Origin of the sequence: Kitasatospora sp. NPDC056076 (assembly GCF_042266305.1) — a bacterium.
Classification (GTDB): Bacteria; Actinomycetota; Actinomycetes; order Streptomycetales; family Streptomycetaceae; genus Kitasatospora.
This window is the reverse complement of record NZ_JBHJWG010000033.1, coordinates 57,672-103,430: the sequence shown is the minus strand read 5'-3', so window position 1 is coordinate 103,430 and position 45,759 is coordinate 57,672. Positions and strand designations below refer to the sequence as shown.

Below are 45,759 nucleotides of genomic sequence, written 5' to 3'. Positions count from 1 at the left end.
CGAGCGCGGGGCCCTTGGGGTGACGGCGGTTAGCGGGGCTGGCACCGCCCCCCCGCCGTCCCGGCGGTGGGCCGTCGCCGTGCGGCGCGTCCCTGGGACGCCCGGGACGCCGGGGGCACCCGGGCCGCAGAGCGGTCCCGGGGCGGACGGCGTCCCAGGGACGGGGAAGCGCTAGCGGGACGCCGTCGGCGGCTCCTAGCGTCTCCCCACGGCGGCCGGTCGCGGCCGACGGCCGTCCGGCGCCGCCGATCCCCTCTCCTGCGCTCCGCGCTCAGTCAGTCAGTGAGGAACCGTCATGAAACGCATCTCGGCCATCGTCGCCGCGATGTTCGCCGCGCTGCTCGCGGCCGTGCTCGTCGCTCCGGCCGCCCAGGCCGCGAGCTGGCCGCTGGTCCGCAGCGGTGACCGCGGTGACAACGTCACCACCGTCCAGTACCTGCTGTCCGCCCGCGGCTTCGCGACCGGCGTCGACGGCGACTTCGGCCCCGGCACCGAGGGCAAGGTCAAGGCCTTCCAGCAGTCCGCCGGCCTGAACCCGGTCGACGGCATCGTCGGCGGCGACACCTGGTCCAAGCTGATCGTCACGGTCCGCAACGGCGACAACGGCGACGCCGTCAAGGCCCTCCAGGTCCAGCTGAACGCCCACGGCGCCGGCCTCGCCGTCGACGGTGCCTTCGGCCCCGGCACCGACGGCAAGGTGCGCGCCTTCCAGCAGAGCGCCGGCCTGAACCCGGTCGACGGCATCGTCGGCCCGGCGACCTGGGGCGCCCTGCTCGGCGGTGGCGGCAGCACCGGCGGTTCCGGTGGCGGCAGCGGTGACAAGCTCACCCAGTCGCAGGCCGCCTCGATCTTCTCGTCCGCCGGCATCACCTGGTCGTCCTCGGGCGGCTGCTCGGACCGCAACAACAGCAGCTGCACCTCCTTCGACGGCCTGCGCCGCGCCTCGGCCGACGGCGCCGTCAACTTCAAGCGGGCCAGCAACTGCGCGGTGAACATCACCGGTGGCACCGAGGCCGGCCACGCCAGCGGCACCTACAGCCACGGCACCGGCTACAAGCTGGACTTCGGCATCACGAGCTGCATCACCAACTACATCCACGGCAACTTCTCGCACAGCGGCACCCGCGGCGACGGCGCCGACCTGTGGACCGCCCCCTCCGGCAACATCTTCGCCAACGAGGGCAGCCACTGGGACGTCACCTTCATGAACTGACGCCTGCGGAGCGCTTCCTGAGCGGCGCACCCTGCTGGGGCAGGGCCACCGGAAACCCTCCGGTGGCCCTGCCCCGTCGCGTTGGGGGGGCGGCCTGGTACCCGGGCGCGGCCCGCCGGACCCCGCCCGCAGGGCGCCGTCCGCGACGGGGACACTGGGGTACGGGCCGTCCACCGGGCCGGCCCCTTCGCAGAGTTGACGAGGAGCCGACGTGCCCGCCCTGCTCATCCTGAACTACGACGTCACCGACCCCGAGCGCCTGGAGGCCTACCGCCAGGGCGCCGCCGCCGTCCTGCTGGGCCCCGCGGAACTGGTCGCCAGCACCGACCGGACGGTCCACCTGGGCGAGGGCGGTCGCCCGCCCGGTGGCAGCCACACCGTGGTGCTGCGCTTCGCCGACGCCGAACAGGCCCACGCCGCTTACGCGTCGGACGCCTACCGGGGCCTGCTGGAGGAGCGCCTGGCGGCCACCGTCCCGTTCACGGCGATGATCGTGCCCGCCCTCTGACCCCGCCCCCCGACCCCTCCCTCCGTCGGGCACCGCACCGGGCACCGCGTCCGGTCACCGCACCCGGCGGACGACGGTGAAGCCGTCCCAGCCCTTGGCGCCGACCGTCTGGAGCGCCGTGGCCTCCAGGCGGTCGTCCGCGGCGATGTCCGCGAGGACGGTGCGCACGCCCCGGACCCGGTCGTCGTCGCTGTCCGGGTCCGTGACGGCGCCGTTGCGCACCACGTTGTCGATGACGATCACGCTGCCGGGGCGGGTCAGCGCCAGGGAGGCCTTCAAGTAGGCCGGGTTGCTGGGCTTGTCGGCGTCGATGAAGACGAAGTCGTACGGCTCGGTGCCGGCCTCGACCAGCTGCTCGGCCGACTTGAGCGCGGGGCCGGTGCGGAGGTCGACCCGCTCGGCGACGCCCGCCCGGCGCAGGTTGTCGGCCGCGACCGCGGCGTTCTGCGGCTCCAGCTCCAGGGTGGTGACGTGGCCGTCCCGGCCGACGGCGCGGGCCAGCCAGATGGTGCTGTACCCGGCCAGCGTGCCGAACTCCAGCACCCGCCGGGCGCCGCTCATCCCGCACAGCAGGGCCAGCAGCTTCCCCTGGTTCGCCGCGACCTCGGCCTGCGGCATCGTCGTCGCCCCGCCAGACCGCCGGGCGTGCACCAGCGCCTCGTCCTCGGGGACGAGGGTGTCGACGAAGTAGGCGTCGACCTCGCGCCAGGCCTGTTCGGATGCGTACATACCGTCGTTCCTCCCCAGCGGTGGTCCCGGCCGCTCGGGTCAGTCGGCGAGCCAGGCGAAGTCCTCAGGATGGCGCATCTGGTGCAGGCAGACCAACAGCCCGTTCCTCTCGTCGAGGTCCTCGACGGCGTCCAGCCAGGGGACGGCGGCGAGGAGTTCCACCAGGTCGTCGGTGACGGCGGTGTCGAGGAAGGCGTCGAGGTCGGCGGGTATCGGGTCGTCGGTCAGGCAGAGCCAGGCGAGGGCGGCGCCGACCCGGACCTCCGGCGGGCGGGCCTCGTCCCGCCACCAGGCGTGCAGGAGCGCGGTGGTGGCCGGATCGCCCGCTTCCCAGGCGAGTTGACCGAGCGCCAGGACGAGGGAGGCGCGTACCGCCGCGTCCTCCTCGACGGCGAGACGCCCGCGCAGCACGGCCGCGACCACGGGCGCCGGGGGCGGTACGACCGCTGCGGCCTGGGCGACGGCGTGGCGGACCTCCGGGTCCGGGTCGTCCAGCAGGTGGAGCAGCAGCGCCGCGTCCGCGGCCACGGCCGAACGGGCCGCCTCGATCGACCGGTTGGCCAGGCTGCCGGCCTGCTCGTACCGGGGCCGGTCCGCCGGGAGGCCGACGCGCAGCAGGCCGCCACGCGTCCCGTCGCCCCACGGCATCCGGTGGGCCACCGATGCCGTCAGCCGCACCAGCGAAGCGCGGTGCCGGGGGTGCGCGAAGGCGATGCGCAGCAGGAAGGGGACGGCCAGGGCGCCGGCCGTGGAGGTGCCGCCCTGGTGGGCGAGGCTGTTCCACAGCGTGGCGAGGGCTCCCTCGGAGGCCCTCGCGTCACCCAGGCGGACGGTCTCCAGCAGGGCGGGGACGTCCTGGGCCGAGCCGTAGGCGTGGTCGAACCGGGCCCAGGGCACCGCGTCGTAGCGCAGGTCGTCCTTGACCACCCGCGGTATCGCGGCCACGACCGGGCGCACGTCCTCACGCTCGGGCAGCGTGCCCGCCCAGCCCTTCACGGCCGGTGCCGACGTCTCGGTCCCGATCCACCCCACAGCAGTTCCCCGTCCCGCAGACCAGTTGGTGCACACCCTTCCTAACATGTGCCACCGACAACCCGAAGGGCTGCCGGTGGCGAAGGTGGTGATGCGGGGGGATCGGGCGGCGTCAGGGCGCGGGCACCGGCTCCCGGTCGGTGGCCGGGGCGGTGCGCGGCGCCGGGGTCCGGGGCGGCGCCGGGCGGAGCAGGGCGGCGCAGGCGAGGGCGGCCAGCAGGGCGAGCGAGGCCGCGACGACCAGGCAGAGCCGCAGGCCGTCCAGGAAGGAGCCGCTGAGCGCCGTCAGGGCCTGGCCGGTGGCCGGGCCGAGGTCCAGTCCGGCGACGGCGCCGAGGCCCTGCTCGCGGGCGACGTCGACGACGTGGCCGACGGTCGCGGCCGGCACCCCGGCGTCCGTGAGCCGGCCGGGCAGGGCGTCCACGGCCCGGGTGGTCAGCAGGGCGCCGAGCACGGCCGGGCCGAGGGCGCCGCCGACCTGGCGGAAGGCGTTGTTGCCGGCCGCGGCCATGCCCGCCAGGTGGTGCGGGACGGCGGAGACGGCGGTGGCGGTCATCGGGGTGAGCACGGCGCCCAGGCCGAGCCCGAGCAGCAGCAGCCGCCAGGCGATCGAGCCGAAGGAGGTGTGGGCGTCGAGGTTCGTCAGCGACAGCAGCGAGCCCGCCGTGACGACCAGGCCGGAGGTGATCAGGACCCGGGCGGACACCCGGTGCATCAGGCGCCCGACGGGCAGGCTGGCGGCCAGCGACGCCCCGGTCACCATGACCATCCGCAGGGCCGCCTGGAGGGTGGTCAGGTGCTGCACCAGGCCGAAGTACAGGCTGAGCGCGAAGAAGAAGCCGATCAGACCCAGGAAGCTGATCATGGCGACCAGCGAGGTGGCGGTGAAGGCCGGGCTGCGGAACAGGGCGGGGTCGATCATCGGACTCGCGCTGCGCCGCTCCACGGCGACGAAGACGACCGCGGCGAGCGCACCCAGCACCAGGGCGGCCACCGTGGCGGGCTCGCCGAAGCCGTTCGCGCCGCCCTCGATGACGCCGTAGACCACGGCGGTGACGGCCACCGCCGCGCTGATCTGTCCCGGCCAGTCGAGCCGACGGCCGTGCGGGGCGCGCGAGTCGGGCAGCAGGAACGCGGCGACGACCAGCACGACCAGCGACACCGGGACGGGCAGCAGGAAGATCCAGCGCCAGGCGACGTGGTCCAGCAGCACGCCCGCGATCAGCGGACCCACGGCCAGCGAGGCCAGCATGGACATCGCCCACAGCCCGATGAACCTCCCGCGCTCCCGGTGGTCGGGCACCGCGTGGCTGATCAGCGCCAGCGTGGTCGGCAGCAGCGCCGCCGCGCCGAGGCCGGAGGCGGCCTGCCCGGCCCACAGCACCTGGACGGAGCCGGAGCCCAGCGAGACCGCCGCGCCCACCGCGCACAGCGCCATGCCCGCCTGGAACACCCGCTTGCGGCCGTGGACGTCGCCGACCACGCCGGTGGTCAGGATCAGCGCGGCCATCGGCAGCACGAACGCGTCCGACACCCAGGAGAGTTGGGCCGTGGTGGCGCCGAGCGCCCGCTGGATCGCGGGCAGGCTGACCGACACGGTGGTCACGGGCAGGTAGGCGACGAAGACGCCCAGGCAGGCCATGACGAGGGTGACGCCCCGTCCGGTCCTGGGGCCTTGCATCGTTGCGGAGTTCACGGAGGTCGTCCTTCGGGTGCGGAGGGTGCGGAGGGTGTGGAGGGTGTGGAGGGTGCGGAGTCGCCGACCAGCTTCACCCCGGCGGGTTCGGGATCCCCGAACGATCTCGGAGGACGTTCCGGAACATCCATTCCGGTGCCGACTGTGTGATGATTCCGCCATGCCCGACGCCCTGGACCGCACGATCATCCACGGACTCCACTACGGCCCGCGGGTCCCCTTCCGCCGCCTCGCCGAGGTCATCGGGGTGTCCGAGCAGACCGTGGCGCGCCGCTACACCGCGCTGCGTCGCAGCGGGGTCCTGCGCGTCGTCGGCCTGAGCTCCGCCGCCGCCCACGGCCGGGCCGAGTGGATCGCCCGCCTGCGCTGCCGCCCCGACGCCGTGGGGCCGCTCGCCGACTCCCTCGCCCGCAGGCCCGACGTCGCCTACGTCGGCATCGCCTCCGGCGGTTCGGAGATCAACTGCATCATCCGCTCACCGGCCGGCACCGGCCGCGACGACGTCCTGCTGCGGCAGCTCCCCAAGGCGGCCTCCGTCCTCGACATGAGCGTCGACCTGCTCATCCACCCCTTCGGCCCCGAGCGCGCGGGCGGCTGGACCGGCGGCGAGGGCTCCCTCACCGAGGAGCAGGTCCGCCGGCTCGCCGGAGAACGCCCCGCCCCCGTCGGCCCCCCGCTCACCCCGACCGACGAGGACCTCCCCCTGCTGGCCGCCCTGGCCGAGGACGGCCGCGCCTCCCACACCCGCCTCGCCGAGGTCACCGGCTGGTCCAAGCCCCGCGTCGCCCGCCGGATGGAGGCCCTGGAGTCCTCCGGCTCGCTGGTCTTCGACATCGACACCATGCCGGAGCGGCTCGGCTACGAACTCAACGCCACCCTCTGGCTCCAGGTCGACCTGTCCGGGCTGCACCGCATCGGCGAGGAGATCAGCCGGCACGACGAGGTCGCCTTCGCCGCGGCCGTCAGCGGCCGGCACAACATCATGGCCGTCGTGTTCTGCAAGGACACCCCGGACTTCTACCGCTACCTGAGCACCCGCCTCGCCCGCATCGAGGGCATCCGCGGCTACGAGATCAGCGTCCGCGTGCGCCGCCTCAAGCAGGCCGCCTCCCTGATCCACCACGGCCGGCTGATCCACCCGGCCCTGGCCTGACGGGCGGCCGGGAAGCAGGCAGTCGGAGTCGGGAGCCAGGGGCTGTCCGTGGCGCCTCCTAGGGTGCGCCGGTGAACGTTGATGATCTTCAGTGGCAGCTGAGCCACCACGGCGGCGTACCGCGGGAGCTCGTGGCTGCCCTGCTCGAACGGGGCTGTACGGAGCTGGTGGCGGAGGCGGCGCGGGAGCGCGGGGACTGGTGCTGCGCCGAGGGCGTGGTGCGGGAACTGTGCGCGGCCGGGGAGTTCGGGCGGGCCTGGGAGGTCGTCGAGCCGTTCGCGGCGACCGGGTGGCAGCCCGCGGTACGGGTGGGCGCGGACGTCCTGCTGCGGTGGGGGCGGATCCGGCAGGCGCTGGAGCTGGCCTGCCCCGCCGAGCCGGCCGGGGACGGGTTCGACGAGGCCCGGGCCTGGCGCGACTACGCCGAGGTGCTGGTCCGGCGCGGGCGGATCGACGAGTTGCGCGAACACGCCGGCACGGACACCTTCGCCGCGCTGCGCCCGTACGTGCGGGGCTTGGAGGAGGCGGGCAGCCCCGGGGAGGCGGAGGCGTACCTGCGCGGCCGGATCGCCACCTCGACCTACGCGGGGCACTACGAGAACGCTCTGCTGGAACTCCTCGGGCGTCAGGGCCGGTTCGAGGACGCGGTGGCGGCGGTGGCGCACACCTTCGACAACCTTCACGACGGGAACCTGCTCCAGCCAGTGCTGCTCCTACTGGCCGAACACGGCCTGCACGAGCGGGCGTTGGAGCTCACCGTGGGCCGCAGTCCCGAATTCCACGCGGAGAACGACGAGTTCTGGCTCCGGTCCAACCGGTGGTGGCTGATGGGGGAGTCGGGCCGTAGCCGGGAGGCCATCGCCGAGATCGAGGCACTGCCACCGGCGGGGGTTCACGACCGGGAGTCCACCATCGCCTGGTTGCTCGCCCGGGACGGGCGGCTGGACGAGGCGATCGCCCGGCTGCGCTCGCTGCTGCCCGGGAAGGGGGCCGCGCGGGACCTGGCGGGCCTGCTGGTGCGGCAGGGCCGGTACGCCGAGGCCCTCGCGGTCGTGCCGGGGGTGGCCGCGCAGCGGGAGGAGGCGCGGAACTTCTGGACGCGACGGGGCTGAGCGCGATGGCGCCGGCCTGCCGGTGGGCGCGGCTGGCCGGGGCCGGGTCTGCGCTACTTCTCGTAGGCGGTCCACTGCTGGTTCTGGGAACCGACCGACAGCTCGGTGGTCACCCGCTGGTCCTGCCCGTTGGCCTGGAGGACGTAGTCCAGGTACTTCACGCTGGCGATGGCCGTGGCGTCCACGCTCGGTTCGACGATCCACCGCTGGGCGAGGTTGGTCGCGTCGCAGTTTTGCTGGGTGACGGCCTTGCCGGGGCCGGCGGCAGCGAGGCACTTGCCGTAGTGGGTGCCCTTGATGGTGAAGGTGCCGTTGCCGAGCGGAGTGAGGGTCCAGACCTGGTAGGTGAGGTTCGGGTCGCGGGTCCAGACCTCGCCGCCGAGGTACTCGTCCAGGTTGTTCAAGTCGCTCTGGACCTGGAGGGAAGCGGTGACCGGGACAGCGGCCGAGGCCGTTCCGCAGTTCAGGACGGCGCCGCCGGTGAGGGAGGCGGCCGCCACGAGGGTGGCGACGGCCTTCTGGGTGATGCGCACTGCTTCTCCTAGTTCGAGGGGTCGGCGAGCCCGGGGTGGGCTCGCCCGGCCGCGAAACTAGGGGCGCGAGGTGGGTCGTTTGTGGACGACTCGATGAGGGTAGGCCAACTGGTTCAGGCGTTTCGCTGGGACGGCGCAGCCGTGGCGGTCGCGAGGGTGAGGAAGGCGACCTCGACGGTGCGGTACCGGCCCGCCGCTGGGTGGCGGCGGACCGGCACCTGAAAGGGCGTCACTTCAAGTAGGGGGTCCACTGCTGGTTCGTGGTGCCGAGCGACAACTCGGTGGTGACGGGCCGGTCCAGGCCGTTGGCCTGGAGGACGGTGTCCAGGTACTTCGCGCTCGCGATGGCCGTGAAGTCCAGGCCCGGGTCGAGGTACCACCGTTGGGCGAGGTCGTTCGCGTTGCAGGGCTTCTGGGTGACGTTCGCCCCGAGGCCGTTGCTCGCGATGCACTTGCCGTAGTGGGTGCCCTTGATGGTGAAGCTGCCGTCGCCGAGCGGGGTGAGGGTCCAGTTCTGGTACGTGAAGCTGGGGTCGCGGGTCAGCACGGTGGTGCCGAGGTTCTCGTCCAGGTTGGTGTTGTCGCTCTGGACCTGGAGGGAGGCGGTGACCGGGACGGCGGCCGTGGCGGTGCCGGAGTTGAGGACGGTGAGGCCGGAGAAGGAGACGGCCGCCGCGAGGATCGCGACGGCCTTGTGGGTGATGCGCACTGCTGCTCACTCCTAGATCTAGGTAGTCGCGAGCCCGTTCGGTCGGGCCCGCTCAGCCGCGAAGCTAGGTGGGTGGCGGTGCGGTTCGTCCGCAGCTCGGGAGGTGTCGGCCCGAGTGGTCACGGTGTTTCACCTGGATGGGTCAGCCGATGCCGCCGCCCCCGATGCCACCTGAACCCGGCCACAGCCGGACTCCCGGCAACTCGCACCCGTGAACCGCGAGGAGTGGGAAGTCGACGCTGCCGACTTCCCGTTCCTCCCGCGTGCCGGGGCCGCTACAGCTGCGCGCGGTACGCCTCCAGGCGCTCGGCCAGTTCCTCCGGGTGGCCGAGCATCGGCAGGTGGTCGCCGGGCATCTCGTCCGGCTCGATGCCGAGCCGCTCGACGGCCAGCCGCCGCATGAACTCCACCGGGAAGAACCGGTCGCCGGCCGACAGCAGGACCTCGGTCGGCACCTGCGGCCAGGCGCCCAGCGGCCACGGGTCGCCGAACGGCGCAGCTGCTTGCGGTTGTTGGTGATGCGTCATCAGCTCGGCGGCGAGCTCCGCCGGGGTGTCGTGCAGGTAGAGGGTGACCGGGTCCTCCTCGGCGCCCTCGGGGACGCCCCGCTGCCGGTCGGCCTCCTGCCGGGCCCCGCCGTACCCGGTGGTGTCCCACCACGCGCCCGGCGTCTCGCCCGGGGCCGGGATCTGGGCCTGGAGCATGACCAGCAGGTCCACCGGCACCCGCGCGCACACCAGCGGCCCGGTGAAACCGCCGAACGAGTGCGCCACGACGACGAGTTCGGTCCGGCCGCCGATCGCCCCGACCACCGCGTCCGCGTACGCGCCGAGCCCGGCCGACTCGTCCCGGCACGGCAGGTCCGGTGCGATCACCTCGTGGCCCCGGCCGCGCAACTCGGCGGCCAGCGGCCCCCAGTACCACGCGTCCGCCGCCGCGCCGTGGATCAGTACGTACGTCGCCACCGTGCCCCACCTCCGTCTGCTCGGGAACTCGCCGCTCTCCGGCGCCGGGTGACCCCGTCACAAGCTACCCGCCCGCACCGGCCGCCCATCGGTTCCCACGACGGCCGGGCGGACGGCGGAACCTCGGGGCATGCCCGCCGGGCCACGTTCGGCGTCGGTGAGGTCGAGGGCGTTCAATCGTTGACGCCATCCGTCGACGCCTTCGGTCTCGTCCAACGCAGTGGCGAGCTCGATCAGCGTGGTGAGCGTCCGGGCCGTGTCCACGGGCGGTGCGGTGGGCCCGTGCCTACGCAGGGCGGTGGTGAGGACCCGCAGGGCGGCGCGGTCGTCGTTCTTGAACTCGCTGAGGATCCGGGCGTTGTCGAGGGCCCTGGCCAGCCCTGTGAGCTCCTTCGAGCCGCCGTACTCCAGCCCTGCGGGTTCGTCCCGCTGGATGAAGATGACCGAGTTCCCGGACGGGTCGACCATGGTGAACCGGCTTGCCCCCGGCCGGAACCGGGTGATGCGCGGCCTGCCCTTGGCCGGGACCTTCCCGTAGGCGGCGCGCAGGGCTCTGCTGAACTCGGCGTGGTAGGCCGCGACATCGTCGACCATGACCAGGCAGCCTCCCACCTCCTCCTGGCCCGGGTCGGTGTTCTTCGGCGGTGTTCCGAAGTGCAGGGCGAAACCGCTCCACTCCAGTGCCAGGTAGAGGTAGGGCCGGGTCTGCTGGAAGGTGACCTCGAACCCCAGTGCCCGGTAGAACTCCAGCGTCTCCTCCACCGAAACGCACGGCATCACCGGCACTGTCGTCTCGTTGGCCCGTATCGTCGCTTCCGTCATGCCCGCCGCCTCTCGGTCTCCGCTCGGCACCACCGCTCCGAGCTTGCCGCAGATCGCGTTTTCGCGCCTATGGGGATCCCGGGGCGGCCGACGGGAAAGCCGGGTGCTCGAACGTCCCGGTCCCGCCTACGATCGCCCGCATGGAGCGACACGTGCCCCGTGGCCTCGGTCCCGTGGACAGTCATGCCGCCCGGTGCTGGGAGCGGGGCGACGCCGGGCACGAGCGGAGCATCCGCCTGCACCCCGTGCATCCGGACCGGAACCTCGCGCGGTACGTCGAGCGGATCGAGGCGGCGGGGTGGCGGCTGGTGGAGCGGACGTACCGGGACGACGGGGCCCACCGCCGGTGTTCGATGCGGTTCGCCCGTGGCGCCGGGTGAGTCCGGCCTCAGGTCAGGGTGCCCAGGGCCTGGAGGCCGGTGAGGCTGCTGCGGTAGACGGTGGAGCCGGCGGCGGCCAGCGAGACGTAGGTGTACCCGGTGCCGGAGCGGAGGTTGTCCGGGGCGTCCTGCCAGCGGGGGCTGCCGGTGGTGAGGTCGAAGGCGAACAGCCGGTCGTCGTTGGTGCCGACGTAGGCGACGCCGTTCGCGGTGGTCATCGAGCTCTCGCCGCGGCCCAGCCCCAGGGTCACGGTGGCCGTCCAACGCGGCTCGCCGGTCTCCGTGTCCATCCCGACCAGCTGCGTCCCGCTGAGGAAGCAGACCGTCCCGTCCGCGGCCGACAGCGGGTGGTTGGTCGCGCCGTGCTGCATGCGCTGCCAGCGCACCCGGCCGGTGGCCGCCTCCAGTGAGCAGACCCATGTGGTGGTCGGGGTCCAGCCGGCGTACGTGAGCAGGACGGCGCCCCGGTGGACGACGGGGGTGGTGTTGACGCCGGGGACGGTCTCCTGCATCCAGCGCTGCTCGCCGGTGCGCGCGTCGAAGGCGCGGGCCCCGGCCCCGCCGGTGTACACGGTGTCGCCGTCCGCGGCCAGGAAGCCCCCGGCACCGGACGCCTTGCTCCAGCGCGTTTCGCCGGTGGCCGGGTCGTGGGCGTGCAGTGCGCCCCCGTGGACCGCGAACACGAGGCCGCCGCCGACGGTGACCGGGGTCTGCTCGGCGGGGAGCTCGGCCCACTCCGGCACCGGCACCTGCCAGCGCACCTCGCCGGTGGCAGCGTCCAAGGCCTGCAGCCCGGTCGAGGTGGCCGTGTACACCGCGCCGTCGCCCACCGCCGACGGGCGGCCGCCCAGGTAGGCGGAGACGGCGTCGGGCGAGTCGACCGCCCGGCTCCAGCGGACGGCGCCGGTGCGGGGGTCGAGCGCGCGCAGGTTGCCGTCGGACCCGGAGACGTAGAGGTCCCGCTGCGGGCCGTCGGCCAGGAGGAGCCGCCCGTTCGCGGCCGTCGTGCTCCAGAGCCGGGGGCCGTGCTCGGCGCTCCGGTCCGCCCACCAGCGGGCCCCGCCCGCGACGGCGAGCGCGCCGATGCCGCCCGCCGCGCTCAACAGCAGCCGCCTGCGGTTGATCTGGTTGACCTGGGGGCGGGCCGGCGGGTTCTGGGCTGCTGCATCGGGATTCACTCCGTACAGGACTTCGTACCCGCTCGGATGGTTCCCGGTGCGCAACCCGGTGGCGGTCGGTGCGCAACCCGGTGGCGGCCGGCGCGGGAATCGGGGAGGCTCGGACGCATGGTCTCGGTAGTGCAGAACGTGGCGGTCGACTGTGCGAACGCCTATGAACTGGCCCGCTTCTGGAGTGAGGTGACGGGCCGACCGCTCGGCCCGGACGACGGGCCCGGCGACGAGGAGGTGGCGGTGATGCTCGCGGAGGGGCCGGTGCTGTACTTCAGTCAGGTGCCCGAGCCGAAAACGGCCAAGAACCGCCTCCACCTGTGCCTGCGCCCGGAGGGCCCGCGCGACCAGGAGGTGGCACGGCTGCTGGAGCTCGGCGCCACCCTCGTCGCCGACCGCCGCGAGCCGGACGGCACCGGGTGGGCGGTGCTCGCGGATCCCGAGGGCAACGAGTTCTGCGTGCTCCGCAGCGCCGCCGAGCGGGCCGCCACGGAGGCGGGGGCCTGAGCCGCCGCTCGACCCCGGCACTACGGGTGTCGTACGGGCGACTACAGGTGCAGTGTCGCCAGTTCCTCGGCCGTCAGCACGAGCCCGGCCGCGGCGGCGGAGTCGCGGACGGAGGCGGGGCGGCGGGCGCCGGGGATCGGCAGGACGCCGGGGGACTGGGCGAGGTGCCAGGCCAGGCAGATCTGCTGGGGGCTGACGCCCCGGGCGCGGGCGAGGGCGTGGAACGGGGTGTCGGTCGCCGGTGCGGCGGCGCCCGGGTCGTCGACGGCGCTGGTGGAGATGCCGCCGAGGGGGCTCCAGGGGAGGAAGGCCAGGCCGAGTGCGGTGCACAGGTCGAGGGTGTCGCGGGTGGCGGTGTACGCCGGGGAGAAACGGTTCTGAACGGAGACCAGGTGCGGGCCGAGGATCTCCCGGGCGGTGCGGATCTGCGCGCAGTCCACGTTGGAGATGCCGACCAGCCGTACCGTCCCCGCGTCCACCAGCTCGCGCAGCGCGCCGACCGAGTCGGCGAAGGGCACGGCCGGGTCGGGCTTGTGCAGCTGGTAGAGGCCGATGGCCTCGACGCCCAGCCGCGCGGCCGAGGCCCGGGCGGCCCGGCGCAGGTGGCGCGGGTCGCCGTCGACCGTCCAACTGCCGTCCCCGGGGCGGCCCCGCCCGCCCTTGGTCGCCACCAGCACGTCGTCGGTGCCGCCGCCGTAGGTGGCCAGGGCGCGGGCGACCAGGCGCTCGTTGTGGCCCACCTCGTCCGCGTGCCAGTGGTAGGAGTCGGCGGTGTCGATCAGCGTCACGCCCGCGTCCAGGGCGGCGTGGACGGTGGCGACGGCCTGCTCCTCGGCCGGGCGGCCCTCGACCGACAGGGGCATCGCGCCCAGGCCGATCGCGCCGACGCCGAGGCCACCGATCCGGCGGGTGGCGGGAGTCGTGGGGAGCGTGCTCATGCGTGGGCCTCCTTGACGGCCTGGGGCAGCCAGTCGGTGACGGGGGAGAAGCGGAAGCCCTGGTGGGCCGCCCGGCCGGTGTCCATCGCGTAGCAGTGGTCGAAGGAGAACGGGGAGTGCGGCCCGTCCGCACCGGGGACGGCCAACTCCGGCTCCCGGCCGACCACCTGGCCGACCACGGCGGACAGCTCCCGTACGTCCAGGGCCTCCGGGGAGGCCGCGTTGACCGGGCCGGTGAAGTCCGCCTGCGCGGCCCAGGCCAGGAACCGGGCGATCTCCGGCGCGTGGACGAAGGACGCGCGCTGCGGCGACGGGTGCACGGCCACCGGCAGGCCGCGCCCGATCCGCTCCACGTAGTGCGCCAGCCGACCGGTGAAGTCGGCGCCGCCGAGGACGTGCGCGGTGCGGACGGCGACCAGGTCGAAGGGGGCCAGCCGGGTGAGCAGGGCCTCCGCCTGGCGCTTGCCCTCGGCGTAGTTCTCCGACCGGAACTCCTGCTCGGACCAGGGGAGTCGCAGGTCCACCCGCTCGGCCGACAGGTCGAGCGCCTGCTCCGGCAGCGGTGCGCCGCCGGGGCGGCCGAGGTGGGCGTAGACCTCGACGGTGGAGGTGAGCAGGTAGCGCGGGGTGCGGTCGGCGAAGACCCGCGCGGTGACGGCCGCCTGGACGGGCGTGTAGCAGACCTGGTCCACGACGGCGTCGAAGCGCCGGTCGCCGAGCGCGGCGTTCAGCGCGGCCTCGTCGTTGCGGTCGGCGCGCAGGTGGGTCACGCCGTGCGGGGCGGGGACCGAGCCGCGGTTGACCACCGTCACCGCGGCGCCCGCGTCGCGGAGCTCCTCGATCAACTGCCTGCCGAAGTAGCGGCTCCCGCCGATCACGCACACGTCCATCGTTCGGATCCCCTCTGTCCGGCCCGGTTCCGTACCGTGCCGTCCCATGCCGTGCTGTCCCGCACTGTGCCGCCCCGCCCTCTGCGGGTCGGCTTCGGTGGTCAGCCTGCCGCGCACGGGGCGACAGCAGTAGTGTCGAGCTGGAGCCCTCGTCATAAGGAGAACTGTTGATCGACGTCCAGCGGCTGGCCGTACTGCGGGAGGTCGCCCGCCGCGGCAGCTTCAACCAGGCGGCGCAGGCCCTGCACTGCACGCCCTCGGCCGTCTCCCAGCAGGTCGCCGCCCTCGAACGCGGCCTCGGCGCGCCCGTCGTGGAGCGCTCCACCCGAGGTGTCACCCTCACCGACGCGGGCCGCCTCCTGGTCGAGGCGGCCGACGCGATCGCCGCCGAACTCGCCGACACCCGGCAGCGGATCGACCGGCTGACCGCCGAACGGACCGCCCTGACCGTCGCCACCTTCGCCAGCGGCGGCCGCCGCCTGCTGCCCGCGGCGCTCGCCGCCTTCGCCGCCGACCACCCCGAGGTGGAACTCACCGTCCTGGAGGCGGAGCCGGAGGAGAGCCTGCCCGCCGTCCGCGAAGGCCGGGCCGACCTCGCCCTCGCCTACCACCTCGACGGGCCGCCGCCCAGCCGCCCCGGCGACCGCTCCGGCCTGGACTGGACCCCGCTCGGCGCGGACCCGCTGCGGGTCGTCCTGCCCGTCCGGCACCCGGCCGCGATCCGCTACCGGGACCGGCCCGAGCCGCCGCACCTGGCCGAACTCGCCGACCAGCGCTGGATCCTGGGCTGTCGCAAGTCCGCCGGCCAGCTCACCCACCACGCCGCCCTGGCCGGGGTCGAGCTGCGGATCTGCTGCACCGCGACCGACTACGAGTTCGCCCAGTCCCTCGTCCGGGGCGGGATCGGCATCGCCCTCATCCCCGAGATCGGCCTCGCCCCGCACCCCGACCTGGTCGCCCTCCCCCTCGCCGAACCCGGCCCCCGCCGCCACCTCGGCCTCGCCCTCGCCCGCCGCCGCCGGGGCCACCCCGCCCGCCTGGCCGAAGACCTGGCCGCCCACCTGACCGGCCGAGGATCAGGCGGGTCCTGACGCGACGGGCCCTCGCGGCCCGTCGACCCGAGGGAGCCGTTCCCGGCGGCGGGGGCCGTCCACGGCGCTGCCCGCCGGGCTGGAATGCGGTGGGCCAGGGGGCGGTGGGCGCGCCAGAATGCCCGTCATGCAGGCGATCACCGAGCACATCGAGCACATGGCGGCCCGGCTGGCCGAAGTTCCGGGCGTGGTGGGGGTGATGCTCGGGGGCAGCCGGGCGCGGGGGGAGCACCGGCCGGAGTCCGACTGGGACCTCGGGGTGTACTACCGGGGCGAGTTGGACCTCGCCGCCCTGGGGGAGGTGGCGGGCCCCGGGGCCGAGGTCGCCGGGCCCGGCGGCTGGGGGCCGTGGGTGAACGGTGGGGCGTGGCTGCGGGTCGGCGGGGTCGCCGTGGACTGGATCCTGCGGGACCTCGACCGGGTCGAGCGGGTGTGGGCGGACTGCCGCGCGGGCCGCTACGAGGTCGGCGTGCAGGCCGGGCACCCGCTCGGATTCTGGTCGCCCTGCTACGTCGGGGAGCTCGCGCTCGGTCGCGTACTCGCCGACCCGGCAGGGGAGTTGGCCACCCTGCGGGCGCAGGTCGCGGACTATCCCGAACCGCTGCGGGCGGCCCTGACGGCCGGGGCCTGGGAGGCGGAGTTCCTGGTCGGCGCAGCCGCGAAGGGCGCGGGGCGGGGCGACGTGCTGTACGTGTCGCTCTGCCTGTCCCGGGCGGTCGGCGTGCTGGTGCAGGCGCTGTATGCGCGGGACCGGCGCTGGTGCCTGAACGAGAAGGGCGCGCTGGCCGTCGCCGGTCAACTCGACGGTGTGCCCGTCGACTTCGAGGCCCGGGTGCGTCAACTGCTCGGCTCCGCCGGGGAGACGCCCGAGGCGCTGGCCGCGACGGTGGACCGGGCACGGCAGTTGGTCGGGGGGGTGGTGGCGGTCCTGCGCGGATGACCGTACGCGCTCCCCGCCACTCTCAAGCTATAGCGCACGGGGGGTCTTGCCGCAAGGCCCCGGTCGTGCCGCAGAATCTCCCCCTCCAGGGTGGTTCCTGGGGAGAACGGGAGGAATGTCAGGATGCGTGTGGTGCTCTCCACCTACGGTTCGCGCGGTGACGTCCAGCCGCTGGCGGGACTCGCGGTGAAGCTGCGGGAACTCGGCGTGCCGGTGCGGGTGTGCGCTCCGCCGGACGAGGAGTTCGCCCGGCGGCTGGCCGTCGACGGGGTCGAGCTCGTCCCGGTCGGACCGGACGTGCGGGCAGCGGTGCGGGCGGCCGTGAACGGGGCGCCGCCCGCGCCCGGGGACTTCCCCCGGCGGGTGGCCACGATGGTCGGGCAGTTCCACGAGGCCGTCGCGGCGACCGCCGGGCCGGGGGACACGGTGGTGGCCACCGGGCTGTTCCCTGCGGTGGCCGGCGCCCGGTCGGCGGCCGAGACGGTCGGCGCCCGCTTCCGGTACGTCGCCCTCCAGCCGACCATGCTGCCCTCCCCGCACCACCCGCCGTTCGAGTACCCGGGCCACCCGCACCCGCCGGGGGTGACGGACAACCGGGAGCTGTGGCAGGAGAACATCCGCACCATGGACGCGCTGTTCCGCGAGCCGGTCAACGCCCACCGGGCCTCGGTGGGCCTGCCCGCCGTGGACCGTGTGCGCGACCACGTCCTCACCGACCGCCCCTGGCTGGCCACCGACCAACTCCTCGGCCCGTGGCCGGAGTTCGCCGGGAACACGGTCGTGCAGACGGGGGCCTGGCTGCTGCCCGACCACCGCCCGCTGCCCGCTGCCCTGTCCGCCTTCCTGGACGCCGGGGAGGCCCCGGTGTACGTGGGCTTCGGCAGCATGCCGATGCGCGGCGCGCCCGACGCGGCCCGCGACGCGGTGACGGCCGCGCGGGCCCTGGGGCGGCGGACGGTGCTCGCCCGGGGCTGGGCGGAGCTGGCCCTCGCCGACGGCGGGGGCGACTGCTTCGCCGTCGGCGAGGTCAACCAGCAGGCGCTGTTCCCCCGGGTCGCCGCCGTCGTCCACCACGGCGGCGCGGGCACCACCACCGCGGCCGCCCTGGCCGGGGTCCCGCAGGTGGTGGTCCCGCAGATGGTCGACCAGCCCTACTGGGCGGGCCGTGTCGCCGAGTTGGGGATCGGCGTGGACCACGACGGGGCCGTCCCCACCGTCGATTCGCTGACCACCGCGCTCCGAGCGGCGCGGGCCCCGGAGGTCGCCGCGCGGGCGACGGCGCTCGCACGCGAGATCCGTACGGACGGGGCGGAGGTGGCGGCGAGGCTGCTGCTGGGCTGACGACCCGGGCGGAGCCAGGAGGCCAGGGGCCAGGGCGTCAGGAGGTCAGGAACTGCGACCCCGAGTCCGGGAGCTTGGCGCCGTTCCGGTCGAAGAACTCCCACAGCTTGGCCGTCTTGCCCGCCGGCCGGGCCACCACGACCTGGCGCAGCGGCAGGTCGCCCACGGTGACGATGGTCGGTTCGGTGACGCTCCCGTCCGTCCAGGTGACCTTCACCCGGGCGATGTCCGGCCCGAGGCTGAGCGCGACGATCTCGCCCGGTGCCACGGTGTCGCCCTTGCCGCGGGCGCCCTGGAGGCCGCCGGCGATGTACGCGCCGCTGCGGGGGTCGAGCTTGCCGGGGGCAGGGGTGATGCCCTCGGAGTCGTGGCTCTGCCGGACCCCGTCGACCGTGAAGTAGGTGTTGATGACGTCGGAGCCGGCGTCGTAGTACTGGTCGACGTACTCCGGGGTGGGCTTGCCGACCGCCGAGTCGTACGGGCTGCGCTCCTGCCACACGGCGAGGGCCTGCTCGTACGCCCGGTCCTTGGGCGCGGTCGGCCACACCGCCTGCCACAGCTTCCACTCCTTGCCGTCCGCCGTGGTGCCCTGCCCGAGCACCACCCGGAGCGGGGTGAACGGGTCCCGCGCGGACGGGGTGGTGGGCGTGCCCGCCGTGGGGGTCGGCGGGCCGCCGGTGCCGGAGCCGTGGCCGGTGCCCGCGGCGACCAGCGGCTGGGAGGCGGCCGGGGCCGGCCGCAGCTGGCTGATCGCCCCGCCCGCCAGCAGCACCGCCGAGGCCAGCGCCACGGCGCCGACCGCCGTCCGGCGACGGCGCCGGATCCGCCGGCCGCCCGCCACGATGTCCGCCACCGGCACCGGTCCGATCCGCGCCGTCGACGCCGCCTCGGCCAGGCCCAGCCCGACCCACAGATCGGTGTCCTTGCCCGCTTCCGGGTTCTCCATGGTCATACCGCCCCTCCGATCTCAGTCCTGTCCATCGTCTCCACCAGCGCCGGGACCAGCCGCAGCTTCGCTATGCCCTTCGCCGCGTGGCTGCGCACCGCGCCCACCGAGCAGCCCATCGCCAGCGCCGTCTGGCTGTCGCTCAGGTCCTCCCAGTGGCGCAGCACCACTGCCTCGCGCTGGCGCGGCGGCAGGGTGGCGAGCGCGGCCAGCAGTGCGCCGCGCTGGTCGGAGCGGGCGAAGCCGTCCTCCGGCCCGGCCGCGTCCGGCACCGCGTCGACCAGCAGCTCCGGCGGCCGGCGGCGCCAGCGGCGGGCGTGCTGGTTCACCAGGATCCGCCGCACGTAGGCGTACGGATCGTCGGCCCGGCGCACCTTCGACCAGGCCGCGCAGGCCTGTTCCGCCGCCGACTGCACCAGGTCCTCGGCCGCGTACTGTTCGCCGGCCAGCAGGAACGCCGTCCGCACCAGCCGTGGCCAGGCCGCGACGATGAACGTCTGGAACTCCTCGTCCCGTGTGTTCTTCGGTTCTCCCATGAGCACCTCCTCACCCACCAAGAGCCCACCCGGGGCCGGAAGCGCTTACTCCGCGGAGAAAAGGTTCGCGCCCCACCCTTCCCACGGCTACCATCCGCCGCATGATCCTCTCCCATGACGACTCAGGTGCCGGTCCGGCCGTCCTCCTGCTCCACTCCGCGGTGTGCGACCGGCGGATGTGGGACGCGCAGTGGCAGGCGCTGCTCGACGCCGGCCACCGCGTCGTCCGCTGCGACTTCCGCGGCTTCGGCGGGACGCCGCTCGCCGACGGGCCGTACGCCGCCGGCGCCGACGTCCTCGCCCTGCTCGACCACCTGGGCATCGAGTCCACCGCGGTGGTCGGCGCCTCGTACGGCGGGCGGACGGCCCTGACGGTGGCGGCGCTGCGCCCGCAGGCGGTCACCGCCCTGGCCCTGCTCGGCGCCGGCCGGCCGGGCCACCAGCCCTCCGAGGCCCTGCGGGCCTTCGGAGCCGAGGAGGAGGCGCTGGTGGAGGCGGACGACCTCGACGGCGCCGTCGAGCTCAACGTCCGCACCTGGCTGGGCCCGGAGGCCGACGAGGAGACCCGCGCGTTCGTCCGCCGGATGCAGCGCCACGCCTTCGAGGTGCAGTGGGACGCGACGGGCGGTCCGGAGCAGGAGGAGACCGACCTCGCCCGGATCACCGCCCCGACCCTGGCCGTCGCGGGCGCCCACGACCTGCCGGACTACCGCGCGATCGCCGCCGAACTGCCGGGCCTGCTGCCGAACGCCCGGCACGTCCGCCACCTCGAACTGCCCTGGGCCGGCCACCTGCCGAGCCTGGAGCGCCCGGCGGAGGTGACGGCACTGCTGACGGACTTCCTGCGGGAGTCCTCGGCCGCGCGGTAGCAGGGCGCCGGCCGGGCGGTGGCGGCGCGTCGGCGGGGCGTCGGCGGGGCCGCGGCGGGGCCGCGGCGGCGCGGTAGCAGGGCGGTGGTGCGTGTGCGGCGGTCCGGGCCGGGGCGGCTCCGGCGAGTATCGGCCAGGGGCTGAAAAGGCCGGACTCGAACGTGCGTCGGGGGCCATCATGGACGGGTGCACTTCACCTCGGAGACCAGCTCGGACGGCGTCCTGGAACGCCCTTTCGTCCTCGACGGCGTACCCGGCGTGCTCTGGCAGCCGGACGGCTCCGGCCCCGACGACGGCCCTCCCGGCCCCGACGACGGCCCTCCCGGCCCCGACGACGGCCCTCCCGGCCCCGACGACGGCCCTCCCGGCCCCGACGGCCCTCCCGGCCCTGACGGTACGGGCCCCGGCGCGCGGCCGCTGGTGCTGCTCGGGCACGGGGGCGGGGGCGGGCAGGGCCGCTGGGGGCCGCGGGAGCGGGCGCTGCGCTGCGCGCGGCGGTACGGGTGGGCGACGGTGGCGATCGACGCGCCCGGGCACGGCGAGCGGGCGCGCACCGCGCAGGACGAGCGGTTCGCCACCGAGATCGGGCAGTTGCTGGCGGCCGGGCGTCCGGTCAGCGCGTGGGTGGCCCGGCACACGGCGGCGCTCGCGGAGCGGGCCGTGCCGGAGTGGCGGGCGGTGCTGGACGCCCTGGCGGACGCGACGGGGGAGGGCCTGGGGCCGGTCGGCTACTGGGGGTTGTCGCTCGGCACGGTGATCGGCGTCCCGCTCGCGGCGGTCGAACCCCGCATCGTGGCGGCGGTGTTCGGCCTGGCGGGGAACGCCGCGCTGGCGGAGGCGGCCGGGCGGGTGACTGTGCCGGTGGAGTTCGTCCTCCAGTGGGACGACGAACTCCAGCCGCGCGAGGGCGCGTTGGCGCTGTACGGGGCGCTGGGCTCGCGGGAGAAGACGCTGTACGCCAACGCCGGGGGTCATCTGGCGGTGCCCGACTTCGAGGCGGCGGCCTCGGAGGGCTTCCTGCTGCGCCACCTCGGCGGCGGGGTGCCGGCGGCGGCCTGACCGGAGCCGTGTGCGCCGGCGCCCCGATCCGACCACACTTCCGCCACATCCACCTGGTGCTTCACAGCTTTCCCACAGCTTTCCCATGGTTTCCGCTGTCCGTATTGCCGGGATCGGCGGAATTTGTCAAGAATTACTTGACATGGTCATATTCCGGCGCTTGTCGAGGGCGAGTAAAACTTCGCAAAGAATTGCCCTCCGCAACCACTCCGCCGGGCGTTGATTTCAACAGAATGTTGCAGCTCAGCGGCCCTGTCGTCACCCACCGTCGATTTGGCGTGACCCACCGCGCCCATCCCGCTCCGCAATCCGCAGGAGTACGGTTCCCAACGAATCGCCGAACGGGCTCCCGAGCAATCTCCCGAGCCCCCTCGGCCGTACCGGGGAATTGGTGCGCCGCATGGGTCTGCAAAAGGGTGGGGAAGGAGTCCCGGAAGGGGTTCCGCCGGTGGTCCGTCCGCTATCCGTCAAGTTGGTCGTCGAAGTCCTGCGCGGTGTCGCCCAGGTCGATTTCATGCCGTCCGCCGTGTGCGGACTCCTCTTCGTCGTCGCACTGTTCGCCGCCGGCTGGCAGTACGGCGTCTACGGCCTGCTGGGCAGTGCCGTCTCCACCGCCGCCGGGTACGCTCTCCGGCTGCGGCGGGACACCGTCGAGGCGGGGCTGACCGGGTACAACGGGTGTCTGGTGGCGCTCGGTTGCGCGGTGTTCCTCGGCCCGGGCCGCCCGGCCACGGTCGTGGTCGCGGTGCTCGGCGCGGTGGTCGCCGTGGTGGTGACCGCCGGGCTCGGGGTGCTGCTGGAAGGGCGTGGACTGCCCGCGCTGACCGCGCCGTTCTGCCTGGTCGCGACCGCCGTCACGGTGGCCGCGCCCGGGTTCCGGCGGCTGTGGCCGGAGGGCGGCAGCCCGGCCGCGCTGCCCGCACCGGCCACCGGCGGCACCGGCCTGAGCTGGGAACACCTCTGGCACGGGTTCTTCGCCAACATCGGCCAGGTCTTCCTCATGCCCCAGTGGTACGTCGGCCTGCTGTTCCTGGCCGGGCTGTTCGCGGCCGGCCGGCTCGCCGGGCTGATGGCCTGCGTCGGCAGCGCCACCGCACTGCTCACCGCCAGGGTGTTGGGCGCCCCGGCGGAGGCGGTCGAGCAGGGGCTGCTCGGCTACAGCAGCGTGCTGGTGGCGCTGGCGCTGTGCGGGGTGTTCATCGCCCCGGACGGCTGGAGCGCGGCCTACGCCGTGCTCGGTGCGGCGGCCGCCACCGTGCTGACCCCGGCGCTCGGCGCGGTCACCGCGCCGTTCGGCGGCCACGCCTTCACCTGGCCGTTCGTCCTGACCACCCTGCTGTTCCTGGCGGCGGCGCCGGCGATTCCCCGGCTGCGTCGGATCTGAACCCGTAGTCGCCCTAACCTGGTATTCCGTCGGCCAACTCCCCTGCAATTCCTATGACTTGCATTTCGTCGGATTCTCGGAAAGGAGAAGTGGTTCCGATGAACCTCTCCCCGCGTGAGATGGACAAGCTCTACATCTACGTCGTGGCCGATCTGGCCCGCAAACGCCGCGACCGCGGCGTCAAGCTCAACTACAGCGAGGCCTGCGCGCTGATCAGCGAGGCCATCATGGAGGGGGCCCGGGACGGCCGCACCGTCGCCGAGTGCATGGAGATCGGCAAGCAGGTCGTCAGCAACGCCGAGGTCATGCCCGGCGTCCGCGAGATGCTGCCGCTGCTCCAGGTCGAGGCCGCCTTCCTGGACGGCACCAAGCTGGTCTCCTGTCACGACCCGGTCGGTGCCTGACCCATGACCGCACCACAGTCCGCCACGGTCGTGCTGGCCGGCGGGCACGAGAGCGACGGCGGCCGCGACCTGGCCGCCCTGGTCGGGCACCCGCCCGGGGTGGGCGCGCCGGCCGTGCACGCGGCGGCCGCCGCCGGGCGCCCGCTCGCCGAAGCCGTCCGGTCCGCCCTGGCGGCCGGGGACGGGCCGGTGTGCGTCGTCCCGATGACCCTCGGCCGCGACCCGAAACTGATCGCCGACAGCGCCCGCGCGCTGCGCTGGCTCGCCGCCGGCGAGGGCCGCGGACGGCTCGCGCTCACCGCACCCTTCGGCGCCGCCGAGCACCTGATCGGCTGGCTGCGCGCCGCCGCGGCCACGGCCGGTGACGGGGACGCCGTCCTGGTCACCGCCCCGGCGGCCGGGCCCTTCGAGGACGCCGAACTGTTCCGGATCGCCCGGCTGGTCCGCCAGTACGGGCGCCACCACCGGGTCGAGGTCGCCTTCACGGGCGGCGACCCCGACCCGGCCGAGGGCGTCGAACGCTGCCGGCTGCTCGGCGCCGGGCGGGTCACGGTCGTCCCGGCCTCCTTCGGCACCGCGCTGCCCCCGGGCCCGACCGGCGAGGGCGTCCGGGACGGCGGCCCGCTGCTGCGCCCGGCCGCGATCGCCGGAGTGGTCGCGGCCCGCACGGCGGCGGCGCTGCACCTGCTCGGCCACGGCGAGGACGGCATCCTGGCCGGCCTCGACGCCGAGCACGGCCACGGCTACGCCCACAGCCACGGCCCGGGCGAGGCGCACCACCACCACGGCCACCCGCACGCCCCCACGCACCCCCATCCCCACCCCCACCCCCACGCAGACACCCACCCCCACCCCCACGCACCAGCACCCGCACACACCCCCCACTGAACCGGCAGAGAGGAAGGCCAGCCATGTCCGGTGGCGCCGCATACCTGTACGGCGACGACCCGGTGGAGATCAACGCCGGCCGCGCCAAGGCCACGATCACGGTCAGCAACACGGGCGACCGCGCGATCCAGGTCGGTTCCCACTACCACTTCTTCGAGGCCAACCGCGCCCTCGACTTCGACCGCAACGCCGCCTTCGGCAAGCACCTCGACATCCCGGCCGGCACCGCCGTCCGCTTCGAGCCGGGTGACACCAAGGACGTCACCCTGGCCGAGTTCGGCGGGCACCGCCGCCTGGTCGGTTTCAGCAACCTGGTGGACGGCGGCACCACCGCGCGCGACACCCGTGCCCGGGCCATCGACCGGGCCATCGCGCGCGGCTTCAAGGGCACCAACCTCGACCTCAAGGACGACGACCTGCACGGCAGGGACTTCCACACCCGGACCCACTCGGAGGGCGACCGCTGATGGCCATGCTGTCCCGCAAGCAGTACACCGACCTCTTCGGCCCCACCGTCGGTGACCGCTTCCACCTGGCCGACACCAACCTCGTGGTCGAGGTCGAACAGGACTTCAACCAGGGCCACTACGGCGACGAGGCCGTCTACGGCGGCGGCAAGGGCATCCGCGACGGCATGGCCCAGGACCCGGCCGCCACCTCGGCGCAGGGCGCGCTCGACCTGGTGATCACCAACGTCGTCGTGCTGGACCCGGTGCTCGGCGTGGTCAAGGGCGACATCGGCGTCAAGGACGGCTTCATCACCGCCGTCGGCAAGGCCGGCAACCCGCACACCCAGAGCGGGGTGCACCCCAAGCTGGTGATCGGCCCCGGCACCGAGGTGATCTCCGGCGAGCACCTGATCGCCACCGCCGGCGGCATCGACACCCACATCCACTTCATCGCCCCGCAGCAGGCCCAGGAGGCGCTGAGCAACGGCATCACCACCCTGATCGGCGGCGGCACCGGCCCCTCCGACGGCACCAACGGCACCACGTGCACCCCCGGCCCGTGGAACATCGGGCGGATGTACCAGGCGGTCGAGGACCTCCCGGTCAACGTCGGCCTGCTCGGCAAGGGCAACGGCTCGCTGCCGGGCGCGCTGCGCGAGCAGGTCGAGGCCGGGGTGTGCGGGCTCAAGGTGCACGAGGACTGGGGCAGCACCCCGGCGGCCATCGACAGCGCGCTGCGGGTCGCCGACGAGTACGACGTGCAGGTGGCCATCCACACCGACACCCTCAACGAGTCCGGCTTCTTCGAGGACACCCTGTCCGCGATCGACGGCCGCACCATCCACACCTTCCACACCGAGGGCGCGGGCGGCGGCCACGCCCCCGACATCATGCGGATCGCCGGCGAGCCCAACGTGCTGCCGTCCTCCACCAACCCGACCCTGCCCTACACCGTCAACTCGGTGGACGAGCTGCTCGACATGGTGATGGTCTGCCACCACCTCAGCCATGACATCCCCGAGGACGTCTCCTTCGCCGACTCCCGGGTGCGCGCCGAGACCATCGCCGCCGAGACCGTGCTGCACGACGAGGGCGTCATCTCGATCTTCTCCTCCGACTCGCAGGCCATGGGCCGGATCGGGGAGTCCTTCACCCGCGCCTTCCAGACCGCCCACCACTGCAAGGCGCAGCGCGGCAAGCTGGCCGGCGACAGCGAGCGCAACGACAACGTCCGGGTGCTGCGCTACCTCGCCAAGCTCACCATCAACCCGGCGATCGCCTCCGGCACGGCCGAGCACATCGGCTCGCTGGAGCCCGGCAAGCTCGCCGACATCGTGCTGTGGCCGATCAACTCCTTCGGCGCCAAGCCCAAGCTGGTCATCAAGGGCGGCCTCATCAACTGGGCGCTGATGGGCGACCCCAACGCCTCGCTGCCCACCCCGCAGCCGGTCTACTACCGGCCCATGTACGGGGCGTTCGGGCGGGCCAAGCAGGCCACCCGGATCACCTTCATGTCCCAGGCCGCCGTCGACCTCGGGGTGCCGAAGGAACTCGGCCTGGACAGCCGGGTGCTGCCGGTGCGGCACTGCCGCTCGGTCGGCAAGCAGCACATGGTGCGCAACGACGCGCTGCCGAAGATCGCGGTCGACCCGGAGACGTACAAGGTCACCCTGGACGGCGAGCCCGCGACCATCGAGCCGGCCCGCGAACTGCCGCTCAACCACCTGTTCTACCTCGCATGAGCAGGGCCGACCCGGGGCCCGCCGACCCGGTGCCCGCGGATCCGGTGCCCGCCGGCCCGGGCCCGACGGACCCGGGCCCCGCGGGTGCGGGCCTGGACGCCCTGCTGGTCAGCCTCCAGCTGACCGACTCGGCCTTCCCCAGCGGCTTCTACACCCTCTCGCACGGCCTGGAGGGCTACGCCCAGGCCAAGGCCGTCACCGCCGACACCATGCCGGTGCTGCTCGCCGACCTGCTGCGGCACAGCGTCGGACCGGCCGACGCCACGGCGCTCGCCCTGGCCCACCGGGCCGCCGACGCCGGGGACTGGGCGCTGCTCGCCGAGACCGACCAGCGGCTGCACGCCACCAAGCTCAACCGCGAGCTGAGGCTCGCCGCCACCCGCACCGGGCGCCAACTCCTGGACATCGCCCGGGAGTCGGTGGGCGGCGAGCCGCTGGAGCGGTACGCCGCCCTGGTCGCGGACAAGCGCGCCCCCGGCTGCCAGGCGGTGGCCGCCGGGGTCGCCTACGCCTCGGCCGCCGTCCCCGTCGAACAGGCCGTGGCGGGCGACCTGTTCGCCTTCTGCACCAGCTTCGTCGGCGCCGCGCTGCGGCTGCGGCTGACCGACCACCGCAAGGCGCAGGTGGTGCTGCGGGCCACCGCCCCGGTCATCCGCGAGGTCGTGGCGGCCGCGCTGGAGCGGGAGTTGGCGGACCTCGGCGGCTGCGTACCGGTCGCGGATGCGATGTCCGGACGGCACGAACGGGCCGAGGCCCGGCTGTTCGCGAGCTGAACACCCCGCTGAACGCTGGACACCCCTACGAATGGAGGAGGACCCCATGACCGAGAACGTGCTCCGGGTGGGCATCGGCGGCCCGGTCGGCTCCGGCAAGACGGCGCTCATCGAGGCGCTGGTGCCGGTGCTGATCGAGCGCGGCCACCGTCCGGCGGTGATCACCAACGACATCTACACCCAGGAGGACGCCCAGCACGTCCGCCGCACCCTCGCCGGGGTGCTCGACCCGGAACGGGTGGTCGGCGTCGAGACCGGCGCCTGCCCGCACACCGCCGTGCGCGACGACCCGACCATGAACCTGGCCGCCGGGGCCGAGATGCTGGAGCGCTTCCCCGACGTCGACACCCTGCTGTACGAGTCCGGCGGCGACAACCTGACCCTGACGTTCAGCCCGGTGCTGGTCGACCTCTTCCTGTTCGTCCTCGACACCGCCGAGGGCGAGAAGATGCCCCGCAAGCGCGGCCCGGGCATCACCGAGTCGGAGCTGCTGGTCATCAACAAGACCGACCTCGCCCCGTACGTGCGCGCCGACCTCGGCGTCATGGAGTCCGACGCCCGGCGGGTCCGCGAGGGCGGACCGGTGGTGCTCACCAACTGCCTGACGGGGGAGGGGCTGGAGGAGATCGCGACCTTCCTGGAGACCTTCCGCAAGGTCCCGGCATGACGGTGGCCGCGCGGGCCCCCGAGGGGCGGCGGCCGGTGCCCCGGCTCGACCCCCGGCACTACGAGCCGGCCCGGGTCCCGCAGGCGGTCCGCCGGTACGCCGGGACGCCCGACACCCTCGCGGTCGGGCGCCCCGGCAAGGTCGGACTGCTGGAGCTGGCCTTCGAGCGGATCGGCGGGCGCACCGAACTCACCGGCCACTACCAGAAGTCGCCGCTGCAGATCATGCGCCCGCTGTACTTCGACCCGGCCCGCCCCGACCTCGCCGTCACCCTGCTGATGTCCACCGGCGGCGGCATCCTCCAGGCCGACCGGCTGCGCACCGACATCCGCTGCGGGGCCGACACGGCGGTCCACCTGACCACCCAGGCGGCCACCAAGGTCTACCGGATGGAGTACGACTACGCGACGCAGCTGGTCAATCTGGAGGCCGGCCCCGGCGCCTACGTGGAGTACCTGCCCGAGCCGGTGATCCCCTTCGTCGACTCGCGCCTCTACCAGCGCACGGTGCTCACCGTGGACCGGGGGGCGACCGTCCTGGCGGGCGAGACCGTCCTCGCCGGCCGCCTCGCCCGGGGTGAGCGCAACGCCTACCAGGTCTTCGCCTCGGACCTCGAAGTGCGGCGCCCCGACGGCGAGTTGGTGGCCCTGGACACCGTCCGGCTGGAGCCCGCCGGGGCCGGCGTCACCGGCCCCGCCGTACTCGGCGGGCACGACGTGATGTCCAGCCTCTACGTGCTCAGCCCGCTCGCCCCCGCCGCCCGGATCGCCGACGCGCTGCACGAGGCCCTGGCCGACCGCGGCCTGCTGTACGGGGTCAGCGTGCTGCCGCAGGACAGCGGTGCCTGGCTGCGGCTGCTCGACTCCGACACCCGCGCCTGCGCCGCCGCCCTGCGGGCCGCCTGGGACGCCGTCCGCCGGCTGCTGATCGGGGTGCCGGCGCCGGAGCTGCGCAAGACCTGACGGGGGCGGGGGCCTGGTCAGGCGGGGGCCTTGTCGGGCGGGGGAGGCCTGGTCGGGTCCGGAGTCCTGGCGGCCCTAGGAGTCCCGGTCGCCCCGGGGGCGCAGGTCCGTGTCGGCGAGGCGGGCGATCTGCCGGTGGCTGAGTTCGACCGTGCGGTTCATGTGCCGGAGCAGGAAGGCCAGCTCGTCCTCGCTGTCCTCGGCGAAGATCGCGGCCCAGTCGCCGCCGAGCTCGCGCCAGACCTCCCCGAAGCGCGCCAGTGCGTCGGGGAGGACGGCGACCAGCACCCGGCGGCGGTCGGCCTCGTCCCGCTGCCGGGCCACCAGGCCCGCCTTCTCCAGGCGGTCGACCAGTCGGGTCGCCGAGCCGCTGGTCAGTCCGGTCAGCTCGGCGACCCGGCCGGTGGTGACGGGGCCGTCCTCCAGGGTGAGCAGGTTGAGGCACTGGACGTCGGTCGGGTGCATGCCGAGGTGGTCCGCGACGGCCTGGTTGAACAGCACGTAGGAGGCCAGGTAGCGGCGCGAGAGCGGCCAGAGCCGGGCCAGCAGTTCGTCGCGGTGGGGGGTCATGGGGCCAGGGTAACCGGCAGGCCGTTAATCATTTGCGTCACGCAGAGATCTCTTCATATGTTGTCTGCATGACGCAGATAATATCTCGACCCCCCGTCGCCGTCACCGGAGCCACCGGCGCCCAGGGCGGCGCCACCGCCCGGGCCCTGCTCCGGGCCGGCCGCCCGGTCCGGGCCCTCACCCGCGACCCCGGCTCCCCGGCCGCCCGCGAACTCGCCGCCCTCGGCGCCGAGCCGGTCCGTGCCGACTTCGACGACCCGGCCTCGCTCGCCGCCGCCCTCGACGGTGCCGGGAGCCTCTTCGCGATGTCCACCCCGTTCGGGACGGACCTCGACACCGAAGTCCGCCAGGGCATCGCCCTGCTCGACGCCGCCCGCGCCGCCGGCACCGTGCGGCACGTCGTCCTCACCTCCGCCACCAACGCCGACCGCTCCACCGGCATCCCGCACTTCGACTCCAAGCAGCGCATCGAACAGCACCTCGCCAGCCTCGACCTGCCCTGGACGGTCATCGGCCCGGCGGCCTTCCTCGACAACTACGCCAACGACTGGACCCTCGCCTCGCTGCGCGAGGGGGTCTTCCCGCTGCCCATGCCCCCCGGCGTCCCCCTCCCGGTGATCGCCGCCGAGACCATCGGCGACTTCGCCGCCCACGTCCTGGCCCACCCGGACGACTACGCGGGGCGGCGCATCGACATCGCCTCCCAGTGGTGCACCGGCGAACAGATCGCCGCTGCCATCACGGCGGCGGCCGGCCGGCCGGTCCGCTGCCAGGAGGTGCCGCTGTCTGTCGTCGAGACCTACTCCCAGGACCTCGCCGCGATGTTCCGCTACTTCCAGGAGGTCGGCCTGGAGATCGACACCGACACCCTGCACGCCGAGACCCCGGCCGTGGAGTGGCGCACGCTGGAGTCCTGGGCCGCCGGGCAGACCTGGGGCCTCTGACCCGCTCCGCCCCGTCGGCGCCGGAGTGCCCGTCAGCGCTGGAACGCCCGGTCGGCGAGGCCGGTGCGGGACCACCGGTGTCACCGGTGACGGACCGCGCCCCTACGATGACCGTCATGAATTCTGGGGGGCCGGGGCTCCAACTCATCGACGGACGCTTCGAACTGGTGGAGCGGCTGGGCGGCGGCGGCATGGGACTGGTGTGGCGGGCACGCGACACCCTCCTGGAGCGCGAGGTGGCCTTGAAGGAGGTGCGCCCGCCCGACCCGGCCGACCTCGCCGGCGACCCGGGCGCGGCGGCGGTGCTGCGCGAGCGGGTCCTGCGGGAGGCCCGGTCGCTGGCCCGGCTCAACCACCCCCACGTGGTGACGATCCACCACATCGTCGACCGGCCCGAGTACCCGCACCCCTGGCTGGTCATGGAGCTGGTGACCGGCGGATCGCTGCACGACCGGCTCGCGCGCGGCCCGATGACGCCCCTGGAGGCGGCCCGGCTCGGCCGCGGGGTGCTGTCCGCCCTGAGCGCCGCGCACGCGGCCGGCATCCAGCACCGCGACGTCAAGCCCGGCAACGTCCTGCTGCGCCCGGACGGCACCCCGGTCCTCACCGACTTCGGCATCGCCGCACTGTCGGAGGCGCCCAGCCTGACCACCACCGGCGCCCTGATCGGCTCGCCCGAGTACATAGCCCCCGAGCGGGTCCGCGGCGAGGAGGGCAACCCGGCCTCCGACCTGTGGTCGCTCGGCCTGATGCTGTACGTCGCGGTGGAGGGGCAGCACCCGCTGCGGCGCGCCACCACCCTCGCCACGCTGGCCGCCGTCCTGGACGAGCCGGTACCGGCCCCGGTACGGTCCGGGCCGCTGGGCCCGGTGCTCGCCGCCCTGCTGGTGCGGGACACGGCCGCGCGCCCCGACGCCTGGCAGCTCGACCGGCAGCTCGCCGACGCCGAGGTCGCGGCGGCGGCCGAGGCCCAGGCCGGGGCGGTCGGCACGGTCCGCCTGCTCCCGCCCGCGGCCGCCGCTGCGAGTGCCACCGCCTCGACGGCCACGGCCACCGCCCCGCCGCCGACCGGGTACGTCACGGGGCACCCCACCGGGCAGACCTACGGCCCGCCGCAGACCCTCGCCCAGGAGCCGCGCGACGCGACGCCCCCGCCCCGGCCCGGCAGGCTGCGCGGCGCGCTGCGCACCGGCTACCTGGTGCTGGTCCCGGTGCTGATGGTGAGCATCGGCTTCGCCGTCCAGCACTTCGCGGCCCGGGGCGGCGACAGCACCGCCACCCCGCCGGCGGCCTACCCGGGCCTGCTCACGCCGACGGGCGCGCGCGGCGCGATCCAGTCCATGAGCCAGAAGTCGGGCGGCCGCGCCTTCCTGGAGTTCACGCTCCGGCAGGACTCCGGCGACGCCCTCGTCGCGACCGCCGCCAACCCGAACCTCTACGACAGCCTCTCCTACCGCGACGGCAAGTCCACGCCCGGCATCCGCTCCGGCACCGTGGCCTTCGGCGAGAAGCCGCTGGACCTCCGGTCCGTCAACTGGGACGCCCTCCCCGCGCTGCTGCAACGGGCCGACGCCGAACTCGGCATCACCCACCCGACCAGCCACTACGTGCTCCTGCACGACGCCCAGGGGATGGGCGACACCGAACCGTCGCTGCTGGTGTACGTCGCGGACGCCTACGGCACCGCCTACCTCAGGGCGGACTTCGACGGCACGGTCGTGAAGGCGTACCCCCGCACCTGAGGACCGGTCAGTCGGTCGAGGGCCGGGCCCAGCGCTCCACGAACTTCCGCTGCCAGGGCGTCTCCACGGCGTGCCGGCCGTAGTGCTCCCGCACGTACCCGACCGCCTCCGCCGCCGGCACGCCGTCCAGCACGGCGATGCAGGCCAGGGCCGTGCCGGTGCGCCCGCGGCCGCCCGCGCAGGCGAGTTCGACCCGCTCGCCGGTGCAGCGCTCCCAGGCCTCCCGGAAGGCGTCGGCGGCGTCCGTGCGGTCGGCGGGCAGCCGGAAGTCGGGCCAGCGCACCCAGCGGCTCTCCCAGGGGAGCGGCTTCGGTTCGCGCCCCAGCAGGTAGATGCCGAAGTCGGGGCGCGGGCCCGGCGGCAGCGGGTTGAGGACGCCGCGGCCGCGCAGCAGCCGCCCGGAGGGCAGGCGCAGCACGCCCGGGGCGTCGGGCTCCCAGCCGGTGGTGGACGCGTGGTCGGTCATGGTCGCCGGTGTCGCCTTTCAGCGGGGATGGTCGTCGGGGTGGCCGGTGCGGCGGTCGGTGAGCCGGCCGTTGAGCCGGCCGGTCAGAGGTCGGCGTGCCCGACGAGCTTCAAGCAGCGCTCCCACAGCTCGGCCCGGGCCCGCAGGTCGTAGGCCTGGCGGTTGGCGCGGGCCTCGCGCAGCCGGTCGTAGTAGCGGCCGGTGGTGCCGGCCAGGGCCGGGTCGGTGACCAGCCGGTGGGTGGCGGTGACGCCGTCCTCCAGGCTGTCGATGCTGTGGCCGATCTCCCGGAGCACCATCTTGGTGGGCATGTACGTCGACGGGTGGAGGCTGTTGACGGTCACTTCGGCGGCCGGCACCCGGGCGGCGAGCTCCATGCCGCAGGCGATCTGGGCGAGCTTGCTGCGGCAGTACGCGCTGGTGCCGTCGTAGCCGTTCTCCAGCATGAGGTCGTCGAAGTCGATCTCCTGCTGTCCGGCGGAGGCGACGTTGACGATCCGGGCGGGCGCGCAGGCGCGCAGCAGCGGCAGCAGTTCGAGGCTGAGCAGGAAGCCGGCCAAGTGGTTCACGGCGAAGCGCAGTTCATGGCCGTCGGCGCTGGTGCGGCGGGTGCGGCCGTCGGGTTCGCCGGCGCCTATGCCCGCGTTGTTGACGAGGACGTCGAGCCGGCCGGTGGTGGCGCGGACCTCGGCCGCGAGGGCGCGGACCTGCTCCAGCTCGGCGAGGTCGGCGAGCAGGGTGGCCGGGCGGGCCGTCCCGTGGGCCTCGGCCACCTCCCGGGCGGTGCGGTCGAGCCGGTCCCGGTCGCGGCCGTGCAGCAGGAGGGTGGCGCCCTCGGCGGCCAGGCGGTGGGCGAGGGCGCGGCCGAGGCCGTCGGTGGAGCCGGTGATGAGAACGGTCCGCGGTGGGGTGGGCGTGGTCATCGGGACTCCTGTCAACGGGTGTGGCGGCGGATCCGGTTCAGGATGCCACGTGCAGCCGCGCGCCGCCGGGCATCCCGGCGCGGTGGGCGAGGGCGGCCGCCTCGCCGCGCGAGCCGACACCCAACTTGGCCAGGATGTTGGCGACGTGGAACTTCACCGTGGACTCGCTGATGTGCAGCTCCGCGGCGATGTCCCGGTTGCGTCGGCCCTGGGCGAGCTGGTCGAGCACCTCCAGTTCGCGCGGCTGGAGCCCGTCCAGCGGGTCGGTGACGGCGGTCGGCGAGGGCATGCCGAGCGGCAGCTCCACCGTCACGGTGGTACCCCAGTTGGGGACGGACTCGACCTCGTAGCGGCCGCCGAGGGCGGTGATCCGGTCGGCCGTGCGGTGGACGGCGAGGGCGTCCGCGGCGAGCACCCCGAGGCCGTCGTCGCGCACCACGGTGCGCAGCGCGCCGTCCGCCGTAAACTGCCAACTCAGGTGCAGCCGACCGGGCTTCTCCTGTTCCATCATCAGCATGACGGCGCACTGGACGGCGGCCCGGGCGGTGTGCGCGGTGTCCGCGGGGATGGACCGGGTGGCGTCGGACGGCGGCGCGAGGTCGAGCCGGACCCCGGTGTGCCGCAGCAGCGGGCGCAGTTCGCGGGCGAGCCGGGCGAACGCGGCGTCGGCGGGCTCCTCGCTGAGCTCGCGGTCCAGGTCCGCGGCCCGGCGCAGGTCGAGCAGGGCGGTGACGGCCAGGTCGGTGGCGGCCCGGCGGGCGGCGCGGTCGTCCAGGTCGGCCGAACGCAGCGGCGCCAGGACGGCGGTCAGCGCGGCGCTGTGGGTGCCGGTGAACTCGGCGATGGTCCGGGCCCGGGTGACGGCGGCGGTACGGGAGATCATCGCCTGGCCGGGCGCGGCGTCGGTGGCGCGGTGCTCGGAGTGGGCGATCACCAGCTCGCACACCTGCTGGAGGACGGCGAGCGCACCGGCCGGCACCGGCGCGGCGTCGCCGCGGACCAGGACCAGCAGCACCTCCTTGTCGTCGGCCGGAGCGGCGATCACCACCACCGGCCGGGTCCGGCCCGCCAGTTCGGCCTCGCCCTGCCAGGGGCGGCCGGCCGAGGTCGTCCCGGCGGCCCGCTCGGCGAGCCGGGCCAGCTCCAGCCCGGAGAGGCCGCCGACCAGCTCGCGCGGGCCGTGGGCGTTGGCGGGGGAGTAGGCGCAGACACCGCTCAGGTGGGCGATCGCGACGTGCGGGACGAGCGTGCGGACCACCGCCGACAGCCGCGGCACCACCTCGGGCCGGGGCGCGCGCAGCACCTCGACGGCCCGCGCCAGCGCGTCCTCGGGGCGGCCCCAGTGCTCCCGCCAGGCCTCGTCGGGGCCGGGGCCGTCCACCGCGTCCATGCCTTCGTGCGACTCCATGCCTGCGTCCATGCCCTTCACCCTAGTTCCGGGGCCGCCCCCGGCCGCCCCTCCCTTCGGCCAGGTGGAACTGTCCGAACGGCCGGCCGGGGGCCTGCGGCCGGCGCCGCAGGATGGAGCCGTCGGAACGAACAACCCCCGGACGGACAACGCCCGGACGAACCGAGGATCTTCCATGACCAAGGCCATCGCTTTCCCCCGGTACGGCGACGCGGACGTGCTGCGCCCGATCGAGCTCGACCTGCCCGCCCCCGGGCCCGGCCAGGTGCGGGTCGCGGTCCGCGCGGTCGGCGTCAACCCGCTGGACCACAAGGTGCGCAGCGGCTCGTTCGACGGCATCATCCCGGTCACCTTCCCCGCCGTGCCCGGCTACGAGGTCGCCGGGGTGGTGGAGGCGGTCGGCGCGGAGGTCACCGCCTTCGCCCCCGGCGACGAGGTGTTCGGCGCCCTGATGGGCGGCGGCTACGCCGAGCACGCGCTGCTCGACGCCGGCCAGGTGGTGGCCAAGCCCGCCACCTTGAGCTGGGAGGAGGCCGCGGCGATCCCGGTCGCCGCCGAGACCGCCGAGCGGGTCCTCGACATCCTGGGCGTGCGCTCCGGGGAGACGCTGCTGGTGCACGGCGCCGCCGGGGCCGTCGGCACCCTGCTGCTCCAGTTCGCCCGGGCCCGCGGCATCACCGTGATCGGCACCGCGAGCGAGGCCAACCACGCCTACCTGCGGGAACTGGGCGCGATCCCGGTGACGTACGGCGACGGCCTGGCCGAGCGGGTGCGGGCGGCCGCGCCGGGCGGGGTCGACCGCGTCCTGGACGCGGCGGGCAAGGGAGTGCTGCCGCTCTCCGTCGAACTGGCGGGCAGCGCCGAGCGGGTGCTGACGATCGCCGACATCCCCGGCGCGCAGGAGCACGGCATCCGTTTCAGCGGCGGAGCCGAGGGCGGCGAGTCGTACCACGGGCGCGCCTTCGCGGCCGCCCTCGCCCTGCACCGGGCGGGCACCCTGCGGCTGCCGCTGCACCGGGTGCTCCCGCTGGCGGAGGCGGCGCAGGCGCACCGGATCAGCGAGGACGGGCACGTGCGGGGGAAGATCGTCCTCACGGTCTGAGCGGTCCGAGCGCTGCCGCCGTCCGGGCCGGTCCGCTGTCGGCCCGGTCCGCTGTCGGCCCGGGCCCGTCGGGCGGAAGTCCGGCCCCGCGCCGCCGCGCTCGGTAGAGTCCCGCCATGGTGACTTCGAACGCGGCGGGGCGGCTGGCCGGCCGTTCCTGCGTGGTGACCGGCGCGGCCAGCGGCATCGGCCGGGCCGTCGCGGAACGCTTCGTCCGGGAGGGCGCGTCGGTGGTGGCCACCGACCTGGACGCCGAGGGGCTGGGCCGGCTGGCCGGGCGGTTCCCGGAGGCCGTCAGCACGGTGGTCGGTGACGTGTCCGTCGACGCGGACGCCCGCCGGATGGTCGCGGCGGCCGTCGAACGGCACGGGCGGATCGACGTGCTGGTGGCCAACGCCGGGGTGATCCCGCTGATGGACATCACCGAGGCGAGCGCCGAGGACTGGGACCGGGTGATGGCCGTCGACGGCCGCGGCATGTTCCTCACCTGCAAGTACGCGATCGAGGCGATGCTCGCCCAGGAACGGCCGGGCGGCTCGATCGTCTGCCTGTCCTCCATCTCGGGCGAGGCCGGCCAGCGCGGCCAGGCGGTCTACGGGCCCGCCAAGTTCGTCGCCTCCGGGCTGACCAAGCACCTCGCCGTCGAATGGGCGGACCGCGGCATCCGGGTCAACGCCGTCGCCCCCGGCACCATCGGCACCGAGCGGGTCGCCCGGCTGCGGGACGAGCCCGGCGGGCCCGAGTACCTGGCGGCGATCGAGAAGCTGCACCCGATGGGCCGCCTCGGCGACCCGGCCGAGGTCGCCGCCGCCGTCCTCTTCCTCGCCTCCGAGGAGGCCTCGTTCATCACCGGCGCCGTCCTGCCGGTCGACGGCGGCTACCTGGCGCAGTAGCGGGCGGGGCGCGGGGCCGATCAGGCGCCGCCCGCCGTTCCGACGTCGCGGACCCAGACGGGCAACGGCGGGAGGGGCAGCCCCGGGATCCAGGTCCCGTCCGCGTCCAGGACGTCCCCGTCGTTCGGGGGTTCGTCGAGGTCGCCGATGTCCACCAGTTCGGTGCGCAGGACCGTGCCGGGCTCGTCGTCGGCGAGGTGGTCCGCGACGATCGGGCCGAGGTCCGTGGTCGGCAGGTAGTTCCCGCGGAACGGCAGGTCCCGCGGCCCGACCGAGCCGGTCGAGCAGCGCAGTTGCCCGGCCAGCACGTCGTGCCAGACGTAGAAGGTGGCCGGCCCGTGGTGGCCGAGTGCCCGGACCCGCTCCCGGAGCAGGGCGGCGGTGCGCTCGAAGGCGTCCACCACCTGCTGGACGGTCAGCGTCCGCCGGTCCTCCTCCTCGGCGGTCATCCACCAGGTGTTGGTCCGCTGCTCCGCCGGACGGTCGTCCGGGTCCAGTACCAGCGGGTCGTCCGCGAGTTCGGCGATCCACATGAGCAAAGGCATGGCGGCAGTATCCCCGCCGCCGCGCCCGCCCGCGCCGGGCGGGGGGCGTTCGTGGGCGGGCCGTAAAAACGGTGGCGCCCGGCCGTCGCGGCGTGCTGGAGTGGTCGGATGGATCGTGATCATGTACTCGCCCTGTTCGACCAGCGGATCCGGCGCGACGCGCGGCCGGACGGCCCCGACGTCCGGGTCGAGCGCGACGGCGCCGTGGTGCGCCAGGTGGGGGGCGAGCACGCCTGGAACGGCATCGTCTGGTCCGGACTCGACGAGGCCGGGACGGACGCCGCGATCGCCGCGCAGGTCGCCCACTTCACCGGGCTGGGCCTGGAGTTCGAGTGGAAGACCTACAGCCACGACCGCCCCGCCGACCTCGGCCGGCGGCTGCTCGCGGCCGGGTTCACCGCCGAACCCGACGAGGCGCTGATGATCGCCCGGATCGCGGACCTGCCCACCGACGCGGCCCTGCCCGAGGGCGTCCGGCTGGAGCCGGTGACCGACGAGGCCGGGGTCGACCTCATGGTGACCGCCCACGATCTGGCCTTCGGGGCCGCATCCCCGACCCTGCGCGGGCGCCTGCTCGACCACCTCCGGCACGACTCGGAGACGCTGCTCCTGGTCGTCGCGATGGCCGGCGACCAGCCGGTGAGCGCCGCCCGGACGGAGCTCACCCCGGGCACCGGCTTCGCCGGCCTGTGGGGCGGCGGCACCGTCCCCGGCTGGCGCGGTCGCGGCATCTACCGCGCCCTGGTCGCCCACCGCGCCCGCCAGGCCGCCGCACTCGGCTACGAGTACCTCCAGGTCGACGCGAGCGACCAGAGCCGCCCCATCCTGGAGCGGCTCGGCTTCGCGCGGCTCAGCACCACCACGCCGTACGTGTACCAGCCGTAGGGCCCGGGCGCCGGGGGCGTCACGGCGTGGGCGTGAACCGCCCCGGCAGTGCCTCCCCCGGCTCGCCCGAGAACACCACCTCACCCCGGTGCAGCACGTGCACCGCCGCCGCCCCCGCCAGCGAGCGCGGCAGGGACTGCGCGGCCAGCACCACCGTACGGCCCCCGGCCGCCCCGGCCAGCAGCACCGCGTGCAGCCGCGCCGCCACCGCCGGCGCCAGCCCGCGCTCCGGCTCGTCCAGCAGCAGCAGGTCGGGCCGTGCCCCCAACGCCCGCCCCACCGAAACCAGTTGGCGCTGACCGTCGGACAGCGTGCCCGCCCGGCGGGGCAGCAGCGCGGACAGCTCCGGGAACGCCTCCAGCACCTCCGCCGGTACCTCCGCCCGCCCCGCACCGGCCAGGCCCAGGTTCTCCGCCACGGTGAGCGAACCGAACACCCCGCGCTCGGCCGGCACCAGCGCCAACCCCAGCCGCACCCGCCGGTGCACCGACAGCCCGGTGACGTCCCGCCCGCGCCAGCACACCCGCCCACCGGACAGCGGCACCACCCCCGCCAGGGCGTGCAGCGCACTGGTGCGCCCCGAACCGTTGCGGCCCAGCAGGACGGTGACGGCGGCGGCCGGAAAGGCGAGGTCCACGCCGTGCAGCGCCTCCAGCGGCCCGTACCGGACCCGGACGCCGCACAGGGCCGCGGCTACCGGCATGCGATCACCCCGGCAGCGTCCAAGCAGGGCTTCCCGTGCGGGAGTTCGGCACTCACGGGCGGCCACCCCAGGCCTCGGCCACCCGGGCGTCCGCCAGCACCGCCGCCGTCGGCCCGGCCGCCACCACCCGGCCCTGCGCCATCGCGTAGACGGCATCGGCGAGTTCGGCCACCAGCTCGGCATCGTGCTCGACCAGCAGCAGCGCCATCCCACGCCCCGCGAGAGCGCGCAGTACCGCCACCAGACGGCCCGTCTGGGCGGCATCGAGCCCCGCCGCCGGCTCGTCCAGCAACAGCACCCGGGGCTCGCCCGCCAGCGCCCGCGCCAACTCCACCAGCCTCAGCACCCCGGTGGGCTGCACCCCCGCCGGCTCGTCCGCGACACCCCGCAACCCGAGCAACCCCAGCGCCCGCTCCGTCCGCTCCGCCGCCCCCCTGCCCCCTCGCTGCTCCGCGCCCACCCGCACGTTGTCGGCCACCGAGAGGGTCGGGAAGACGGCGATCTGCTGGAACGTCCGCGCCAACCCGAGCCGCACCCGCCGGTGCGCGGCCACGGCGGTCACGTCCCGCCCGCCCAGCAGCACCCGCCCGGCATCCGGCCGCACCGTCCCGGCCAGACAGTCGAACAGGGTGCTCTTCCCCGCCCCGTTCGGCCCGATCAACGCCGTGATCCGCCCACCCGGAGCCACCAGGTCCACCCCGCCCACCGCCACGATCCCCCCGTACCGCCGCACCACCCCCCGCACGGTCAACCGCGCCGCCGTCACGACGCCCGCCCGGGGGGCGTCGTACAGCTGAACAGCCCTACGGGGAAGGTGAGGTGAATTGTTCTCCGCTGTCGCCGGTCGGCGGGGGCCTCGGCTCCTGCCTGCGGTCCCAGGACGGCGGGTCGGGCCGCACCCGTCAGGGTGGTGGCGCGGGGGAGTCGGTGGTGGATCCGGCCGCAGCGTCGGGCGGGGGGCGAGGATCTGTTCAACGGGCCTTCCTTCGCAGGGAGTTCCGGGTGGCGCCGGTGCTCCGTTCACGGGCGGCGGTTCAGGGTGGCGCGGAGGCGTCGGCCGGTGGGGGTGAGGTGGCCGGGCGGGAGGTCTGGCGGGGGGTCGCGCCGTGCGGTGGGGAGGGCGGCGAGGCCGCCGGGGAGGCGGCCGATGGCGGCGGCGAGGACGCCGACCGCGACGGCCGAGACGCCGATGACGGTGCCCGCGTCGAGGCCGATCAGCAGGGCGGCGGCGAGGACGGCGCCGAGGGCGCTGTCGGCGCCGGCGACGACCACGGCGGCGAACCAGAGCAGGCCGCGGACCGGGTCGAAGGACGCCGCGTCGAAGGCGCGGCCCGCGAGGCCCATCAGGCCGCCGCCGAGGGCGGCGAGCGCGGCACCGACCACGAAGGCGAGGAGTTTGAGGCCCGGTACGTCGACGCCCGCCGCGACCGCACCGGCCTCGTGGTCGCGCATGGCGGTGAGGGCGCGGCCGAGGCGGCCGCGGTGGAGGGCGCGGACGGCGAGCAGGCCGAGGCCGAGCAGGAGGAGTTCGGCGAGGTAGAAGGCGCGGTCGCCATCGAGGAGGGCGGGGCGGTCGAGGGTGAGTCCGGTGGTGGCGTAGGGCTGCTGGAAGACGAAGCGGCTCAGTGCGGTGCCGAAGGCGAAGGTGACGAGGGCGAGGGCGAGTCCGCGGCGGCGGATCGCGGGTCGGCCGGTGAGCAGGCCGAGCGGGGCGGTGGCGAGGACGGCGAGCAGCAGTGCGGGGACGGCCGGAAGGGCCGGCAGGCCGGGGACGCGACCGCTCATCAGCAGGGCGGTGCCGAGCGCGCCGAGGCCCGCGTACCCGGCCTGGCCGAGGGAGGTCTGCCCGCCGTAGCCGGTGACGACGACGACGGACAGCAGCACCAGGGCGAGGGCGGGGACGAGCAGGGCGCTGCGCAGGTCGTTGCCGCGGAAGCCGAAGGGCAGCAGGAGCAGCACCAGGCAGACCGCGCCGGCCGACCGCCCGCCGCCTCCTCGTCCTCCGCCGCCTCCTCCTCGTTCTCCTCCGGGTCGGTGGCTCCGGGAGGTGAGCGGCGCCCCGCCGTCCGGGGCCCGGCCCCCGGTGATGCCGGGCCCGGCGAGCAGGGCGGCGGCGAGCAGCGCGATCACGAACAGGTTGGACTGCACCGCCTGGACCAGCGGCAGCAGTTGGCCGGACGGGCGGAGCCGGGTGAGTTCGGACTGGGCGATGCCGAGTCCGAGTCCGGTGGCGACGGCGACGGGGATGCTGCGCAGCCGGGCGGCGACGGCGACGGCCATGGTCTCCATGACCAGCAGCGGCAGCCCGTACGGGTCGAGCAGCAGGTAGGGCGCGAGGGCGACGCCGACGAGCCCGGCGGTGAAGGTGCTGAAGGCCCAGCCGAGGGCGGAGACCCGGTCGGCGTCGACGCCGGTGAGGGCGGCGAGCCGGCGGTCGTCGACGACGGCGCGCAGGTGGAGGCCGAGGCGGGTCCAGCGGGTGGTGGCGGCGACGGCGAGGCCGAGGACCAGGATCGCGGCGAGCTGGGCGACGGTGTCGGGGCGCAGGGTGTGGCCGCCGGGCAGCCGGATCGGGGCGCCGCCGAACGGGCTGGGCGCGCCGGCCAGCGGGGCCGGTCCCCACAGCAGGACGGCGACTCCGATGAGCAGCACGAACACGCCGAGCCCGGCGACCATGGTCTCGGCCGGTCCGGCGCCGCGCCGTTGCAGCGGGCGGTGCACGAGGACGTCGAGGAGCACGCCGAGGGCGGGCGCGACCACCAGCAGGCAGCAGGCGAGGGCCGGCCAGACCGGCCAGTGCCGGACGACCACGAGGTCGCGCAGCAGGTAGGCGACGGCCATGGCCTGGGCGCCCTGGGCGATGTTGAGCACGCCGGTGGCGCGGTGGCAGACGACCAGTCCGATGCCGCTGAGCGCGGCGGCACTGCCGACGGTGAGCCCGGCGAGGGCGAGGTCGAGGGTGAGGCCGAACGAGTCGGGCGCGGCGAGCAGGACGGTCATCGGTTCAGCCGCTCGGCGGGGCGGCTTCGCCCGGACGGGTGGCGGGCGTGCTCGGGGCGTCCGGGGTGTTCGGGGCGTCCGGGGTGTTCGGGGTGTTCGGGGTCTCCGGGAGCCCCAGGGCGTCCGGGGCCCCGGGGGCGTCCGGCGAGCAGAGCGGGCAGGGCGTCAGACCCCGCTCCCGTACGGCGGCCGCGTCCACCGGTGCGGCCGTCGCCTTGCCGGTGACCAGCGGGCAGTCCGGCCGGTGGTAGCGGGTGCCCTCGGGGACGGCGAGCGGCCCCGACCGGTGCGCCGGGGCCGGATCAGGCCCCGGCCCCGGCTCGGCCCCGGGCTCCACCAGCAGGTCGTACAGCCGCTCGACCCGCCGGTCGGTCAGTTCCCCCAGGTGCCCGCGCGGGGGCGGCGGCCGCAGCGCGACCAGGACGGCGCCGGCCACGATCAGGGCCGCGCCGGGGACGGTGGCGGAGGCCAGGTAGGGGACCTGCTGCTCGACGAAGCGTTCGCCGGAGACCCCGTACCAGCCGAGCACGCACAGCACGGCCCCGACCGCGAGGAGCAGCCAGCCGGCCCGGTCATGCCCGGCCCGGTCACGTCCGGCCCGCTCGCGCCCGGCCCGCTCGCGCGCGGCCCGGTCACGCCCGCTCCGGAGGCTCTGCGGCAGGCGGGCACCGCGCCGGACGGGGGAAACCCTCGGGGCGTTACGGGTGATTTCTCCGTCGGATTGCGATGCGTCCATGGATCCGCCTTCATGGTGTCACCTGAGACGTTTCCAGGATCGGCCTGGAACAGCATCCGGGGATCCGCGACCGGCCGGGCGCAGTCCGGGCGGTGCGGTCGAGAGGGAACACCATGCGCGTGACGCGAAGCGGCACCTCCCGGGGCGGCAGCGCCCTCCTGCGGACGGCGGGCGGGCTGCTCGCCCTGCTGCTGGCGGGCACCGCGGCCGGGTGCGGCAGCACCAAGTCCGGGTCCGGGTCCTCGGCCTCCTCCCCGGCCGCAACCGCGAGTGTCACCGCCGGTGCGAGTGTCACCACCGGCGCCGGCGCCGGCGCCAGTACCACCGCCCCCGCCGACCCGGCCGCCGCCCAGGCGGAGGTCACCGCCAACTGGGAGAAGTTCTTCGACCCGGCCACCCCGATCGCCGACAAGGCCAAGCTGCTCCAGGGCGGCGACACGCTGCTCCCGGTGCTCCAGGGCTTCTCCCAGGACCCCCGGGTGGGCCAGGTGAAGGCCACGGTGGGCGGGGTCGCGTTCACCGACGCCGCCGACGCGACCGTTACCTATGCGCTCTCCCTCCAGGGCACCGTGGTCGCGCCGGCCGCGACCGGGCAGGCCGTCCTCGACAACGGCACCTGGAAGGTCTCCCGCTCGACCCTGTGCGGGCTGCTCACCCAGGCCGGCGGGGCCAGTGCCACCCCGGTCCCCGGATGCGGCTGACCGCACCTCCGCGGCACCTGACCGCACCGCCGCACGGCCGCGGGCCGACGCCCGTCCTGCGTCCGGTCCTGCGTCCGGTCCTGGCCCCGGTCCTGGCCCTGCTCCTGGCGCTGCTGTCGGTGCTCGCCGGCTGCGGCACCCGGCTGCCGGACGGCGCCTTCACCGCCCGCGCCACGCCCGCCCCGGGGGCCGGCGGCAACCCGCCCTCCGACACCGGCGTGTCCGCGACCGGGATCCGGATCGGCATCGTCACCTCCCTGACCAGCCCGGTCGGCAGCGAGGTGTTCAGCGGCCCCCGGTACGGCGCCCAGGCGTTCTTCCAGGCCCTCAACGACCGCGGCGGCCTGCACGGGCGCACGGTCGAGGTGGTGACCTGCGACGACGGCGGCAGCGGCATCGGCAACCAGGACTGCGTGCACCGGCTGGTCGACCAGGCGCACGTCTTCGCCCTCGTCAGCGGCAGCGTCCTGGACTACGCGGGCGCGCCGTACGTGAGCGGCAAGGCGGTGCCGGACGTCGGCGGCCAGCCGATCGGCACGGCGTACGACCGCTGGCCGCACCTGTACGGGATCTACGGCAGCGCCGCCCCGCGCGACGGCCGGGCGGTCGGCTGGAACGGCACCCTGTACCAGAGCACCGAGGTGTTCCGTTTCTTCAAGCAGCGCCTGGGCGCCGACAGCGCCGCCGTGGTCGCCTACAACCAGGCCGACTCGGCCCGCTACGCCGGACAGCTCAAGGCGGGGCTGGAGGCGGAGGGCTACCGGGTGCTGCTCCAGACGGTGGACTTCGCGCTGCCGAACTTCCAGGCGGTGGCCGCGGCCGTGCGCGCCGACGGCTCGCAGCTGCTGTTCGACGCGATGGACTCGCGCGGGAACGCGGCGCTCTGCCGGGCGCTGGACGAGGCCGGGGTGTCGGTCGCGGCGAAGGTGACCACGGTGCAGAACTGGTCGGAGTCGGTGCGCACCGACTACGCCGCCTCGCCGAACTGCCGCAACGCGCTCTGGGCGACGTCCTCCAGCCAGAACTACGAGGACGAGCAGCACCCGGCCGTGCACGACTTCCGCGCCGCGATGGCCCGCTCCTACCCGGACCGGGCCGACCGGCTGTCCGCGTGGGAACTGGAGGGCTGGGCGGGCGCCCAGTGGCTCGCCGACGCCCTGGACTCCTGCGGCGCCGCACCGACCCGGACCTGCGTCGAGGCCTTCCTGAACCGCGCCGAGCCCTACGACGCGCACGGGCTGATCCTGCCCGCGTCCTTCGTGCCGCAGCCGCCGCCGAGCGGGCCCACCCGGGCCTGTCTGAACGTCGCCCGCTGGCAGGACTCCGCCGGGGGCGGGCGGGGCGGCTGGGTCACCCAGGTGCCGGCCATGGCCACGGACTGCTTCGACGTGCCGCAGCTGCCGTACCGGCCGTGACCGACGTCGGGTCCCGTGACCGACGGCGCGCCCTAAGGGAGCCGCTCCACCATCACCATCGCCGCGTCGTCGTCCAGCCGACGGCCGACGTGTGCCAGCAGGTCGCGGCGCAGGCGGCTCAGCAGGACGCCGGGGCGCTCGGCCTGCCAGGCGGTGACCCGCTCGGTCAGCGGGTAGAAACGGCGCTGGGCGTCCCGGGCCTCGATCACCCCGTCGGTGTAGATCAGCAGCCGGTCGCCGGGGTGGAACGGGAAGGTCTGCACCTCGTACGAGACCGGGGCGAGCTCGCCGAGGCCGAGCGGCGGTGCGGGGTTGCGGGTGGTGAGCGTGGTGACGCCGTCCGGGCGCAGCAGCAGCGGGGGCGGGTGGCCGCAGTCGATGAGGTGGACGTGCGAGCCGTCGTCGGGGATGTCGATCAGCACGGCGGTGATGAAGGACTCGCCGCCCTCGTCCGGCGCCTCCTCGGCCGGGCGCTGGTGCCGGGAGCGTTCGGCCCGTCGGGCCTCGGCGAGCTGGGCGAGGTCCCAGCAGACGCTGCCGTCCAGGTACTCGGCCAGGCCCGGCAGGTCGGCGTGCAGGTGGGCGGCGGCGCGGAAGGCGCCGAGCAGCAGGGCCGCGTCGCCGAGCGAGGACAGCCCCTTGCCGCGGACGTCGCCGACCAGCAGCCGGGTGCCGTCGGTGGTCCGGGCGGCCGCGTACAGGTCGCCGCCGACCTGGGCCTCGGCCTCGGCGGCCAGGTAGAAGGAGGCCAGGTGCAGTGGTCCGATCCGCTCCGGCAGCGGGCGCAGCAGGACCCGCTGGGCGGCCTCGGAGACCGAGCGCACCCGGGCGAGCTCGCGTTCGTGGCGGTCGCGCAGCACCCGCAGGCCGACGATCAGGGCCGAGACGACCACCTGGGCGCTCAGCTGGGTCTCGATGTTGGCGCTGGTCAGGCCGTCCCGGACGGCGCCGATGGCGGTGAGCGCGGCGAGGGCCAGCAGGGCGACCCCGGCGGTGGCCCGAGGGCCGGCGAAGGAGGCGGTGAGGGCCGGGGCGACGATCAGCAGCGGGCCGAGGTGGATCGACGGAGGGGAGAGGATGTCGACGACGGTGATCACGACGATCAGTGCGAGCGGCAGTGCCGTCATCACTCGGCGGTCGGGTCGCCAGGAGCGGCGGCGGGCGCGGGGACGGGGGTCATCGGGACGCTGCCGGAGGGGCACCTCTCCTCTGTACACCGTGGGGGCGGTGGGGCGCACCCCGGGGCGGGCGCGGCCGGGGGCGGAGACGCTGGTGAGGAGGGGCCGGCGAGGGGGCCGGAGAGGGGGGCAGGTGAGGGG

48 protein-coding genes and 1 pseudogene are annotated in these 45,759 nt (G+C 74.9%); 27 read left to right on the top strand and 22 right to left on the bottom strand.

The window, feature by feature from the left end:
* Positions 1 to 295: 295 nt before the first annotated feature.
* The 3 genes and pseudogenes from ACFC1T_RS25595 to ACFC1T_RS25585 form a co-directional block, all read left to right on the top strand.
* A pseudogene (locus tag ACFC1T_RS25595) lies at positions 296 to 712 on the top strand (peptidoglycan-binding protein); the annotation flags it as partial.
* 12 nt (positions 713 to 724) lie between these two features.
* The gene (locus tag ACFC1T_RS25590; protein WP_375892119.1) at positions 725 to 1,213 is read left to right on the top strand and encodes a peptidoglycan-binding protein; all 489 of its coding nucleotides are present in this window, start codon (positions 725 to 727) and stop codon (positions 1,211 to 1,213) included.
* Positions 1,214 to 1,424: 211 nt separating this feature from the next.
* A complete protein-coding gene (locus ACFC1T_RS25585; RefSeq protein ID WP_375892109.1) occupies positions 1,425 to 1,721 on the top strand; it encodes a DUF1330 domain-containing protein in 297 nt (98 codons plus the stop codon).
* Positions 1,722 to 1,775: 54 nt separating this feature from the next.
* Here ACFC1T_RS25585 and ACFC1T_RS25580 read toward each other — a convergent pair whose 3' ends face one another.
* From ACFC1T_RS25580 to ACFC1T_RS25570, 3 genes are all read right to left on the bottom strand, one after another.
* Positions 1,776 to 2,450, bottom strand: coding sequence for an O-methyltransferase (locus tag ACFC1T_RS25580; protein WP_375892107.1), 675 nt, complete (start codon positions 2,448 to 2,450; stop codon positions 1,776 to 1,778).
* Positions 2,451 to 2,489: 39 nt separating this feature from the next.
* The gene (locus tag ACFC1T_RS25575) at positions 2,490 to 3,482 is read right to left on the bottom strand and encodes a hypothetical protein (protein ID WP_375892106.1); all 993 of its coding nucleotides are present in this window, start codon (positions 3,480 to 3,482) and stop codon (positions 2,490 to 2,492) included.
* A 112-nt stretch (positions 3,483 to 3,594) separates the two neighbouring features.
* The gene (locus tag ACFC1T_RS25570) at positions 3,595 to 5,163 is read right to left on the bottom strand and encodes an MFS transporter (RefSeq protein WP_375892117.1); all 1,569 of its coding nucleotides are present in this window, start codon (positions 5,161 to 5,163) and stop codon (positions 3,595 to 3,597) included.
* A 175-nt stretch (positions 5,164 to 5,338) separates the two neighbouring features.
* On the opposite strand from ACFC1T_RS25570, the gene ACFC1T_RS25565 reads away from it, so the two are divergent.
* Together ACFC1T_RS25565 and ACFC1T_RS25560 are read left to right on the top strand one after the other, a co-directional pair.
* Positions 5,339 to 6,331 carry an Lrp/AsnC family transcriptional regulator gene (locus tag ACFC1T_RS25565; RefSeq protein ID WP_375892104.1) on the top strand — a complete coding sequence of 331 codons (993 nt, stop codon included), beginning with the start codon at positions 5,339 to 5,341 and terminating at the stop codon, positions 6,329 to 6,331.
* 71 nt (positions 6,332 to 6,402) lie between these two features.
* Positions 6,403 to 7,443, top strand: coding sequence for a hypothetical protein (locus ACFC1T_RS25560; protein ID WP_375892103.1), 1,041 nt, complete (start codon positions 6,403 to 6,405; stop codon positions 7,441 to 7,443).
* Positions 7,444 to 7,496: 53 nt separating this feature from the next.
* Here ACFC1T_RS25560 and ACFC1T_RS25555 read toward each other — a convergent pair whose 3' ends face one another.
* The 4 genes from ACFC1T_RS25555 to ACFC1T_RS25540 form a co-directional block, all read right to left on the bottom strand.
* Entirely contained in the window at positions 7,497 to 7,976 is a 480-nt protein-coding gene (locus tag ACFC1T_RS25555) for an RICIN domain-containing protein (RefSeq protein ID WP_375892102.1), read from the bottom strand.
* 229 nt (positions 7,977 to 8,205) lie between these two features.
* Positions 8,206 to 8,685: an RICIN domain-containing protein gene (locus tag ACFC1T_RS25550; protein WP_375892100.1), complete on the bottom strand. Its 480-nt coding sequence runs from the start codon at positions 8,683 to 8,685 to the stop codon at positions 8,206 to 8,208.
* A gap of 275 nt (positions 8,686 to 8,960) precedes the next feature.
* On the bottom strand, positions 8,961 to 9,650 hold the full coding sequence (locus tag ACFC1T_RS25545) for an alpha/beta fold hydrolase (RefSeq protein ID WP_375892098.1): 690 nt from the start codon (positions 9,648 to 9,650) through the stop codon (positions 8,961 to 8,963).
* 57 nt (positions 9,651 to 9,707) lie between these two features.
* Positions 9,708 to 10,427: a glyoxalase gene (locus ACFC1T_RS25540; protein WP_375892096.1), complete on the bottom strand. Its 720-nt coding sequence runs from the start codon at positions 10,425 to 10,427 to the stop codon at positions 9,708 to 9,710.
* A gap of 185 nt (positions 10,428 to 10,612) precedes the next feature.
* Here ACFC1T_RS25540 and ACFC1T_RS25535 point away from each other — a divergent pair, with 185 nt between their 5' ends.
* A complete protein-coding gene (locus ACFC1T_RS25535; RefSeq protein ID WP_375892094.1) occupies positions 10,613 to 10,852 on the top strand; it encodes a hypothetical protein in 240 nt (79 codons plus the stop codon).
* Between the two features lie 8 nt (positions 10,853 to 10,860).
* On the opposite strand, the gene ACFC1T_RS25530 is transcribed toward ACFC1T_RS25535, so the two are convergent.
* Positions 10,861 to 12,030, bottom strand: a complete 1,170-nt coding sequence (locus ACFC1T_RS25530; RefSeq protein ID WP_375892093.1) for a PQQ-binding-like beta-propeller repeat protein — start codon at positions 12,028 to 12,030, stop codon at positions 10,861 to 10,863.
* A gap of 108 nt (positions 12,031 to 12,138) precedes the next feature.
* Here ACFC1T_RS25530 and ACFC1T_RS25525 point away from each other — a divergent pair, with 108 nt between their 5' ends.
* The gene (locus tag ACFC1T_RS25525; protein ID WP_375892092.1) at positions 12,139 to 12,528 is read left to right on the top strand and encodes a VOC family protein; all 390 of its coding nucleotides are present in this window, start codon (positions 12,139 to 12,141) and stop codon (positions 12,526 to 12,528) included.
* Positions 12,529 to 12,569: 41 nt separating this feature from the next.
* On the opposite strand, the gene ACFC1T_RS25520 is transcribed toward ACFC1T_RS25525, so the two are convergent.
* Both ACFC1T_RS25520 and ACFC1T_RS25515 read right to left on the bottom strand, forming a co-directional pair.
* Entirely contained in the window at positions 12,570 to 13,466 is an 897-nt protein-coding gene (locus tag ACFC1T_RS25520) for an aldo/keto reductase (protein WP_375892090.1), read from the bottom strand.
* Positions 13,463 to 14,356 carry an NAD-dependent epimerase/dehydratase family protein gene (locus ACFC1T_RS25515; protein WP_375892088.1) on the bottom strand — a complete coding sequence of 298 codons (894 nt, stop codon included), beginning with the start codon at positions 14,354 to 14,356 and terminating at the stop codon, positions 13,463 to 13,465. Before ACFC1T_RS25515 ends, ACFC1T_RS25520 begins: the two co-directional genes overlap by 4 nt.
* Before the next feature lie 167 nt (positions 14,357 to 14,523).
* Between ACFC1T_RS25515 and ACFC1T_RS25510 the strand changes: the two genes are divergently transcribed.
* From ACFC1T_RS25510 to ACFC1T_RS25500, 3 genes are all read left to right on the top strand, one after another.
* A complete protein-coding gene (locus tag ACFC1T_RS25510) occupies positions 14,524 to 15,447 on the top strand; it encodes a LysR family transcriptional regulator (RefSeq protein ID WP_375892086.1) in 924 nt (307 codons plus the stop codon).
* Between the two features lie 127 nt (positions 15,448 to 15,574).
* A complete protein-coding gene (locus ACFC1T_RS25505; protein ID WP_375892084.1) occupies positions 15,575 to 16,387 on the top strand; it encodes a nucleotidyltransferase domain-containing protein in 813 nt (270 codons plus the stop codon).
* Between the two features lie 123 nt (positions 16,388 to 16,510).
* Positions 16,511 to 17,728, top strand: coding sequence for a glycosyltransferase (locus ACFC1T_RS25500; protein ID WP_375892083.1), 1,218 nt, complete (start codon positions 16,511 to 16,513; stop codon positions 17,726 to 17,728).
* A gap of 37 nt (positions 17,729 to 17,765) precedes the next feature.
* On the opposite strand, the gene ACFC1T_RS25495 is transcribed toward ACFC1T_RS25500, so the two are convergent.
* Both ACFC1T_RS25495 and ACFC1T_RS25490 read right to left on the bottom strand, forming a co-directional pair.
* Complete coding sequence (locus ACFC1T_RS25495; protein ID WP_375892082.1) at positions 17,766 to 18,680, bottom strand: hypothetical protein; 915 nt, start codon at positions 18,678 to 18,680, stop codon at positions 17,766 to 17,768.
* The gene (locus ACFC1T_RS25490; RefSeq protein ID WP_375892080.1) at positions 18,677 to 19,210 is read right to left on the bottom strand and encodes a SigE family RNA polymerase sigma factor; all 534 of its coding nucleotides are present in this window, start codon (positions 19,208 to 19,210) and stop codon (positions 18,677 to 18,679) included. Before ACFC1T_RS25490 ends, ACFC1T_RS25495 begins: the two co-directional genes overlap by 4 nt.
* 101 nt (positions 19,211 to 19,311) lie before the next feature.
* Between ACFC1T_RS25490 and ACFC1T_RS25485 the strand changes: the two genes are divergently transcribed.
* The 10 genes from ACFC1T_RS25485 to ACFC1T_RS25440 all read left to right on the top strand — a co-directional run bounded on the left by ACFC1T_RS25485 (position 19,312) and on the right by ACFC1T_RS25440 (position 28,407).
* Positions 19,312 to 20,079: an alpha/beta fold hydrolase gene (locus tag ACFC1T_RS25485; RefSeq protein WP_375892079.1), complete on the top strand. Its 768-nt coding sequence runs from the start codon at positions 19,312 to 19,314 to the stop codon at positions 20,077 to 20,079.
* Between the two features lie 186 nt (positions 20,080 to 20,265).
* Positions 20,266 to 21,138, top strand: a complete 873-nt coding sequence (locus tag ACFC1T_RS25480) for an alpha/beta hydrolase (protein ID WP_375892078.1) — start codon at positions 20,266 to 20,268, stop codon at positions 21,136 to 21,138.
* A gap of 448 nt (positions 21,139 to 21,586) precedes the next feature.
* On the top strand, positions 21,587 to 22,522 hold the full coding sequence (locus tag ACFC1T_RS25475; RefSeq protein ID WP_375892077.1) for an urea transporter: 936 nt from the start codon (positions 21,587 to 21,589) through the stop codon (positions 22,520 to 22,522).
* 98 nt (positions 22,523 to 22,620) lie between these two features.
* On the top strand, positions 22,621 to 22,926 hold the full coding sequence (locus ACFC1T_RS25470; RefSeq protein WP_188310190.1) for an urease subunit gamma: 306 nt from the start codon (positions 22,621 to 22,623) through the stop codon (positions 22,924 to 22,926).
* Between the two features lie 3 nt (positions 22,927 to 22,929).
* Positions 22,930 to 23,814 carry a sirohydrochlorin chelatase gene (locus ACFC1T_RS25465; protein WP_375892075.1) on the top strand — a complete coding sequence of 295 codons (885 nt, stop codon included), beginning with the start codon at positions 22,930 to 22,932 and terminating at the stop codon, positions 23,812 to 23,814.
* A gap of 23 nt (positions 23,815 to 23,837) precedes the next feature.
* Positions 23,838 to 24,281, top strand: coding sequence for an urease subunit beta (locus tag ACFC1T_RS25460; RefSeq protein WP_375892073.1), 444 nt, complete (start codon positions 23,838 to 23,840; stop codon positions 24,279 to 24,281).
* Positions 24,281 to 26,005 carry an urease subunit alpha gene (gene ureC, locus ACFC1T_RS25455; protein WP_375892072.1) on the top strand — a complete coding sequence of 575 codons (1,725 nt, stop codon included), beginning with the start codon at positions 24,281 to 24,283 and terminating at the stop codon, positions 26,003 to 26,005. Before ACFC1T_RS25460 ends, ureC begins: the two co-directional genes overlap by 1 nt.
* The gene (locus tag ACFC1T_RS25450) at positions 26,002 to 26,778 is read left to right on the top strand and encodes an urease accessory protein UreF (protein WP_375892070.1); all 777 of its coding nucleotides are present in this window, start codon (positions 26,002 to 26,004) and stop codon (positions 26,776 to 26,778) included. Before ureC ends, ACFC1T_RS25450 begins: the two co-directional genes overlap by 4 nt.
* A 46-nt stretch (positions 26,779 to 26,824) precedes the next feature.
* Positions 26,825 to 27,445 (top strand): urease accessory protein UreG, encoded by a 621-nt coding sequence (ureG, locus tag ACFC1T_RS25445; RefSeq protein WP_375892068.1) that lies wholly within the window; start codon positions 26,825 to 26,827, stop codon positions 27,443 to 27,445.
* Positions 27,442 to 28,407: an urease accessory protein UreD gene (locus ACFC1T_RS25440; RefSeq protein WP_375892066.1), complete on the top strand. Its 966-nt coding sequence runs from the start codon at positions 27,442 to 27,444 to the stop codon at positions 28,405 to 28,407. The genes ureG and ACFC1T_RS25440 overlap by 4 nt, the downstream gene beginning before the upstream one ends.
* Positions 28,408 to 28,482: 75 nt before the next feature.
* On the opposite strand, the gene ACFC1T_RS25435 is transcribed toward ACFC1T_RS25440, so the two are convergent.
* Positions 28,483 to 28,977, bottom strand: coding sequence for a MarR family winged helix-turn-helix transcriptional regulator (locus ACFC1T_RS25435; protein ID WP_375892064.1), 495 nt, complete (start codon positions 28,975 to 28,977; stop codon positions 28,483 to 28,485).
* A gap of 68 nt (positions 28,978 to 29,045) precedes the next feature.
* Between ACFC1T_RS25435 and ACFC1T_RS25430 the strand changes: the two genes are divergently transcribed.
* On the top strand, positions 29,046 to 29,921 hold the full coding sequence (locus tag ACFC1T_RS25430) for an NmrA/HSCARG family protein (protein ID WP_375892062.1): 876 nt from the start codon (positions 29,046 to 29,048) through the stop codon (positions 29,919 to 29,921).
* A gap of 116 nt (positions 29,922 to 30,037) precedes the next feature.
* Complete coding sequence (locus tag ACFC1T_RS25425) at positions 30,038 to 31,663, top strand: serine/threonine-protein kinase (protein WP_375892060.1); 1,626 nt, start codon at positions 30,038 to 30,040, stop codon at positions 31,661 to 31,663.
* Between the two features lie 7 nt (positions 31,664 to 31,670).
* On the opposite strand, the gene ACFC1T_RS25420 is transcribed toward ACFC1T_RS25425, so the two are convergent.
* The 3 genes from ACFC1T_RS25420 to ACFC1T_RS25410 form a co-directional block, all read right to left on the bottom strand.
* Entirely contained in the window at positions 31,671 to 32,129 is a 459-nt protein-coding gene (locus ACFC1T_RS25420; protein WP_375892058.1) for a protein phosphatase, read from the bottom strand.
* An 83-nt stretch (positions 32,130 to 32,212) separates the two neighbouring features.
* The gene (locus ACFC1T_RS25415; protein WP_375892057.1) at positions 32,213 to 33,052 is read right to left on the bottom strand and encodes an SDR family NAD(P)-dependent oxidoreductase; all 840 of its coding nucleotides are present in this window, start codon (positions 33,050 to 33,052) and stop codon (positions 32,213 to 32,215) included.
* A gap of 37 nt (positions 33,053 to 33,089) precedes the next feature.
* Positions 33,090 to 34,472, bottom strand: coding sequence for a LuxR C-terminal-related transcriptional regulator (locus ACFC1T_RS25410; protein WP_375892055.1), 1,383 nt, complete (start codon positions 34,470 to 34,472; stop codon positions 33,090 to 33,092).
* Positions 34,473 to 34,635: 163 nt separating this feature from the next.
* Here ACFC1T_RS25410 and ACFC1T_RS25405 point away from each other — a divergent pair, with 163 nt between their 5' ends.
* Positions 34,636 to 35,562 carry an NADP-dependent oxidoreductase gene (locus tag ACFC1T_RS25405; RefSeq protein WP_375892053.1) on the top strand — a complete coding sequence of 309 codons (927 nt, stop codon included), beginning with the start codon at positions 34,636 to 34,638 and terminating at the stop codon, positions 35,560 to 35,562.
* Positions 35,563 to 35,678: 116 nt separating this feature from the next.
* Entirely contained in the window at positions 35,679 to 36,455 is a 777-nt protein-coding gene (locus ACFC1T_RS25400; RefSeq protein ID WP_375892051.1) for an SDR family NAD(P)-dependent oxidoreductase, read from the top strand.
* A 20-nt stretch (positions 36,456 to 36,475) separates the two neighbouring features.
* Here ACFC1T_RS25400 and ACFC1T_RS25395 read toward each other — a convergent pair whose 3' ends face one another.
* A complete protein-coding gene (locus ACFC1T_RS25395) occupies positions 36,476 to 37,000 on the bottom strand; it encodes a hypothetical protein (protein WP_375892049.1) in 525 nt (174 codons plus the stop codon).
* Positions 37,001 to 37,108: 108 nt separating this feature from the next.
* Here ACFC1T_RS25395 and ACFC1T_RS25390 point away from each other — a divergent pair, with 108 nt between their 5' ends.
* On the top strand, positions 37,109 to 37,885 hold the full coding sequence (locus ACFC1T_RS25390; RefSeq protein WP_375892048.1) for a GNAT family N-acetyltransferase: 777 nt from the start codon (positions 37,109 to 37,111) through the stop codon (positions 37,883 to 37,885).
* A 19-nt stretch (positions 37,886 to 37,904) separates the two neighbouring features.
* Here ACFC1T_RS25390 and ACFC1T_RS25385 read toward each other — a convergent pair whose 3' ends face one another.
* The 4 genes from ACFC1T_RS25385 to ACFC1T_RS25370 form a co-directional block, all read right to left on the bottom strand.
* Positions 37,905 to 38,588: an ABC transporter ATP-binding protein gene (locus tag ACFC1T_RS25385; RefSeq protein WP_375892046.1), complete on the bottom strand. Its 684-nt coding sequence runs from the start codon at positions 38,586 to 38,588 to the stop codon at positions 37,905 to 37,907.
* Between the two features lie 52 nt (positions 38,589 to 38,640).
* Positions 38,641 to 39,333 (bottom strand): ABC transporter ATP-binding protein, encoded by a 693-nt coding sequence (locus ACFC1T_RS25380; RefSeq protein ID WP_375892115.1) that lies wholly within the window; start codon positions 39,331 to 39,333, stop codon positions 38,641 to 38,643.
* Positions 39,334 to 39,608: 275 nt separating this feature from the next.
* Positions 39,609 to 41,588, bottom strand: coding sequence for an ABC transporter permease (locus ACFC1T_RS25375; RefSeq protein WP_375892044.1), 1,980 nt, complete (start codon positions 41,586 to 41,588; stop codon positions 39,609 to 39,611).
* A 4-nt stretch (positions 41,589 to 41,592) separates the two neighbouring features.
* Positions 41,593 to 42,324: a hypothetical protein gene (locus tag ACFC1T_RS25370; RefSeq protein WP_375892042.1), complete on the bottom strand. Its 732-nt coding sequence runs from the start codon at positions 42,322 to 42,324 to the stop codon at positions 41,593 to 41,595.
* Between the two features lie 113 nt (positions 42,325 to 42,437).
* Here ACFC1T_RS25370 and ACFC1T_RS25365 point away from each other — a divergent pair, with 113 nt between their 5' ends.
* Both ACFC1T_RS25365 and ACFC1T_RS25360 read left to right on the top strand, forming a co-directional pair.
* The gene (locus tag ACFC1T_RS25365) at positions 42,438 to 43,025 is read left to right on the top strand and encodes a hypothetical protein (protein ID WP_375892041.1); all 588 of its coding nucleotides are present in this window, start codon (positions 42,438 to 42,440) and stop codon (positions 43,023 to 43,025) included.
* Positions 43,016 to 44,440 carry an ABC transporter substrate-binding protein gene (locus ACFC1T_RS25360; RefSeq protein WP_375892039.1) on the top strand — a complete coding sequence of 475 codons (1,425 nt, stop codon included), beginning with the start codon at positions 43,016 to 43,018 and terminating at the stop codon, positions 44,438 to 44,440. The genes ACFC1T_RS25365 and ACFC1T_RS25360 overlap by 10 nt, the downstream gene beginning before the upstream one ends.
* 32 nt (positions 44,441 to 44,472) lie before the next feature.
* On the opposite strand, the gene ACFC1T_RS25355 is transcribed toward ACFC1T_RS25360, so the two are convergent.
* Positions 44,473 to 45,567, bottom strand: coding sequence for a PP2C family protein-serine/threonine phosphatase (locus tag ACFC1T_RS25355; RefSeq protein ID WP_375892037.1), 1,095 nt, complete (start codon positions 45,565 to 45,567; stop codon positions 44,473 to 44,475).
* Positions 45,568 to 45,759: the final 192 nt, after the last annotated feature.

Excerpts from the sequence above, each read along its gene's own strand:
- ACFC1T_RS25580 (WP_375892107.1), bottom strand. The coding sequence starts at position 2,450 with ATGTACGCATCCGAACAGGCCTGGCGCGAGGTCGACGCCTACTTCGTC.
- ACFC1T_RS25570 (WP_375892117.1), bottom strand. The coding sequence starts at position 5,163 with ATGCAAGGCCCCAGGACCGGACGGGGCGTCACCCTCGTCATGGCCTGC.
- ACFC1T_RS25565 (WP_375892104.1), top strand. The coding sequence starts at position 5,339 with ATGCCCGACGCCCTGGACCGCACGATCATCCACGGACTCCACTACGGC.
- ACFC1T_RS25540 (WP_375892096.1), bottom strand. The coding sequence starts at position 10,427 with ATGCCGTGCGTTTCGGTGGAGGAGACGCTGGAGTTCTACCGGGCACTG.
- ACFC1T_RS25535 (WP_375892094.1), top strand. The coding sequence starts at position 10,613 with ATGGAGCGACACGTGCCCCGTGGCCTCGGTCCCGTGGACAGTCATGCC.
- ACFC1T_RS25525 (WP_375892092.1), top strand. The coding sequence starts at position 12,139 with ATGGTCTCGGTAGTGCAGAACGTGGCGGTCGACTGTGCGAACGCCTAT.
- ACFC1T_RS25520 (WP_375892090.1), bottom strand. The coding sequence starts at position 13,466 with ATGAGCACGCTCCCCACGACTCCCGCCACCCGCCGGATCGGTGGCCTC.
- ACFC1T_RS25515 (WP_375892088.1), bottom strand. The coding sequence starts at position 14,356 with ATGGACGTGTGCGTGATCGGCGGGAGCCGCTACTTCGGCAGGCAGTTG.
- ACFC1T_RS25505 (WP_375892084.1), top strand. The coding sequence starts at position 15,575 with ATGCAGGCGATCACCGAGCACATCGAGCACATGGCGGCCCGGCTGGCC.
- ACFC1T_RS25500 (WP_375892083.1), top strand. The coding sequence starts at position 16,511 with ATGCGTGTGGTGCTCTCCACCTACGGTTCGCGCGGTGACGTCCAGCCG.
- ACFC1T_RS25495 (WP_375892082.1), bottom strand. The coding sequence starts at position 18,680 with ATGACCATGGAGAACCCGGAAGCGGGCAAGGACACCGATCTGTGGGTC.
- ACFC1T_RS25490 (WP_375892080.1), bottom strand. The coding sequence starts at position 19,210 with ATGGGAGAACCGAAGAACACACGGGACGAGGAGTTCCAGACGTTCATC.
- ACFC1T_RS25485 (WP_375892079.1), top strand. The coding sequence starts at position 19,312 with ATGATCCTCTCCCATGACGACTCAGGTGCCGGTCCGGCCGTCCTCCTG.
- ACFC1T_RS25470 (WP_188310190.1), top strand. The coding sequence starts at position 22,621 with ATGAACCTCTCCCCGCGTGAGATGGACAAGCTCTACATCTACGTCGTG.
- ACFC1T_RS25465 (WP_375892075.1), top strand. The coding sequence starts at position 22,930 with ATGACCGCACCACAGTCCGCCACGGTCGTGCTGGCCGGCGGGCACGAG.
- ACFC1T_RS25460 (WP_375892073.1), top strand. The coding sequence starts at position 23,838 with ATGTCCGGTGGCGCCGCATACCTGTACGGCGACGACCCGGTGGAGATC.
- ureC (WP_375892072.1), top strand. The coding sequence starts at position 24,281 with ATGGCCATGCTGTCCCGCAAGCAGTACACCGACCTCTTCGGCCCCACC.
- ACFC1T_RS25450 (WP_375892070.1), top strand. The coding sequence starts at position 26,002 with ATGAGCAGGGCCGACCCGGGGCCCGCCGACCCGGTGCCCGCGGATCCG.
- ureG (WP_375892068.1), top strand. The coding sequence starts at position 26,825 with ATGACCGAGAACGTGCTCCGGGTGGGCATCGGCGGCCCGGTCGGCTCC.
- ACFC1T_RS25440 (WP_375892066.1), top strand. The coding sequence starts at position 27,442 with ATGACGGTGGCCGCGCGGGCCCCCGAGGGGCGGCGGCCGGTGCCCCGG.
- ACFC1T_RS25435 (WP_375892064.1), bottom strand. The coding sequence starts at position 28,977 with ATGACCCCCCACCGCGACGAACTGCTGGCCCGGCTCTGGCCGCTCTCG.
- ACFC1T_RS25430 (WP_375892062.1), top strand. The coding sequence starts at position 29,046 with ATGACGCAGATAATATCTCGACCCCCCGTCGCCGTCACCGGAGCCACC.
- ACFC1T_RS25425 (WP_375892060.1), top strand. The coding sequence starts at position 30,038 with ATGAATTCTGGGGGGCCGGGGCTCCAACTCATCGACGGACGCTTCGAA.
- ACFC1T_RS25420 (WP_375892058.1), bottom strand. The coding sequence starts at position 32,129 with ATGACCGACCACGCGTCCACCACCGGCTGGGAGCCCGACGCCCCGGGC.
- ACFC1T_RS25415 (WP_375892057.1), bottom strand. The coding sequence starts at position 33,052 with ATGACCACGCCCACCCCACCGCGGACCGTTCTCATCACCGGCTCCACC.
- ACFC1T_RS25410 (WP_375892055.1), bottom strand. The coding sequence starts at position 34,472 with ATGGACGCAGGCATGGAGTCGCACGAAGGCATGGACGCGGTGGACGGC.
- ACFC1T_RS25405 (WP_375892053.1), top strand. The coding sequence starts at position 34,636 with ATGACCAAGGCCATCGCTTTCCCCCGGTACGGCGACGCGGACGTGCTG.
- ACFC1T_RS25400 (WP_375892051.1), top strand. The coding sequence starts at position 35,679 with ATGGTGACTTCGAACGCGGCGGGGCGGCTGGCCGGCCGTTCCTGCGTG.
- ACFC1T_RS25395 (WP_375892049.1), bottom strand. The coding sequence starts at position 37,000 with ATGCCTTTGCTCATGTGGATCGCCGAACTCGCGGACGACCCGCTGGTA.
- ACFC1T_RS25390 (WP_375892048.1), top strand. The coding sequence starts at position 37,109 with ATGGATCGTGATCATGTACTCGCCCTGTTCGACCAGCGGATCCGGCGC.
- ACFC1T_RS25385 (WP_375892046.1), bottom strand. The coding sequence starts at position 38,588 with ATGCCGGTAGCCGCGGCCCTGTGCGGCGTCCGGGTCCGGTACGGGCCG.
- ACFC1T_RS25375 (WP_375892044.1), bottom strand. The coding sequence starts at position 41,588 with ATGACCGTCCTGCTCGCCGCGCCCGACTCGTTCGGCCTCACCCTCGAC.
- ACFC1T_RS25370 (WP_375892042.1), bottom strand. The coding sequence starts at position 42,324 with ATGGACGCATCGCAATCCGACGGAGAAATCACCCGTAACGCCCCGAGG.
- ACFC1T_RS25365 (WP_375892041.1), top strand. The coding sequence starts at position 42,438 with ATGCGCGTGACGCGAAGCGGCACCTCCCGGGGCGGCAGCGCCCTCCTG.
- ACFC1T_RS25360 (WP_375892039.1), top strand. The coding sequence starts at position 43,016 with ATGCGGCTGACCGCACCTCCGCGGCACCTGACCGCACCGCCGCACGGC.
- ACFC1T_RS25355 (WP_375892037.1), bottom strand. The coding sequence starts at position 45,567 with ATGACGGCACTGCCGCTCGCACTGATCGTCGTGATCACCGTCGTCGAC.